Below are 55,228 nucleotides of genomic sequence, written 5' to 3' on the forward strand. Positions count from 1 at the left end.
CCGGCTTATACAAACCCTGGGTAAATCCTCCCCCCTGATAAGCAGCTTTGTTGACTGTTAGGGATTAACATTCAGCTTGTCAGAAGCAAGCTGAGCACAACATGGTGCCTATAAGCGTGTGTACGTCATCCTGTGTGCCTTAAAGACCAATTGCGGGAAAATCCTCTTTCTTCTTTCTGGTGAAGCCGTGTGGGGTTCTGCAGGGTGGTTTCCTTACACCTAGAATATAAATTTATCGGCCTGATGATCATGACGGATTTCTTGCGAAGTGAAATGGATCGACAGCACTGAACAACTGATCCTGAACTGACAAAATCACTTAAAGGAGAAGAACGAGTTACAACGTCACAAGTTAGTTATTATGTTGTTAAGATGATAACTAACTTTCTTGATAATATTGCTTACTGAAGTTTCGCTCTGCTGATCAACACAGAGATCTCTTCATCAGAGAAACGCTCCAGACCTAGAATCGCAGCACGTACAATATCCGAACGATTAACCCTCGTGCCTCCGGCAAGAATTTCATTACGTATACGGTTATCAATCTCGCTAAGATTTTCGTCAGTGAAAGAGATGCTGACAGGTTTTGCTTTAGCTTTCTTCACAGGCTCTGCTTCAACTGCATTTACGTCTGGAGCGGTATTGGGTGACAACGCTGCTGTGCCACCATTGATAAAGTCGTTTTCTCTGTCTTTCATCACACTGGATCTGTTTCTCATAGAATGACCTCCTGGATCAGTCTTTCGACTTCATCTTTCGCTTTTCTGTTTTCTGTTTCATAGATGGTCATGGATTCAGCCCAAGCATCTCGGTGCGCTTTACGATCACAAATGCGGGTATCGGCCAGTTTCATTTGAGGGAAATCTTCCAGTACTTGAGCAGCCTCGTTGCCTTCATTTACGAACATGTTGGTAGGTGTCATGTTAAGCACCAGATATCCTTTAACATCCTCATTGAAATCTTTTGCGGCTGTAAACACCGAGCAGGTATGTGGCACGACATCGAGGTCCATCTGAGAAGGACGCAGCGGTGAGATAAAGACATCAGCGGCCATCAGGCCACTGCGCATCTCTGCACTGTCTCGTCCGGCGCAGTCAGCAATGATGAAGTCATAGGATTTTGCGTGCTCTTTCAGCATCGCTTTAATATTGCCAGAAGCACCAGTGACGGGAATATGTGGCAGCGATTCCGGGCGATTGTTGTACCAGGTCAACACAGATTTTTGGTCATCGGCATCAACTATCAATACCCTGTAGCCACGGGAAAGTAAGCCAGCCGCAATCGAAACAGCCAGCGTACTTTTGCCAACCCCACCCTTCTGGCTTCCTAAAACGATAATCATTGATGAGCTCCATTGAAGACGACAAAAACAGGAATAACTATGCCTGTTCATCTTAACAAGATAATTAAATAACAACAAGGCAAGAGATTATCTTGTTATAATAGTAAGGTTGTTCAATATAACCACATGAAAATATAGGATTGTTAAGATAATATCATGTTATGATAATGCAGCATTAGGCTTACATTGTTATTATGATAATATCTTATTAAGGTTTTTTCGGTCATATTTTTGAGAGACATGCGATTACAATGTTCGTGGTAAGATGAATGTGTATCAGATGTATCGAATAACCAGGGCGTTTCCTGATGTCGAAAACCCTCTTTTTACTTATCACTTTCAACCTTGAATGACCTGATTTTAAGCGCGCGATATCTCTTGTTATGCTTTAGGTTAAGGTGAAGCTTTGGTGTTGCTCCCTCATTTTATTCTGCGTTATTGTGCACCATCGCTATTCCTACCCCGTATTATCTCTTCCATTACGTGTCGTATGCTGGCTTGATTGTGATATCCGGTATGCCATTAAAAAATTATCATATTATCTTAATAAGATAATAGCTTGGTGTTGCCACCAATAAGAATAGCACCCACTTAACTAACGAGTTGTTATCTTAACTTCATAACAAGACAACCTTTTACGTATCACCTTCAAATCCTCTGCAGCATGAAAGCTGTAGAGTGACTGTTGAAATAAGCATTCGGAGCAAAGTAGCAGAAACGACAATTTCAGAGATTAGTTAACGTACTGAACCAATATGGTGCCATAGCATAAAATGCCCTGAGAAGCTGAACAGCATACGTGACGATTGAGTTGTTATTTTATTTTTATAATATCTTATTAAAATATTAATTGCTATGCAATATAATAAGAAGTTAATATGTTAAAATATTATCTTAATAAGATCGTATCTTATGTTCGTCAGAACACGTTGTTTACACGAAAAAACTGAGCGCGACTTTGTTACGGGTCAAATCCCAATGTTTCCTAATATAGCGCACCGGGTATGATGTTATGCAGAGAGATAAATCGTCCCTCAGACTTTTTGTAATTAGTCCAATCTGTTCTAGGCATCACTTGTGACACGGTTGCCATCACACCGTTGAGCATAACCTTATGAAATAAAATCGATTAGCGCATGCACTCCCGAAAGGAGAGGGTTTGTGATACGGTATTTTCATCTTATTCCTTCTCACATCGCACACACTGATTTATCACAACATGACAACACATCATAACCTTGCAGTAATGCACTGGGGCACCTATCGCGTATCAACCTCCGAAGGCGCATTGACTGGCATAGACCCGGTCGAGTGGGATCGTAATCCCTCGGCAATAGGCCAGTCTCTGGTCGGCACAGTCGATGGTCCGAGCCGTATCCGTCGCCCTGCCGTTCGTTTGGGATATCTGCAACAGGGGCGCGATGCGCGTCATGGACGTGGCAAAGAACCTTTTGTCGAAGTCAGTTGGGAAACAGCCCTTGCGCTGGTAGCCGATGAACTCACGCGAGTAAAACAAACACATGGCAATCAGGCGTTTTATGCAGGATCTTATGGCTGGTCAAGCGCCGGACGCTTTCATCATGCGCAAAGTCAGTTACATCGCTTTTTTAATCAGTTAGGCGGATATACCGACAGCACCAATACTTACAGCCTAGCGGCTGCCGAGCGATTACTGCCCCATATCATTGGGGAATTAGATGTATTGCAAAAACAGCACACGCATTGGTCTTCCCTGGCGGAACACTGCGAACTGTTTGTTGCATTTGGTGGCCTGCCGCTGCGTAATTCCCAGGTTAACGGCGGTGCGGCGAACGATCATTCGCTGAAACATTGGCTGGGAGAGATGCAGCGTAACGGCACTCATTTCATTAACGTCAGCCCGGTAAAAAATGACCTGTCAGGTGTCACTAACGCGGAGTGGTTGTCATTACAACCCGGCAGTGATACCGCACTGCTGCTGGCGTTGAGTTATGTGCTGATTGATGAGTCCCTGTATGATGCGGGTTTTATTGCCAGTCACACCGTGGGTTTTGCACAGTATCGCGACTACCTGATGGGCGACAAAGACGGTAAAGCGAAAGACCCGACTTGGGCGGCGCAGATCACCGGCATTGATGCGCATAAAATCCGCGAGATGGCACGTATGATGGCGGCAAAGCGCACCATGATAAATATCGCCTGGTCGCTCCAGCGTGCGTTCCAGGGTGAACAGACATTTTGGGCCACCGTGGCGTTAGCAGCTATGATCGGTCAGATTGGTACACCGGGCGGTGGCCTCGGTTTCGCCTATGCCAGTACCAACTTGGCGGGTTCAGTACGCCGCACTTTCTCCGGTCCACGTTTTCCGGCTGGAACCAATCCCGTCCAGAGTGTTATCCCGGTGGCGCGGCTTTCCGATATGTTGCTTAATCCTGGTGGGGCTTATCAGTTTGATGGTAAAGAATGTACTTATCCCGACATCCGTATGGTGTACTGGGCGGGCGGCAATGCATTCCACCATCATCAAGATCTGAACCGGCTGGTGGAAGCTTGGCGGCAACCGGATACGGTAGTGGTCCACGAGCAGTACTGGACTGCGCAGGCGAAGTTCGCTGATATTGTCTTCCCGGTAACGACCTCACTGGAGCGTAATGATATTGGCAGCTCCAGTAATGATGGTTATATGATTGCCATGCGTCAGCAGATTGCTGAGCAGGGTGAGGCACGGAGCGATTACGCCATCTTCCATGCACTGGCGGAAAAACTGGGCTTTGGCGACAGTTTCAGCGAAGGCCGTGATGCCGAGGCGTGGATCCGCTTTATTTACGACGCCTCCCGGCCGCGCGCACTGGCTGACGGAATCGAGCTACCTGCTTTTGATGATTTCTGGGCGCAGGGCATGCTGGAGTATGAGCGGCCGGACCAACCGCAGATTTTGCTGCAAGCCTTTCGTGACAATCCTGAGCAAGCACCCTTGCCGACACCCTCGGGGAAAATCGAGCTGTTCTCCCAGACGGTAGCGGATTTTGGCTATGATGAGTGTCCGGGTCATCCGTTCTGGTACGAGCCGGAAGCGCAGTTACAACGCGAAACGGCGACGCGTTGGCCGTTGCACCTGCTTTCCAGTCAGCCACGAACTCGTCTGCACAGCCAGTATGACCACGGTAGTGTCAGCCGCAAAACCAAGATTCAGGATCGGGAACCATTGTGGTTACACCCGGAGGATGCGTCGGTGCGTAATATTCACGAGGGCAGCGTGGTGAGGGTGTTCAATTCACGCGGTGCGATTCTGGCAGGTGTCCATTTGAGCGAAGATATCCGTCCCGGTGTGGTGCAGATGTCGACAGGGGCCTGGTATGACCCGCAAGATCCCCACCAGCCGGACTCACTCGACAAACATGGAAATCCGAACGTGCTGACGGAAGATCGTGGCAGTTCAAGATTAGGGCAGGGATGTAGCGCGCAGAGCTGCTGGGTAGAAATTGAGAGTTGGGATGAGCCGCTGCCTGCGGTAACCGCATTCCAGCCACCGGCGTTTGTACAGGGATGACGCGCATTGCGAGGCGTCGCGACTCGGTTTTCTCCGTAACTTTTTATGAGTAACAATATGATAAATAACAATAAATAGTGAAATTTTCAGCCTGAAAACTCCGTAACACAGATACCATTTCCACTGATTGGCATCTGTGTCACATGCCTTGCGATGCTTGGTAACACCTTTCGCAATATGACCGTCGAGTAGCGCAATGTATTGTGTAATATCAATTCGATATCGTTATCAAATGAGGTTATGCGCCCTATTTTATGGATTTGCGTTTTCATGTAATCAAGGTCAAATTCGTTGATGGTAAAGAATGAGGGGGCTGAGTCTTTTTTTCGCACCCGTTTGTTGTTGCAGGGTGATGTTGCGATTGCCGTGCTTACCATAGATTTTTTTATAGGCAGCGAGGATGGTATGCAACGGGAGGTTATTTCACGGGGTCATTATCAAGTAGCGAATAAAAATAGATCTTATGAGGGGGAATTTCGGGGTTATTTATTTTACTGCAAACCTCAACGGCACGCATAACGAAGCTTCTGCTTTTCCCATTCGCCTTTTCTCTATTACTGCCTTCTCCGCCATCCGGTATGCAGCCAATTCAGCCTCATATTCAATCGAGATTGCAATTAATACCGTGTATCTCAGCATATAAAACTGGAATATTTCTCCGCATTCAATAAAGCCCGGCGAATGAGCAGCACTTCATTAATACCTCTGGCGAAAAGGTCAATTAATATTAAAACAAACTTTGCTTCAGTAGGAAGCTTACAATATTGAGCATTGTGTATAACAGAATCGTGCACCTCAACGACCAACTTCATCTGAAGGCGTTCCGGTTGGCACTGAGCTGACTAATCGACTCGTTTACCGCACGTCTCAACAACTGAGGTCTGTTGGCATCTCCCTTAATAAAACGCATCACCTGTTCCACCTGAATATTGTCCCGTAATCTTTAGGTCAATTTGCATAACTATCTTTCCAGCCTCTCCTGATTAACTTGGATGTGAACAAACTCAACGTTGGTCGCGTCATACCAGCTTTGCAAATGAGCAATGGGCGTATTGGCTTTAATGCGAAACTAATCCAAATCTATTGCTTTGAGGGTGACCGACTCGCATAAACGAGTTGCTTTTATGGCTTTAAACAAATTTTTGACGTCACATTTCTTGATGGTTTCATTTTGAGATAACGCGTCAAGTAGTGCTGAAGCGTTGGTCAGGTTCTTATCTTCCAGCGCGGGCTGAATTTCCTTAATGATTTGCAAAACCGCCTTGTACGAAGTATCGACTTTAAAAGGAAGTTTCGCCTGGCTCAACATCGTGTCTGAAAGAATGATGAAGATGGGCATCAGGCCAAATTGTAACACGCGAGTGGGAAACGTGAGTGCATGTTATTCACAAAGGCATTCGCGAGGGCTTGTTTGTGGTCTGCGCTAAGGGATTTAATCGATGTTATTCCGGCACTGTCGGCCATGGAGTGCCAACCCTGTTGAATTTTTTCCAACTATAACGCATCGGGAAAGCACATGACCTTCTCAAGGATCTTACGTAATTTATTTTTCTTCAGCGCGATATCGTATTCTGCCAGCTTGTCAGCGATGTCTCATACCTAGTGGCCTCTCAAATCCTTCAGGTGAATATGCCTCAGCAGTCTCTCAACCATGTCGGGCGAAGATGTGTTTTTGGCGTTATGGTGGGTCACCAATCAGTGCTAATCTTTCATGGCATGATAAGAATATGAAGCCGGCAGTTGATACTATGGTTAATGCCACAAATGTGGCAAGTAAATTGATATCGTAGATTTTTTTTCATGTGGGCGAGGCGATTGTTGAAGGCACTGTTATCGCGCAACTTATCGGCTGTGGCATACCATCCCCGTTAATCACAAAGTGAGTTACAGGATTTTTAACGTTTTCCTCAGGCAGTTACAAGGCTGTCAGCCGCTTTATCACAAAAATATCAATCAGATAAGATAAATCAAATCCTTGAGATGAATTCCAGTTTGAATGTGTTTTCCTGAAAAATTGGCAGGCGGAAGCTTTTTGTGTATCATGCCAAAAATCATTACATATGAGGACGTTATGAAACGTGACTATGGCGATGTGCTGGAGACAGCCAAGCGAGCGCACAGTTTATTGCAGGGACTGAGCAATCATATTGAAAAGCAACGGGCTGAATTCAACCAGACCGGGTATTACCAGACCTGGTCACGTAACGCTGTAGCGAACTTCCCGCTATTAAGTAAACATTCGGTGGTGGCAGCCATCGGTGATATGGAAGAGGCAGGATACGAGTTCGGCAAAAAGCAGACCGGCAGCACCGCGCAATATGCGTTGACGCTGCAAAATGTGATTGATATCTACCAGCATCGCAATGTCCCTAAATACCGTGATAAACATAAAGGCCCGTTTGTGGTATTTGTGGTTAACCTCAAAGGTGGTGTCTCCAAAACGGTCAGCACCGTGACACTGGCGCACGGTATGCGAGCTCATCCGGCTATGCTGCATAACGATTTACGCATTCTCGTGATCGATCTCGACCCGCAGGCATCCAGCACCATGTTTTTAAGCCATAAAGACAGCATCGGTTCGAAGGCGGAAACGGCTGCCCAGGCGATGCTCAATGACCTCGGACGTGACCAGTTACGCAGTGAATTTATTCAGCCGACGGTGATGCCAGGTGTGGATGTGATGCCCGCATCGATCGATGACGGTTTCGTTGCCAGTGACTGGGATGCGCTGGTGCAGCAATATCTGCCGGGTGTTGCGCCCTCGGAGGTGCTGCGCCGCAATGTGATTGACCGTCTGGCAGACGACTACGATTTTATCTTTGTAGATACCGGGCCACATCTGGACTCCTTCATGTTGAACGCCATCGCTGCCAGCGACATTCTGCTGACACCGACGCCACCGGCGCAGGTCGATTTCCACTCCACGATGAAGTATCTCACTCGTCTGCCGGAAATGCTGGAGCGGATTGAGAAAGAGGGCGTTGAGCCACGTCTGAAAGCAAATATTGGTTTTATGTCGAAGATGACCACCAAGCATGACCATCTCACGTCGCAAAGTTATGCGCGCGAAGTATTTACCAAATCAATGCTCGATGCGTCACTGCCGCGCCTCGACGGTTTCGAGCGTTGTGGCGAGTCGTTTGACACGGTGATCAGCGCCAACCCGCTCTCCTATCCGGGCAGTGCCGATGCGCTGAGAAAGGCCAAGTATGAAGCGGAACAGTTCTCCCGTGCTGTTTTCGATCGCATTGAATACATCAGGAGTACGCTGTGAGTATGCATAAACCCGTTCAACGTATTGGCCGCACCATGGGCCAGACGGCTATAGCCAACTTTATTGACAGCAACAACGCGTCGCGCACCTTCACCTTGAAATCGGGCAAGAGCGCCACCTTTACCCGACAGCTAATCCCCCATGGCGACATTGCATCTCGCACCTATGTTGATACCCGGATCAACGGGCGCGATCAGGCAACGCTGACTGAGGAGTCGGTGCGGGATATTACGCGTACCATTGGCTTGCAACAATTCTTCCCGGCAATTGGTCGGCAGAAAGATAATCGTGTTGAGATCATGGATGGTTCCCGCCGCCGTGCCGCCTGCCTGTTCGCTGGTGCCAGCCTTGAAGTGCTGGTTACCAACGACGAGCTGGATATCAGCGATGCCCGCCAGTTGGCAGCCGACATTCAGACTGCAAAAGAGCATAACCTGCGTGAGCTGGGTTTGCGCTTTACCCTGATGAATCAGAACGGCATGAGCAAAAGCGACATCGCTAAAGTGGAAGGGATCTCCAACGCTAAAGTGACGCGCGCCTTTCAGGCCGCTTCAGTTCCGGCAGAGCTGATTGCATTGTTCCCGGTGGTGTCGGAACTGACTTTACCAGACTATCAGCTACTGCTGGATGTGACTGACAATGCCAGAGCAGAAAGCGTAGCGATCGGTGACGTGGCGGAACAAGTACGCAAGCTTATCGGTGAGCATCCGCAGCAGGTTAATAGTGCGGATGAACAGAAAAATCAGATCCTTGGCCATTTCCGTGCGGCTAAGCGCAGCCTGGTGCCGCCTAAAGCAAAAGCTTTGGTAACGGAAAAGCTGGCAGATTTTGACGATCGTAATATACAGGCCCGTCGTAAAGTGAATGCGGAAAAGCGCGCTATCAGTTATGAATTTGTACGCTTACCTAAAGATGCGGTGGAGCAGATTGAAGCCGCAATCAAACAGGTATTGACGGGGGTAAAAGGGGTTAAGATAAAGTAGGTTCCGGAAACGGCGCGATAACTGGAGTGACCCCGAGCCCGTAGACAAATCTGCCCTATAGTTGGAGTGACCCCGAGCCCGTAGACAAATCTGCCCTATAGTTTGAGCATAGGAGGAGTCTATGGGCACACCACGATTTACCCCTGAGTTTAAGGAAGAAGCCGTCCGCCAGATCACCGAGCGGGGCTATTCCGTCGCCGAGGTTTCAGAACGTCTCGGCGTATCGGCACACAGCCTTTATAAATGGGTTCGTTCAGTAAAACCGGATAACAGCGAGCATCAGGCGCAGGATTTGCTCGACGCAAGAACGGAAATCCTGAAGCTGAAGGCACAGCTCAAACGCACCGAGGAAGAACGGGATATTCTGAAAAAGGCAGCGCGGTACTTTGCAAGGGAGCCCGACTGAAGTACCGCTTCATTAACGATCACCGTGAAATCTGGTCGATCGTAGCAATGTGTCGGGTTCTGAAGGTTGCCCGTGCAGGATTTTACGTCTGGCTTCATCGTCCTGTTACCACCGGAGAAAAGGATAATCAGCGGCTGCTGGCGTTAATCCGCGACTCTTATGCACTGAGCGGCGGTGTTTACGGTTACCGCAGGGTTCACGGCGATCTTCGTGAAATCGGAGAAGTCTGCAGCAGGAATCGCGTTGCCAGAATCATGCGGCAGAACAGGATACAGGCCGTACACGGCTATAAAATCCCCCGGGGCGTCAGGGGAAGACCCTCACTGATAGCCCCTAACCGCGTACAGCGGGAGTTCACGGTCGTGAAACCCAATCAGGTCTGGGTAACGGACATCACCTATATCCGCACCTGGCAGGGCTGGCTCTATCTGGCCGTGGTCATCGACCTCTTTGCCCGCAACGTGGTGGGCTGGTCGATGAAACCGACCCTGTCGCGCGAGCTGGCGCTGGATGCGCTGCTGATGGCCGTGTGGCGGCGCAAGCCTGCGGGCAGCGTTATTGTGCACAGCGATCAGGGCAGTCAGTACGGCAGCGACGACTGGCAGCGGTTCTGCCGGGCCCATAACCTGTCGCCGAGTATGAGCCGTCGCGGCAACTGCTGGGATAATGCGGTGGCAGAATCGTTCTTCAGCTCGCTTAAAAAGGAGCGTATCAGAAAGCGGATATACAAAACCCGGGACATGGCTCGGGCGGATATCTTCGATTACATTGAAATGTTCTACAACCGGACCCGGCGGCACAGCCATCTGGGTGGCGTCAGTCCGGAGGCCTTCGAAAAGGCCTCGTCGTGAGGACAGAAACTGTCTACCGGTGCGGGGTCACTCCAACTATAGGGCAGATTTGTCTACGGGCTCGGGGTCACTCCAAACAACGCAAAAATTTAAAATAGATACGTGTTGATGTCTTTACAACAGCGTATAGCAAATTCTGTAGCAATCCCTGGGGGCTGGTGTTCTTCGGTTTTCTGATCTTTTGGGCGATAATTGCATCATGGGGATTCTGTTTGGTTTAACCATGATTATGGGACTCTTGTATAGTTACAACATACTAAAATTGCTATAAAACATCCTTCATCAAGCTTTAAAACGGGAATAACCCGCATAGGCAGGGGAGGTATTTTTCTACAGGTAGATAGAGTGAAAAAAATACAGGTTTTTTGGGGCGGGTTGCTGGCCTTATGTCCGGCACTGTTTGTACTTAATCAGAAGTCAGGGACAGTGATAAAAGTTTATTTGACGACCGTACTTCTTTTCCTGATTTCTGCCTGGTTTTTCAAGCGGAAATCAACAGTTTTACTTTCGCTGGCGTTATGTTTTGTTTTATCACTCTCGGTAGTGACATCATTATATTTCCATTTCGAGTTCGACACCGCTTTTTCGACGATGATGGCCACAACGTTCATTAATACCAGCCAGAAAGAAAGTATTGATATGCTGTACTATAACTATCGCTACGTTTTCTGGTTTGCCATAATTTTCTTGCTTTATGTGTCGCTCTCTTATTATTTGTCCCGGCGTGTTACTGAGAGAAAACTTGTACTGTCTGGCATCATATTATTGCTCTACACAGGCATCTCGATTTTTTTGTATACAGTATCCGGTAAGACCCGATCCGAGGATTTCCTGATCTCAGAACGATTATTGGTCAATTCGCCGTTATATAATTTTTCCCCCATCGTACGTGCCTACAACGATGCGAAGTTGACCGACATCGTCATGCAGGCGAAAAACACTTATGACTACAGTTGGCAAGATAAAGGTATCGATAATTATGTGATTGTGATTGGCGAGTCTGCGCGCAGGAAAGATCATGGGATCTATGGTTCCGACTACCCCACCACGCCATTTATTGGTGCGCAGCATGGCAGTATGCTGCTGTTTAATCAGGCCATTGCCCCTGCGCCGCTAACCATTCTTTCCGTACCGGCCTCTCTGGCAAAAGTGCATCATGCCGATGACGTACCTTTGACTGCATGGGCTGACAATGTGATCTCATTAACCAACGATTTAAAACTCGATACCTATTGGTTCAGCAATCAGGGTGGTGTCGGGCAGAGTAATAGCTTAATCACAGCGATGGCAAAACGCGCCGGGCACCATAAATGGAACGAAACGATAGGGTTTGATAGTAGTCTGGTGAATGAACTGGCGCAGGTGATTCCTGAGCCGGAGGAAAAACTGATCGTGCTGCATTTTTACGGCAGCCATGGACCTGTCTGTGAGCGCTTTCCGCGCAGTGAAACCATTCCCTTCACAGTCGATGTTTACGACAATTGTTATCTGAACGCGATTGCTTATACGGATAAGCAACTGGGGCGTCTGTTTTCATTACTTGCCGGTACGCGGCCTTCATTAATCTATTTTCTGATCACGGGCTGGTACGCGACCCGCAAAAATACGCGAATTATTACCATCATGATATCAGCAATCCGACCAAACAATCTTTTGATATCCAGATGTTTATCTGGTACAGCCGCACAGTCGATGCCTCTAATACCCGTGGGACGGTGTTTCCAGATAAATATTCAACCAGTAATAACTATTGGTTGCTCAGTGACTGGTTGGGTGTCACACATCACGAGAAGCGTCGTTGCAGTTTGCCACTCAGTGATTGTTATCAGACACCACAGGTTATCCAGGTCATGGACGGCAATAAAAGGCGACTTGATTATGATGGGTTACCGTTTGAAGGGCGGTGATCTCTAACATTGTTATCGCGCGAACCGGGAGGTTCGCGCCACCAGCTCAGACTTACTTCTCTTCAGACATCTGCAAAAGTGTTGCCTGGAATGACGCCGTGAACATCGCGCCATGTGGCAGTCCTGGGAACAGCGAATAGGTTGCTGCAACGCCATTGCTGCGCAGCGTCTCTACTGCCTGACGCAAGGCCCGCAGTCTGTCTGGCGCGGCACTGGCCTGCGGTCTTTTTTCATCGTCGTCGCCTTCCATTATATCCAGCCTCTTATGACTGAACGCCTCCCCAGATGTAGCGGTGATTTGCGCGAGCATCTCGTTGTTAACACGATCCAGCGAGGGGCTGGCCGTGTAATATGAACGGAAGAAATTCGAAGATAACCAGGAATCCAGCACAAATAACCCGCCATACGAATGCCCCCACAGCCCGCGTTGCGCAGGATTAATCTTCAGATTTTTTTCACTGGCAGGGGCAATCGTCTCTTCGACGAGATGACGAAAAGCGGTGCTGCCCCCGACTGATCGTCCATGCCGGTCCCACCTGCTGATAAAATGCGTTGGTGTATAATCATACGTTCGGGCTTGTAGATCAAAAGGCAGCGTCGTCTGATAGCCAATAACGACCAATACCGGTGGCGACCCTTCTGATAATTTTTTCAGGAAGGAATCAGAAAGCCTGTCCATCACGGCATTGCCATCGAGCATATAGAGAATGGGAAAACCTGCTTTGGGAGAGTGCTTATCCGGCACGCCTGTCCATACTTTGTAATGGCGTTTACCGTCAGCGGAATCAAATGTGCGGGTGGAGAAGTGGTAAAAGGTGGATCCTTTGTCAGCAATGTTAGGGCCTAATGGTGTCATATCTGGTCTGGCATAGCAATTTCCGGCACAGACAAACACAAAAGTTAACGCTGAGATTCCCTGAATTCCTTTCCTGTATAAGCTCTGATTCATTTGATGTTCATCCCCCATCCCTTTGATGACATTCGTTGGTGATCGGTGACCCGATCGTTAAAAGCGGCGAATATGTGGGAGAATAACCTAATGATAATAACAATCATTTGCAAGTCGTTAAGACCCAACGCACCGATTGTTATAACTGTCAGGGTTAAGGGGTTCACTTCATTTATCGCGCCGATAGAGAATGTTAGATGAAATTATTACCACCAACGGTCCAGCGTCACCCTTTCAGCGTCCTTAACACCTACCGCGACGGCCAGCCCACCTTGTGACGTTTCACGGTAGTTCACATGCATATCTTTGCCTGTCTGATACATTGCCGCGATCACCTTTTCCAGACTGACACTCGGTGCAGAACTACGGCGCAATGTCATCCTGGCGGCATTGACTGCTTTAACGGAGGCAATAGCATTTCGCTCAATGCAGGAAACCTGAACCTGGCCCGCCAGAGGATCACAGGTCAATCCGAGGTTATGTTCCATTGCAATCTCTGCTGCAATGCAAACTTGCTGCGCACTGCCACCCCATACTGCGGGCAGTGCTGCAGCGGCCATCGAACACGCCAGCGTGGAATTGGATATTGTCCTGTGCCGTAAAAGAAATCGAGTGCGCTGTTTCAGCCAGCGGTAATTTTCCAGTCTTCGTCAGTTGCGTCAGAAATACCGGGATAGCATCAATATCAACATTATCCGAGGAGAAACCCGCCAGCTCCAAAATAACAGCGTTATCAGTTTGATGGCCTTTCCCCGTCAGTGCCAGTGAACCATAAAGATGTACATCAATATGGGTCGCTGCGGTAAGTTGCCCATCCTGTTGCAACTGTGTCACAAAGCGTTTTGCCGCTGCCATCGACCAAATGGTGTGGGAGCTGGAAGGGCCAATGCCTATTTTAACATATCAAGAATCGAGATCATGCGATTACCTTTACCTGTCAGTGCCACCAGACCAATAACCGTGGCAAAAACATTGTTTAACGCGCCGCGATATTTGTGCATCGCCGGGATTTTGCGGATGGCATACATTGGCAGTAAAAACAGCAGCATGGCGATGACCGGGCCACCCAGAGTTTCAATCATGCCAAAGATGCTCGGATTCAGTGTGGCGACGGGCCAGGTGGTGATCAACATAAACAGTGATGTCACCCAGCCGAATTTTTGGCTGTTGATGTTAAGCTGCGCGTTGAAGCACTCAGTAGCACCAAGGTAATGACCAAAGAAGGATTTAGTAATCGCGACGATGGCAATGATCGGCCCCATCCAGACGACAAATGGCAGAGAGACGTGGTTAGCCAGATAGGAAAGGATTGAGATGTTCTGTGCTTTCGCTTCGGCCAGATTTTCTGGTTGCAGGCTCAACACGCAGCTGAAAACAAAAAAAGCATCACCGTGACAACCATCCTGATGTGCGCTTAAGCCAGGATGCGGGAACATTTTTGCTCGGCTTCTTCGCCATATTCTGCGCGCTTCGCCACGGCAAATGAGGAAATGATGGGGGAGTGGTTAAATGAGAACACCATTACCGGGATGGCCAGCCAGAGGTAAGTCATGACGCTGCCAGAAGATTCGAATGACAAGGTTTCCAGTGCGGCGCCATTCCAGTGAGGGATCAAATACATTGCCATCAGCAGCAGAGACAACACGAACGGATCGACCAGGGTGCTCATCGCCTTAACCATAATATTCTGTCCAAACTGGACGATGGTCATCATGCCGAGGATTAACAACAATGCCAATAATGCGCGGGGAGGCGCAGTCACCCCCAGTTGATTAACCAGCAGGCTTTCAACGGTGTTAGTGATGGCGACGCTATACATAAACAAAATGGGATAAATGGCGAAAAAGTAGAGCAGTGCGATAATTTTGCCTGCGCGAGGACCAAAATGTTCCTGCACCACTTCCGTGATATTTGCGCCGGGTTTGTTACCAGAGAGAACAAAGCGCGTCATACCACGATGCGCGTAAAAAGTCATTGGGAAGGCGATCAATGCCATCAGGATCAAGGGTATCAGGCCGCCAAGACCTGCATTGATTGGTAAAAATAGCACGCCAGCACCAATCGCAGTGCCGTATAAACTTAACATCCAGACGGTGTCCGTTTTACGCCAGCGACTCAGGCTCACCGCCGTCACTTTTTCAGTGGTGTCGAGACTCATGGTTTTTTCCTTATTTTCCAGGGCGAAATTTGTGTGAATTCAATGTAAGGCAAAGGGGGCTGTTTTTCTGCTGATAAGTTTGTGGTTATTAATATGAGGGTTTACATTAACGATGTTTATTCGATAATTATAATGAATATTTTTCTATTAAAAATAAGATTTCTTACCGGTGTTGTTTTGGAAATTTCTCAGGTCAATTAGGGGGATTCAAATAAATATTTCAGGGTTTGATCATGGCAATGAAATAGCCAGGGGCAGGTTCAGATAGTCAATTTCAGCAAGAAAACTGGCGTTCCTTATCCGTCACTCCGTGGGAAAGGGTAACGCCAGGCTGCGATTTACGGGTTACTTTGCTTCAACATCAAGGCTTCGGAGCCAGTCGCCCGTACAGCATTCCTTGCAGTAGCGCACATTTTTGCTACGTTGCTTTGCAATCGACATCGCCTGTGCGTTGCTGTACGCAGAACCGAGGAATAGGCTGATACCTTTATGAACATAGGGACATTCTTTGCTGTGCAGAATCTGATTATCCAGATAATAGAAAGTTGATTTATGCATACTTATTGTCCCGGTTATGAACTGAAAGCCCAGGCTTCTCGGTGCTGACCAAAAGTGAAAAGCAACCGGGTGGAATCGTGCAAATTCCTCGCCGTGTTTGCCAGGGATAGCGTTTTTTGTTCAGGAAGAGACAGCGGTATCCCATGTTTTTGCCCGGTAGTGAACGGGCAGATATTTCTAGTTAACCTGTGATCATCATCACTGTCTGTGGATATAAGGATGTAATAGGTCCTGGCGTTCATCTTCATCACCTTTCATGACAATTTACAGGGTGCTGGTAAGATGTCACACCAGTTGTCAATGCGGAAGTACCTCAAAAGGGTAATTTCACGCTATTAGGAATATCCCTATATACTTTTTGTCTGCTATGAGATTTCCGTCTCAGAAGCGGGGAAGAGATTGCTCTTTATCTCCGCATTAATTTTATACATACCACTCTTAATCAGACTAAGGACAGCCAATGTGGATACTGCTGGCAATAGCGCTTCTGTTTTTGGAAACGCATAAAAAGTTCGCTTTAGGTATTTTGCTTATCACGGTGATTCTCGCGACATACACCCACGTTCTGGACTGGCAAGCATGGCTTTTTTTCGCTGGATTGTTGTTGGTGGCCCTGACGTCATTTCGTTTTGGTGAGAACAAACTGGTGCGCTATGGCGCAGAGGTACTTATGCTCATCGCCGCGATCGCCCTGATGACCCATCAGCTTCCCGGCTTTCATAATGTCAAAGTCCTCGATCAGGTCATTGCCGGACCGCAAAGTGTGCCCTTCACGATGTATTACAACTTCGATAAGGCGTTGACTCCCTTCGTGCTGTTAGTGGTGATGCGGTCGTTATTTGTCTCGCAGCCTTCTCGCCAGGCGCTGCGCTGGCAGTGGCTGGGGCTGGTACTGTCGGTCCCTGCGCTGTTATGGCTGGCGGTCTATTTTGGTGGATTAAAACCGGAGAGACATCTGCCACAGTGGCTTATTCAGTTTGCCTTTGCCAATGTGTTCTTTGTCTCTCTGGCGGAGGAGGCGCTGTTCCGGGGGTATCTGCAACAGCGTCTGGCGGGATGGATATCGCCTTTCCTTGCCCTGGTGCTCGCTGCGCTATTGTTTGGTTTGATGCACATCACGGGGGGCATCCTGCTGGTCGTGTTTGCCAGCCTGGCTGGGCTAATCTACGGTCTGGCATGGATGTGGAGTGGCAGGTTATGGGTTGCCGTTTTATTCCATGTCGCGCTCAATATGCTTCATCTGCTGTTCTTTACTTATCCCATGTTGCGACATTAACGCTCAATCAGGCCGCTAATAAAAAAACGCACCTACACCCATATTCACTCCCGCAGGCGACGAGGTCGCCATTACCTTATGGGAGAATGAATGATGAATCATCGATTTAATGAAGCATTTGAGATGTTAATGGGCCATGAGGGAGGATACGTAAATCACCCGAACGATCCTGGTGGCGCGACCTGTTATGGTATTACCGAACGGGTAGCACGGGAGAACGGTTACACCGGTGTTATGCGTCATCTGCCGTTAGAAACGGCGCGAAACATCGCTCGTCGTTTGTGGTGGGACCGTTATCTTTGTGATGATTTGCCATCATCCATCGCCTTACAGATTTTCGATATCGCGTTTAACGGTGGGCATCCGGTACGTTGGTTACAATTGGCGATCGGTGTAAACGCCGATGGCATTATGGGACCGCTCACCCTCCAGGCTGCACATCAGGCTGACCCCCGCCAAGTGATCCTGCGGCTGAATGCCTACCGTCTGACCTATTACACCGCACTCAAAAACTGGCCGCATTTTGGTCGGGGTTGGGCCAACCGCGTCGCGGGGAATTTATTGCGAGGGGCACAATGATGGACGCAGTGAGCCTGGTCATGTCGTTAGCCAATGTTGTCCCTGCGGTGTTGCAATGGCTTGGTCATGAAAATGCGGCAGGTAATGCCGCGCAGATACTCAGTACTGTTCGGGACATTACCGGGGAAAAGCATGATGAAGCGGCGATTAAGATGTTGAGGAATAATCCGACAATGGTGCAGGCACTGACAGCGGCACTTTATCGCCATCAGGAAGCACTGATGGAGATGGAAACGCGTGCAACCATCTCAAGGGAAAACAACGCCGCGGCAGTGAATCAAACCATGCAAGTGGAGAGCAGTGCGCTGCACTGGCCAACCTACAGTTGGCGTCCTTTTATTGGTTTCTGTTTTGGGGCGACGGCGATCTGCTCTTCATTAACGGTGGCAATGTGCTATCTCGGCGTCATGTTTTTCCAGGCTGATAGTCAGATCCTCAGTGTGTTGCCTGGCATGATTGGGGCTGAAGCGGGCATTATGGCAACCATGAGCCCCGTGCTGGGCATTGCCTCCTGGTTTCGGGGAAAAATGCAGATTAACCAGGAAATGGCAGGACATCGTTGAACGCCTGGTTGAATTCCGGCTCCAGATCGGGGTCGGAATTTATCTCGTCGTACCTCGCCATAGATTTACTCACCACCAGCTTTATTTTTCGTTATAAACGACTACATTTTTTGTGAATATTATCGCAGGCGCGTTTTCATAATCACAAGGAATGTCATTAATGAATACTGATAATTACTTCGCTTACAATGGCATTGGTTTTTATGCCGATCAAAGTGTCTTGTCACTGGTTCTCAAGGGAAATAATTTACTTATTGGTTCGATAAGAAAAATTACCCACGCACCCTGGAATAAAATATCCAGTCTGATTTATGACTATTTGCCAACGATACAAGAAAAGAAAGAGATAACAGCGGCTGATTTCAGAGGGAGCAAGATGGGTTATGAACATCACCTGGACCTGAAGGTTGCAGTTAAAGTGATGAACTCTGAAAAAGGCAGGGAGTTACGGGCGCAATTATTTATTCCTGAAAATGAAGTGAAGACATTTCTTCAGTTAGAAGGTATTGCAGGGTGTGTTCCCCTTGAGGAGAATCGGGCCAAATATAATCAATTACTTCTTCTACTGGAAGAAAACAACGTATTCAAAAAAAGCACGAACGCGACTTCTCCGACGGGATTCACCCGTGAAGAGGTTTTGCGCGAATTCATTTTCTCTTTTATCGAAACGAAAGTTTTTACCTCTGAAATGATGAGTGCAGGATTGAGATATGCGTTGATACCTGCTATCAGCTGGATATGCCCCCCTGTGGGGACCACAATTAAATTTATTGACGGTTTTGATCTGGTAAGGCCGTTGTGTCAGGAAACCACAGTTGACCTGGAAGGGCTGGCTCGGCATAAACGTCGGCAAAAGATAGCTAAATATAAGGAAAAATTGCAACATGCCTCAGTAACGCCAACCTCAGCAAGTAGCAGGTTGGACGTCAATGCACCTCTGCTGGCGACCGGAATGACTGCCGCAGCGCTGGCATTGCAGGCACCCCAGCCCGGCAGGAACATCGTACCAATAGCGGGGGCACTGACGTTAGTCGGTGCCAGTCTTATGGTGGGCTATCAGTTTCTGCTTTCGTCACAGGAAGTCGCTAATAATAATGGTCTGATATTAACCGACAATGAGAGGGATGTACCCCTGGGCAGTGTGTCTTATGGGAATCGTCCTCCGGCTCTCGATTTACACCTAAACTCTACAGCCAATAGCACCTGTTACGACGTCGTCGCAAAGATCAGGAAGTTGCTGCATTCCAGTCAGAGCGGTATTCGGCTGGCTGATGAATTTAGTCAGTTTATCTTTGATGAAAATATCGATCTGCGTGTTAAGCATGCGGAAAAATTGATTACAACCATGAATGTGACAGAGTTTACCTGTCAGGATCGTGATCAAATGAATAATCTATTGATCGACATTTTTCAGTTTTGCTTACTCCTCCCGGAAGTAGGCAGGTATTGAACATGGCAAAGCTTATTAATGTTGTAAATATGAAAGTGAGTAAAATATGGCGTGATAATGCAAATGGTACAGAAAATGATTCCATTGGCAAGGCAATTCAGGGACTTCACTCCTATATTTTACGTGCTATGGTAAATGCGTTGCAAACTACACAATCAGAAAAGTTAGAAAGAATAATTAAGTTTGCGATTAAGTTCCCGGCACCAGATTTTATTCAATTTCTTAATCACGGCTTATCAAATGAGTCCGTCATTTCAAAGAGTCTTAATGACTACTGGATAGATATGGGGGTGGAGTACCCCAAAAATAAATATATCACGTTTGGTGATTTCAAGTCGGCTCTGGATCGAGGGGAATTATTGACATTCAGACTTGCGAGAGTCAAGGTTTACCTTGGTGATTCGGCAAATGCTACAGAAGTAAGTAAATATCAAAAATATAATCGCGTAATTAATGAGCCCTATCAGGATTACCATGAGTTAGATATTAATCTGGAAAGAACCAAACCAGTGAGTGCTCGGGATGTTGCCCGATCAAAATACGAAATCCTGGGGGTTGATATTGATAAAGAGAGTAGTTTTGAGAGGCCAACTTTTAAGATTCACAGAACTCCATTAAGAAAACCAGAGTACCCCATCATCATCGAGTGCAAAGACTTATTTTGTGTGATAATGAGTTTTCCTGATGGCATAAAAGTACTTTATGATCTTATGCCAAATTCCGTTCCGAGCCCGTTGCGAAAATATCCTTATGAAGGAAAAACAGCCTTTACCTTAAAACCACACCCGTTACGTACGGAAATAAAGAGTGATTATGAGGAACTCTATAAAACGTTTGAAGATGAACATATTAGTTACTACCGGCAGGTAATAATGAAGGCTTTTAATATTACGGCTGCTGATGTTAAAGGTTATTTATCTGACCAGCATGTGGTTTATTCTCTTGTTGACGGACATAGTAAACGCTTTCAGATGGTAAAATATCTTTTTATCCAGGCGGCATCCAAACTCAACCCGGAAGTTCTGAGTAACGCAGCTTTTAATGAACGAACAAAAACTGAGGGTGGGGTCATCTTTTTTGGTGAAAATATTAAAACCGGGAAAAGAAAATATTTCCTTTTAAATCCCGAAATTGCGAGGAAAGGCCAATTATTTCCGATTATTACCCTACCAATCAACACCACAAGAGATATTCAAACATTACAGGAAGAGATCCTCAATCAACACTATTTTTTTAAAGATGGAAGAACTTACTGGGATCGGTGTGAAACGGTTGAAAAACCCCGGTCGGGCTGGACCGATGACGCCGATAATTTCTTCAAATTCTACAGTGGCTGGACAAAATATGGCCTGTCTAAGGCTTGTGAATTTATTACTCCTTCATGGCAAATCATCCCGTGGTTTGAGGAGAAACAACTGGGGCCTGCTGCAACTGCCATCCCACTCATCATTGAAAGAGCACTGGAGAACAGGAAAGCCTTTTTAAGCTGGCAGAAGCAGAAAGTAGATGAAGCCATATTAACGCAGGGCGAGAAGGAAGAACAACTTGGTGCACTGGGAATCATTGCCGAACAATTTCCGCTTAAAAGCTGTGCCGATTCGGTGAATAACTTATTATTAAAATCTGTAGATGATCTTCCCATCGATCATTACGAAAATCTATTAAGATTTCTTTCGTGCGGAGTAGAGTTTCTGTTGCCTCGTTCTGTATTCAAAATCCTCAAGGGGTTGGGGCGCGCAATTTCTAAAGTTAACATGCAAAAACTAAACATTCTTGCAAAAAAGAAAATTCTTGATTCGTCGTATAAACTAGCACAGACCTTGCCACATAGCAGTAAGCAACATGTTTCCTCACTGATTGAATCACAAATAACATCGGAGATTGCTCAACTTAAGGCAGCAAAAACCATGTTGAAGCAATTAGAACAAGAGCGGTTTATCAAGCTTCTGGAAGCGGTAAGTATATTTCCTGGTTATATGTATCCCCTGACCAATCTGAAACCCTTTGGAACGAACCTGTTCAGCCTGGCCGAGGCATTGAAGGGGAAGGGGTTCGCAGGATTTTTTACGTTGGCGAAAAGAGAGTTAATTGATTTCTATCAGCAGCATAAATTTCATCCATTTTCGCGTTGGATTGCACCACAAGGTAATCGAAGCCTGGAGATTGAAAATTATATGTTTCCGTTGCCAGTGGGTGGGGAGATTCACTGCTACAGCGATACAACTAAGGTAAGTAATCTAACGATAAATATCTTTGAGATTCATCAAAAAGACCCTGGTTTGTACAAAGAGCTTTTATTTTCCGAACTAAAATCGGGCAGCATTGAACAGGTTATCGATACGGCCAAAGCCGGTGGGTGGACTATTGCAGCTGATTATGATCCATTGGCAATGTTTACTTTCAGGAGTTTTACACCCGAGTTGAGAAAGTATGTCATGCAGGTTTTGGATTTAGGTAATTATTATAACCTCAACCCTAATCGTACGGATATTGATGCCAATTTTTTTTACGATTATCTGAAAGAGAATTTTGACAAGGCGCAACCCACCACGATCCAAAATCTCATTCTGACTCCGGAGCAAAATATCTTGCTCACACACGCAAGGCAAAATATCAAGGACATTATGACAAGTAACTCCTGTGCTTTTGAGAACAATTATCGATTTGTTCTGCAATCTGTCCTGGTCAGCAAGACTCAGGAGGTGCTTACACAGTTAAGCGATGTGACGACAAAAGAGCGTATTGTCAGGATGCTTCTGCCGGAGGTCTTCTATTATCTGCAAAGGTTCACTGTCAATACAAAAAAAGCATTGCACAGGAAAATTATCATGTCGAAGCGATCAATTTCCTGGCGACACGTATTAAATATAAGTTAGCTGAGAATCCCGCGGCCATTACTTTATATTGCGAGAACTTATCATATTTTAATGATAATGTAGAAAATTATGCGAAGAAAAATCCTGATGCACAAATGCCTACGATGGCTGAGTATATTTCCGAGTCTCTTCTGATAAAAAATAGATTGAAAATACTCTATGAAAGATATGCACGAATTGAATACACTGCCAGCGTATTTAATGACTATCTTGTTGATGATTGGTTGGGTGTTGATGCACAAACTGCCTGGCTGGCAAATATGCAGGCATTTCTTACCCCGGAGATGCGTTATCAGAATCTGACGCCATTCCTTGCCGATGCGACCAAAATCGTGATTGCTGAATGGAAGAAAGTATTAAGCACGGCTGACGCGGCGCATGAAGTTAAAATTATGCATGATGATGAGATGCATGCGGAGTTTATCGCTATCGTGCAAAAAGCGTTCGTGCAGAGTTGTCGTATCCATAAAAATCAGCTGTTTTGCCAGTATTACACCATGGATAATGGCAGTTTCAGCTTTATCAAGCATGACTTCATCGCTGAACGTAAGCCACGTTTGCTTTCCCGCAGACTGGTTGAACGCGATCATCCCGACGTATTAATGCCTGTGGTTGAATATAAAGGAATGAGGGAAGAATTTACCGCCTCGCGAAAGCTTATGGAGTCATGGCAAGCGGTGACTGACACCATGATGTATCAGCAAGAAGTAAATAATGTGGCGCTGAAGTTTATCGGTTTTTCCCCACTTCCTTTTCATGAGCGCCTGTATGGCTATGCGCTGGGTGGGCCTGACTGGAGTTCAGTCCAGGCGGATGACGTTATTACCATGATCAACAGTATCATCAATGAAAATGGTCGCCTGGTAGATTATCAGTTACGCGTACTCCAACGTTATTTACCCGCTGACATGGTCATGGACACCGACCGGGTGCTGGCGTTGCTCAGTGATCTCTTCCGGTTAAAACATCCAACCATTCCACGTCTCTATACCCAGGTCATTTTTTATTTGCAAACCCCTCTGGCAGGCGCTGATGTGACGCTGCGTCAACTTAGCGACGGAAGTTTTGCGCATGAGCAGGTCAAAACTGTCATGCGTAGGTTTGCAATGCTGTTGGAGAGCGAGCAGGGCGCAACGATAAATGCTGTTCGACGGTATATTCGCGCGGCGATCCATCACCAGTTGGACTTTACCCGGCATCTGGCTGCGGTGGATCCGGCGCTAATCGACTCGGTAGCAGGCGAGGGGATTGGGCGACAACTCTGTCTGGGCGCCATAATCGCACAGCAGCTAGGGTGGGAAAACGTCGTGCATGGTGATTTGGTGCGACTTTACAGCCTTGCAATCCGCGATGCCGGAATCGTACCGATGAATGCATTGAGCCGGTTGGCCTTGTTCAACATGCCGGGCAATAATCTTGCCGAAGATGCGCTTGCAACCTTTGGGCACTGTATTGAACACGGGGCGAAAACGTTGAAGCCGCTGGTTGCCTGTATTAATGACAACCAACATTTAATGGCGTCGCTGGAAGAACTGACTTTCGTCAATGCGACACCGCGGGAACTTCGCCTGCTGGGCGAGTTGGTTGTCAAAGCAATACAGAACCAGCATGCATTGCTGACGTTGGCGATGCCAGCGCAGAAAGAACAACCATTCCGGACGGCGTACGCACGAGGAGAATTACAACTTACCTGGTATCTGGCACGGGAAGCCAATAGCACCGGCGAATTCACCGCGGCAGGTGTTGGATTCGATATCGTGAATCAGCAAGGGGGACTGATCTTCCCGTTGGGCCTGCCGGTGCCGGAATCGGGAATGTTTTTGCAAACGCCTGCGCATATCTCTAACCGGACATTGACGGCCGCATGTTTTGACGACGGTCAGATTGGCAAGATGCAATTCAAACGCAAAACTGTCACTCCCGCGCCATCACAGGATAAAGAAAATAGCGGGGTGGTTACTCTGCTGACGCGCTATCTGGAAACCCGATCGCAAAACTTTCAACAACAATTGGCTCGTGCGAACAATGCGACAGAATTCAATACCATAAAAGAGCGTTTTCAACAGTGGTTAACGCAATTTTTTGCCTTCTACCGCGACAGCAGTAGCCTGTATGAACAGCTGGATGCGGAACGTATTATCCAGCTAACGGCTGAATCTGATGTGAATAGCTGGATAACCGGGCAACGTCCAAAACCCGACATGGTGTCTTCAGGTGATTATTTTGAGCAGGCGATTCGCGGGTTGATGAGCGGCTATACCGACTATCCGGGCTATGCGGCGAGGTTAAGAACTCGCTCTCCGGTCAACAATACATTGTCGCCTGCCAGCCTGCCGGAAAATGGATTTGCCGGAGTCTGGTGGGACCCGATGAGTTATTGTTGTTATCTCGGTTTTATTAACGGCGATGACGATCAACTTTTTGCCAGCCTTGTGGGTCAACGAGCGACATTATTTCCACTGGCGGATAAACATGCACATGCGACTATCTGGCAATCGCTTAGTCTTGCGACTGAGTTGCAACTGAATCTCACCGCCATGCGCAACGGGGAGATTACGGCTACCGAGTTTTTTGATCAATACGTGTCTGATGCCTGGCGCAAACAGCATGATCAGGCTGAAGAACGCTGGCAATTAATGACAACTGTGCAGGCGAGTGCATTGATTGAACAGGGGGTGATGACGCCATTATCGTATTTGCAGAAAACCGCAGCAGTCAATTCTACCGCCACAAAACTAACACCCTATATATTGCAATATCACAATGGGAATTTTGTTTTTATTCTCAGCAAGGATGATTATCAAAATATCGATTATCGCGTACTGGACCCCTCTGGTCAGTTACAGGTTATGCCAGTGGGGACAAGCGAATGGTCGCAGACAGTAACAGCAGCGCCAGGGAGGACCGCAAGGCAGCAATTCCGTGCAACGGTGGACCGGTTTCTGACCGAAGAAGAGAAAAAAACGACACCCACATTTTTGCCGTTACTGAATATACAACAACAAAGAAATATCAGTGCCGCCCTGTTACTCAGGCAGAAGACCAGTACGGAACAATTTCGACAACTTGCAAATGCTACCGCGGGTATCCCTTACAGCTATACCGTCGAAGATGATTATTTGATGGAAATCGAGCAGCATCTGCATGCCTACGGAACCAATCTGGTTTTGCAATTACAAGAGCGCATGGAGCATCCAGTGGATATCAGTCCGGCCATCTGGGATGTCTTTATGTGGCGCAAGGCCAATCTTTACGATCCACACATTTTCAACAACACATTGCAGGATCTAAAAAGCAGGGCGGTCGTTTTGTCAACGCTTGATCGCTTCATTAAAAGAGGAGTAAAGATGGAGCAATTTCCAGGTAAGGATTCAATCAGTTGGGTGGCCGATAAACTGAATATTCTCAACCATACTATCGCCGCCTTCGAATGGTTTCGCTCAGAGAGAAAGCCGCCGTCCCGTTCACGAGATGGCATGGAGAGGCTGTATCAAAACTGCCTGGCAGAAAATAATTTTTTCAGTCGCTACGGTACCTCTCCCCACTGTACGCCGGATGCTTTTCAGCAGCCCTGGGCATTTGAAATCGATCAACATCCTTCAACTCTTAACGTAACTGCGTGGCAAGCTGGTTTTGACTTGCTTCGTCAGCTCACCGCCGGGTTAACAGGAAGCAAGCTACTCAATACATTTCTGGAATTAAATGCCGAAAAGTGGCAGGAGGCGCACATGCGCAACCACACCAGAATCTTTGAGCAGCAATTCAATCGCACCGTGGATTATTGGCAACAACCGCATGATGCCAATGAAATCATGATTATCAGGCCAACGCTCTCCCCGTTTGGATTTGATCTGGCTGCGGCTAAACGCAAAAAGCCGACGCAACTGATCCTGACTGCGCGCATCGGTTCGGCTTCTCACAAGGAAAAAGCCTCCCCGTTTCTGGCAGGTCCGGAAGTTGCGGAAGATTTATTGCTGGAGAATGTCCGACAGGCAGGCAACACCGTCACCGCAGCACGTCTGGCGGGAATCAGTAGCCATCCCCATACGGCAAAAGAGTTTGTCGCATGGACAAAACATCGACTTGCCGGCCCGATATTTATGAGTGAGTTGTCCAGCCCAGCCTTTTTATGGCGCCTGCAACACCGCATTCGTCAGGTGATAGCAACCGAAGCGGAGTTATGGCGTGAAGACGAACGTCGTTTCTACCGGTCATCCCCGACTCACCATTTTCTCAATATTGCTGATTTTACCGCTGACAATAAAAGTCAACGGCTGGAATTTTTTCAGGCACTGTACGCCAGTGAACTGTTGATTGTGCGCCTGATTATGCCGGATGCGGAAATGGTGTTTGGTATGTTGTGCGCGCTAGCGCCAAAGCAAGATGACGATGTCACCTATGCATGGGTTTGCCTGAAAGATACCCATGAAAATATACCGTCAGAACAGCATCTGCCCACCATTCATGTCGTTGGTGTGTAGCTACCGGTACAATACGTCTGGTTTGTTAGGTGTTAATGGCGGGAGAGCAACATCGCAAAAAGACAAGCCGGTGGTGATTTATACAACATCCGTTTAGCCGGCGCGAATGTTCGCGCCGCTAATGTTGCGAGTAAAAGGGATCAGTCTGCCAGATCGGTCAGGGTGTAAGGGTCAATGCGGGTATCCGGTAATTTTAACGCGTTCAGTTCCGCCATGAGCGTATTGTAGGCGTTCGGATCTTTGGGCATTAGCCCCCAGGTAGTAAAGAATGAGGCGAGGTTATAGCCTGAATAAATACTGGCATTGATAATAAAACTGTTTATTTTTTCGGCATCAGTGGGTAAGTCTGGTGCGCTAACCCGGTAATGGCGGTGGAGCGTTTGATAAAAATTATCGCCGTACGCCAGCCAGAGTTGATGAAACATCATCAGTCTTCCTTCATAACCTAATTCAGCATCCTGATTATAATCTTTTTGTGCGACGGTTTTTTTCAGGAATTTTATCGCGCGTGGCCAGGATTGCGCCAACGTCATCCACTGAGATGGATAAATTCCCATCTCCCTTTCTGCGGCAAGAGAAAAAAATATTAACCTGCACTTCGGTAATGCTGCTCCAGCGCCATGCTTGCTGTTGATGCATGTGCCCAAGCTCATGCCATGGCCCCCAGCCCTCCACCGAGAATCCTTTCTCAGTAAGGATATTTCCCATTACATCTTTATTAAATACTGTGCGGTAATTCGTTGTATACATAAGTGGATCAGGGGCATCGGTTTCGGTTATTAATATCTTATGTTGGCTTCGGCTGTTGGTGTAAATATATCCCTCATCTTTAGTTAACATCAATATGTTGTCCTGAGCATTGATTGCCTTGTCAATCGCCTGCAATACCTTATCCTGGTTTTCATTCACATAACGAAGGGCATTTTCCCGTGATGCAACAATAATGGCGCGCTCCGATTCAAGGACCACATCAGGCGTCGGGTAATTATTTAACATCTCACGCCATGCGGCATTGGTGGTCGTACCCAGCCGATACTAGGGCATTGGCCGGGCATCGACTAAGTTGAGACGGCAGTTTGCGCCATAAACAAACTGATTCATTGGTGTGTAAGCGTAAATAATACCGCCTTTTTCACCCGCTTTGACCCAGGAATTAATTTCCTGCTTTAGCTCGAACATATCGGGGTTGATTTTGTCTTTGTAACGGCTGTAAGTGCCGATGAGCAGATGAGGCATAATATTGCCTTTGTAATTGGGGCAATTAACAGCATAGTGAACCAGTTGATTGGGTTCGGCATAATAGCCGGTTGGATAACCCGGATGCCAGGGTAATGAACCCAATCTTGCCGCATCCTGATGAATCTCCGATGTGCCATGGACCTGCATATAAACAGAATCATAGTTTTCCACCCCGGTATTTATCGGGGTAGGGGGAAATTGCGAGAGTGAATCTCTGGCGAATAAGCTGCCCGTTACCAGAAGCGAGGCTAAGGTGATAGTACTTATCAGCATATTTTTAAACATTACTACTCCTTGAGTTATTTTCCGTTTCACTGCCTGTTAACCATATATGAAGATTTTCTTGTGCCAGGGAAGACAGTTATAAATTCATGTATTTCTCATCTTATTGATGCGTTGTGTCAGGATAAATTTCAGCGATGAATGGATTTTCATATCAAGTGAACGCTATCTAATCTACCCGGATGTTTTTAATAGATTGGTTGTGACTAAAGTGAGTGACCTATTCTCAGGAGAAAACCTATGTCACAGCAGCAGGAATATTACCGGTATGTCGCGCCCGGCCAGCGCGCGGTTAAACATTACCAATTCGATACTGGTCAGCAGCAGGTGTGTTATCTGCCGGGGCTGGAAGTACGCAGCTGCACCACAGGCAAGACCTACGACCAGCATCTGTGGATGATCGTGGCAGGCAGATATCGTCTTTACCGCGAAGCGCAGCAAACGCTGATTCATATCAACCTGAGCGACAGACTGGGCAGCGTATACGGCGTGGTGGATGAAACGGGAACCCTGGTGAGTCAGGAGTGCTGGTATCCCTTTGGTGGCACGGCAAGCTGGTTAACCGGCAGGCAAACAGGGGCGATGCTGAAGTTTCAACGTTACGCGGGTAAGGAACGGGATTGCACCGGGTTAATCTATTTCGGCTGGCGTTACTTTGTGCCGTGGCTGATGCGCTGGCTAAGTAGCGACCCGGCGGGAACGATAGAGGGGTTAAATTTGTTTCGTATGCTGAGAAATAATCCTGTCACGCGCTACGACCCTGACGGACGTATGACTAATGGGGAAGCCTCTTTCGATCTTGATGCCGTAATAAGAAACGAGGGTAATGATACATCTGAGTATCGTGAGCTTCTGCAAGAGTTATGGGAGGAGCATTTACCCGTTACTGCCGCTGAAAATCCCCCGAGCTGGCAGCCAGTACCTTCAACCTCCTCTTCTGTATCCTGCGCACCCCAGTCTCATCAAGACCATGCGGCGGCGCTGACCACAGAGAATGTGCCTGGGGGTAATCAAACCTGGCAATGCAACCGATGCTACGATTCCTTTCATTCTGAACCTGAATGGCAAGAGCATATTGCCCAAATACAATGCCAAAAAAAACACTCCTGCATGTGGCCTGATTGTAGAAAGACATTCACCCGAACACAAAATCTACATATTCATATGCGTAAACATCGGGGCGAAAAGCCGTTTGTTTGCCACGGGGAAAGTTGTAGCAAAAAATTCACCTCAAAGGAGGGCCTTACCAGGCATTTCAGACACAGTCACCTTGGACAAAAGCCATTTCAATGCAACGCAGACAGATGTGGCTTTTCGTGTACGAGAAGAGAACTTCTTGATAAACATATAACAATCTTCCATGCCCCTGGTTCTGTCGGACTTTACTGCACGCCATGCAGACTGACATTTGACAAACAAAGTGTGTTTACGAGGCACAGTAGGTACTTCTGTCCCTACATGGGTAATCATTCCTGAAGAAGCCCGACACATTAATGGGCTGTGTCGCCAGCCTCTGCGCAAGAACAATGTGTAGCCGCAGAGGCAACTAAATCTTCATTTTTTTCTCATGTTCTTCAGGTCAGTGTTAAAAACCACCAGGCTACGCTTGAAGTCGATTATTTTCATGGAAGAAAAATGATGACTCATATTCCCGTCTGTTCCACGTCGTCTGTTCCACCCACTACTCCGGTTCTGAATGCCTTATGTCGTTTGAATGGCATCGGTGACAAATTTTTGTCAGTGAAATCTTCACTTATCAGGCCCTTATCACAAAGTTTAAGTCGGGTCGCCAGCCTGACTGCCAACAAGTTGGCTGCCAGGTTACCCGCAGTAGCCACCGTCCTCAACGCCTGGGCGGGAAAAGAACTCCTCTCCCGTCGGCAGGTGGCGCTGTGGCAGGAATATTTAAAAAACCCGAACCTGCCAATCGATGCCGCACTCAAAAACTATCTTGACCCCTGTTTTGCGCTGCTTGCTCGTTATTTGCTGGAACAACCGGTGATGAAATTACTGGGTGGCAGGACCCATCAGGTCGCGGAATTTCTCCATCTGGAAAAAGCCAATAGCCTCCTCGACACCATGCCCAACCGTCAACGACTGGCGCAGCTCTATATCGACGCTAAACCCGAGCCGCAGACCCTGGAAAGCGAGATTCAGCACGCTTTATTGTTAATGATTGGCATCTCCGGGAGTGCGGGGAGTGAGGTTAAGCCCCGACAACTCAATATCGAGATATTCAATGCGCTATATCAGGAACTGTTCGCTGGCGAGGCATTGAGGTGGGAAAAAAACACGACCCACCCGGCCGAAGTCCAAAAATGGAGTGAGGCCGAGATGGAGGCGAAAGTACAGGCCTTCCTCACCACTAAGTATGCCGAGCAATTTTCAGCGCAGTATGTCAGCAGCGAAATGCTGGTGCAGTTGAGCGGGGTGCCTGCACGAATACAAAGCGAGCTGCTGTCGATGCTCTGGCCCGCTGACGCTGAACCGACTAACACGGTGCTCGCGCAGACGGATAACTTGCCACCCCCACCGGGTATTCATATTCCTTTTGCCGGGACGCTGCGCACCCTGTCACCGGCATATCAAAACATGGTACTGGGAAAAAATTCCACGCTGGTGCTGGAGATACCGGTGTGCCCGGCGAATAGGTTTATGAATACGACCACAGAAGGCAGCGGCATTTCTCTGGGCGGAGTGGGGAGCGCCACTGAAGACAACATGAAGTTGTTTCTCAGTAATATCAATGCCGCATCTACTCAGGTTTATTTCAGGAGCCGCCATCCTGCCACCGGGTTTAACGCAAAATTGCGTCCGAGTCCCTTGCCCCTGCTGACGTATCAACCTGAAAAGACTGACGCGCCTTCCTCTTCGCTGGCAGATGGAGCCTGCCCGGTGACTACGATGGAGATAATCGATCCGCCAACCCATATTTCGCCGGAGCCACTTTTTTTGTTATTACCGTCAGGTGCCGCGGGGGCCTTACAAAACTTTGATCACTGGTTTTCGCAGATGCTTAACCCGACCGGTGTTGCCGGTCAGCGTCTTGATGAGGCAGACGTAACGCACACGCGTCTGGCACGCCACGTCATTGTAGACAGTCGCCCAAAGGCGGTTCCGGTTAATGATGTGCAATATGATCGTCTGTCGGAAATCCCGCTGATAGCAACGGTCGCTGATCCGGTGCAGGTCGATGTTAAAACGGCGTCGCACGCCTGTAACCTCTGGCAAATGATCCTTAGCCATAAGCCTGCGGATGAAAGGGAAAACGGATTTGCGCGTTATGCGGCATTAATAACCGAAGATCCGTCCCGGCGCGAGATTGGACAAGATGCCCGTTTCCAGGACACCACACCACGAACACCGCTTAACCGTCTGAAGATCTTATTGTTGTCATTACAAACACTCATCACCCGCCCGGACGAAGAGAGTCCATTCGTGTTGGATGAGAAGGAGTTCGCCTATTTACAGAATGACCAGCGCAGCGGATGGTCTGCCGGGTTAGCGATCATGAGCGATGGTGAACCGCGCGCCCGATTGAGGTTGTTGGGGAAAATGATCCTGCCGCTGATTGAAGGGGTTCTGAAAGCGATTGACCCGGCGACCCACTTTGCGGGCTTCGCTTCCCTCAACAGCAACATCATTGCGAGCCTGACTGAAGCTACAATCCCGACCATCACGATTAAAGAATTCGCCCGTCTGACCGCCGAGAAGACAGCAGCATTTTGCCAAGCGCTGGGGCAACAGTTTGAACAGTTGAGTTCACTGGATCTCGCCCGTATTCGTCTGTTGCTGGAGGAGCAATGCAAAGACGCTTTTCCGGTGACCGAATTTGCGGTGCACCCGAAATTACAGGATGAAACCTGTTTTAACGAGTTGGGGTTATCGGCGGCACTGGCCGCTCCGGTGGTGGCGGATCATAAACGCAGTGCCATTCCATTACAGGCCATCAGGCAGATTGCGCTGTTTATGTTGCTCAATCAAAAAACCGGAACGCTGATTAACCAACTTGGGCAGATCACGTATGTCAGCCCAGGAGTGAAAAAAAAGCTGACCGAATGGTGGGAGGAGGAAACCCAAACGTATGCAGATGTACTGGATTTTGTCCGGGCCCGGCGTGCTCTGGATAAAATACTTCTCCATCCGCACGGCATCACGCATTTGCAACTGGCCGAGGCTAAAACCGATGTACAAACCACGCTCAGAACATTTTACCGACATACCTTTCTGGATCTGCCACGGGAGATGCGGCACGGGCTGAAACAAAATTACCCCCAGCCGTTGCCGGTGACCTTCATTCAAGTCTCACGGCCGGAGGACCCTTCACCGCTAAAGCCCTGTCTCGGGATCATTATTCAGCATAACGGTAAAGCGTTTCTGGTGACGCCACTGCCAAAAATCGGCGATGCCACCCGGCATACCTGGTTTGACGTGACAGAACATCAGAGTGGATCCGGATTTCGCACTGAGATACAGAAGCAGGCGTTGATGAACATTTTGTTCAGAACGGCCGATGCGTCAGCGCGTCATCAACTGACGTTGACCACCTCGCTATTGCGTTTTGCACCCGCAGATAGCGAATTGTGGGCAGCGAATCTGGCGGAAATTGTGGTGAAGAAGATGGAACAACTGTCCAATCCGTCTTCTGCCGCCAGCTTGCCCCCGACCACTTCAACCACGGCATCGGCTGAGTCCCTGGTTCAGAGCGCCTGGAGTACGACGTTGTCATTACTTTTTCACTCCCCATTGGGTGAGTGCCTGAGTTTTGTCGATAACCTGTTCGGTCTTGGCTTGCAACAGGAGCCAGCCGAACAAAGCGGATTAGTGAAGCTGGGATCGCTGGTGGTCTGCGTGGAACAGGCGATGCCAGAAGGAGAGGCGTGGACTGTTGCCGATACGCTGGTTGAGAACGGGGTACAACAAGCCTTTCGCCTGGCAAAGCGCTACCAGGCGAAGTATCGGATTACCACTGAGGCACCACAGGAGGATACGGCGTTCATAAAATGGCTGGAGTATGAAATGAAGGAATTCATGGATTCCTTCCCTGAGCTGGAGGATTTATACGCTCATCGGGATCTCAAGCCCTGGCTGGCGCAGCAGATGCAACCTTCGTTGTCTTCCTTATCGAAAGCGGCCTACCTGGCCGAGCCGACCAGTATGGAAAAACTGAATGAGCTGGCGGGTTACGCGCACTATTTATCCGACGAAGAAGGAAAAGAGTATCTCTTTCATCCCTACGGCGACTCCTGGCTGAAATTTGAAGTGGCGAGCACCTCCCTGGCGGCAACCGGCGAGCTGCGATACGAGATTCCGGCAGGAGCGCCCCCCGACCGTATGGTCACCGTGGTTAAAGATGCACAAGGGAAATTGCAGGTCGTCGCTGACAATCTGATCAGACTGTTGCCGTCTGACGCCAGCACGAAGCATAACGACTGCGAATTAAGCGTACCGCAAGGAATCTCGGTAGAAGAGATGTTCATATCAACCTTCAATGATAATCGCCTGGTAATCAAAATAAAGACGAGAGAGGGGGAAACATTCTACCGCATGCTCTGTGCCAGTGGCGCGTTTATCCCCTTTGAACCACAAATATTCGCTAATATCCCTTATCGCATGGGGCGAGGCATCGAAAATGATCCCAGTACTAACGAAAGTCCGATATTTCGTGGTCGTTATGCGTTAAGCCGAATTTACGATACGGTACGTAGGCATGCCATACTGGAATTATATAATCTACGTAAGAAATTAGTGTCACTGAGAACGGTGAAGGAGTTGGAGGTAGATATTATCTGCCTGGCCAATCAGGTGAATAAACTACCGGCACATCTGGCAATGCTGAAACATGCCGATTCACTGCCGGAAAGTGATATCACGTTGCATGGTTTTCTCGAGCTGAGCCAAATGGTAGAAGAGATTGCCCGTGGTGTGCTGACCTCAATCAGCCCTGAATTGTCCCCAGACCAGGCATCCTATAAAGAGTTTTTACGCAAAATAAAGGATGCAGGCAGAGGGATTAACAATATTATCAACGTCTTCGGGCTTCCGGATAGCGATCATTCCCTCACGCAGCATGACATTGATAGTTATGCCACACTGGCAAAAAAGCTGGTGAATTTCGCCAGTGTGTTCAAATCAGAAATGACCTCGTCCGAAGTGGCAAACGCCGCATTCAGAGCGAGGCAACTGGCCTATATTGATGATTATGGCGATCAGATTTTTAAAGCGGATGATATCACCGAAGTCTTTCTGGCAACGGTTTCTATCCCTGAGGAGTTAAGAGGGATCCGATATGTTGGTACTGGCTCAACGGTATGGAATAAATTCCCGTGGATGAGAAAGGAACTGGAGCAGATAGATGATGAAGACCGGTTGAATATGGATAAAATTAGCGCGGCCATAAGCCATAATTCTGATTTTATTGCGCAGAGTTTGAAAAAAATCTTCCATGTTGCTGAAAGTGAGACGCTGGACGTCGCGTTGTTTGAGAAATTATTGCATCAATATCGGATAACGCTGGAGTCAGATACAGAATATCGAATCAAGGTATTTAAAGATGCAATAGGCTACAACCCCAAAACAAAGCAGTATGCGTTGATTAATATGAAAACCATGCCGGAAAGAGAGTTGTTTTCCTGGAACGGGCTAAGTGGCTTTGCGACGGAGCATAAAAAAAGAGATGAAATTGCCGTATCCTGCGCCAACCAGGGACATAAAAAATCTCTTGCCACCACGGTCAGGCATGAGGACGGGCATAACATCATCAGGAAATTCGTTCCCCATGCGAAAAAAATCATTGGCGAGCCCTATCTGGACTGGCCAGAGCGGCAGAGATCGTTGGTACGTAGTGAACAGCGAGAATTACTCCATAAGCTGATGTCTGCGCCTGCGGTGTTTCGGGCTTATCTCCAGGACCTGGAGGAGTTTACCCGGTCTTATTTTCACGCCTGCGTCTATTCATCCAATGCAGAAATCGCCCGTCTCGCGAGTGAAATACGCGATAGTTGGGCCTATCCAGTGACGGAGAGTAACCAGCAGAAGATCGATCGGATTATCGATATCCTGGCGACCGATCCGAAACTGAAAATCGAACCGGCTCTGCCATTTCCGGACTTTTTCAATGCGATGGTTCAACAGCTGGTGGAAAGCGTACCGAAAGAGGTTGCCGATAGGGTTGAAGCCGAATGGGATCCGACTGACTGGCGCAAACGTTAATGAGGGCATTTTTGGCTGCTGGACTATAACGTTTGATGGCGCACAGGCAAGACCCTGTTGTTCAGGGTCTTTTGTGGCACGTACTTAACAATTTGTGCCGTAGTTTAATCATGTTTTTCAATGGATTAGAGAAAGTCCATTGAATTTCATGCCTTTAATCGCTTGCTATTAAATAGTGCGCTATGTAAATTGAACCCGAAGCAAACAACGAGCGCACGGATTCATTCACTTAAGTAGCGCACTATTTAATAGCGAGATATAGAAGGGGATCACCATGAAAATTAAACAATCATTATTAGCCATTGCATTAGGCGCTGTATCTGTATCAAGCATGGCGGGAGAGCCACAACCAGAACGTCATGTGCAGGCTTTCCTGAATGCCCTCAACAGCAGCGGCGGCAAACCTATTGAACAGCTCTCACCTCATGATGCGCGTCAGGTGCTGATTGGCGCCCAGAAGGGAGCTGTACTGCCGGCCGCAGACGTGACTGAAAAAACCATCGAAGTTAACGGACAACCGCTGAAGTTAAATATCGTCAAACCGAAAGGGGCACACGGGACGCTGCCGGTATTTATGTTCTTCCACGGCGGTGGCTGGGTATTAGGTGACTTCCCAACCCATGAGCGCCTGGTACGTGACCTGGTGGTGGAATCAGGAGCAGCGGCAGTTTTTGTTAATTACACCCCATCACCGGAAGCGCATTTCCCGGTGGCGATCAATCAGGCCTATGCTGCCACGCGTTGGGTTGCGGAACATGGCCAGGAAATAGGCGTTGATGGTAAACGCCTGGCGCTGGTGGGGAACAGTGTCGGGGGGAATATGGTGGCCGCTGTCGCGTTGCAGGCAAAACAGCAACATACCCCGGCGATCCGTTATGACGTGATGTTATGGCCGGTTACTGATGCGCACTTCGATACCGCCTCTTATAACCAGTTCGAGAATGGCTACTTTCTGACACGAAATATGATGAAGTGGTTCTGGGATGCATACACCACCAAAGAGAGCGATCGTAACAACATTCTGGCATCTCCGCTGCGTGCCACCCGCGAGCAGTTACAGGGGTTGCCGCCGACACTGATTCAGACTGCTGAGTTGGATGTGCTGCGTGATGAGGGTGAAGCGTTTGGTCGTAAACTGGATGAGGCCGGGGTGGATGTCACTGTCACGCGCTATAACGGTTTGATCCACGACTATGGTCTGCTGAATCCACTGAGTAACGTGCCGGCCGTGAAAACAGCGCTGCGTCAGGCGGCGGAAGAGTTGAAAACCCACCTGAAATAATCTCAAAGGCCAGGTTAATCACCTGGCCTTCACCTTTTTACCACCCCGTAACGCCCTCCCGACACCCTGATACCCGACAAAAAGTACGACTTTTCCGGTAATGAGAGACGGACAACTGTTCTATAGGAAAAGATGATATTGAATGGACAATCGAACGAAGAAGCACAGTTATCCACCTGTTTTTTGCCAATTGATGTGATGACGTTCGGAGAAGAATAACCGTTGATACTTACCTGCCCAGCAGACCGGGTAACATTTTGCAAAAATGCGTAAGTTAAGTTGTGCTTAATGATTAATTTTAAAGGTGTTGTTGTTGCTAATTTAGCCAGTGTTGGTTTTTGCCTTCCAGCCCAGGCTGGGCCTGGATTAGTGCCATTCATCAGCATTGATAATGCAGGAAACACAAACTTAATAGTTCAGTAACGTAACTAATATGTCAGTTTTCAAATGCTAATCAATCAGTTAAGGTTGGCTTATGCAGCACAAACAGTAAATTCTGCTACAATTCATTAACATGATTAGCGGAGTGAGTCTTAAGAATTAAGCGATTGTAGGCTAACCGCTAATATCCAACTGTATTTTATCAAAAATTTGTTCCCGCCTGGCTTATGTGACTGATGTTTAGAGCATATTGCCACCAAACGCCTACCTCTTCCTGATTATTCGGGACAATATTCTATTCATTCGATTTAGGAAAGGATCGATCGATCAAAGGTTATTTTTTGATAGGTAAAAACATAGATAAAACCGATCGTAAAGTGTTTATTGATTGGTATTAGTGATCATAGAATGAGAATCATCTGATGTGTGTTATGGAAAACATTCTCATGAATCTCAGCGAAGTCTTAACAGGTAAAGTTATCAGTGGTATTGAAGCGGAACCGATAGTAGACAGAGCAGGGAATGTTCTGGCGGTAAAGATACGTACAGACAGCGCCGCACCAGGGTGGTTTTTCAGGCAGGTTGGGAAACCCGCTAAGGCACAGAAAAGAAAACTGTTGAAGGATCAACTCACGCTTATCGACCTAAAAACAGCATATTTTCAAAATAATAATATTTTATGCTCCATCACTATTGATTTTGATATGGCCGCACTCCTGATACAGGATGAGGAGATTGCTGAGTTAGCCAAATCAAAACCCTTTTTACGTTTAGAGATTTCAGAAGGTTTTCCAAATCTTTCCGATGGGAGAAGCAACCGGGTCTTGCAGGCATTAGCCGAAGAGTACCGCTTGTGGTTGGGAGATTTAGGCTCGGGCGAATCCAGCCTGAGAGCTTTGCAGGAAAATCTCTATGACGCCGTAAAGATTGATAATGACTTTTTTAAGATCTACAGCAAGTCAGGTATCTGGCCGGTCATTATCAAGAACATAATGCGATATTGTAAGTTTATTATCATCGAGGGTGTGGAAAGCACTGAGCAATGCCACGCCATTGAAACGGATATTAAAGCGGTACAGGGTGGATGTTTTAAAAGCGTGCGGCTTGAGCAAATAGAAAGTTTAAATAAGAAATTCATATTATAACTTTGCATTTTTAATATACGTCTTTTTACACAGCAAAATGGCGGCATTGTCCTGCCCATTATTTTTTTTGCCAGCGTCGCAAAGGCGTCGCTGCGCCTGTTGTATTGATTATTTATTTTTTTCAGGCTATTGGCGCCAGTAAGCTAAGGGCGGTAGCGTGCCTGAAACGTCAGGAATGAGTGAGTAATAAAAGTGGTAAAAAACATCATTCATTATCGCTAACAACCAAAAAGGTAACATTATGAAAATCACAGCAATGACTACTTTGTTATTAACCGGTTTGCTGAGTTTGAGTGTAAACGCAGCAGAAGAAACGACAACGCAACAAACAGCAGCTGCACAAAATGTCGGTGCGCCAGCAGGGGAAAACGCAACGAGTTATGCCGCCGGAACCAGCGTGGTTGTGGGTGTTTCTGCGGTTTCCGCCCTGGCCGCGCTTGCATTAGCAACACAGTCTAACGATGGCAGTAGCACCGGAACGACCACCACCACCACGACCAGCACCACGGGCAGATAGTTCTTAACCAGACAGCGGAGGGCATCGCAAAGGTGTCAGAGAGATATGAGGATAATATCTGATGATTACTATTTGAGTCTGGGTTTGCGGGAAGCATTAAAAGTCCACGAAATCGGACTACAGGACATGACTATTTCGTTAAGTTCTGACCTGAAAACCATCAGACTTTATAAAGACATAAGTGTTTATTCTAATGAGAAGTTTTTTGTCGGTAATTGCCTGACAACCTTTGTGATGAGTTATCAGTTAGATGATGGGTTAACACCTTTACATCACAAGCTGTATCGACTCATCGCTGAAAGAAAAACCATGTACCTGACTCCACGAGAAATCGATGTTTTGAAGGATTTATTAGACGGACAAAATATACTCGAAATCTCAAGGAACAGCGGGCTTAGCCCAAAAACAATCAGTGCTCAAAAAAATTCAGGTTTAAAGAAACTGAAGGTCAGTAACTTACATATGTTGCACCGAGACATTTCATCATTCAGAAATCTGTTTTATGGAAAACAACGCAGCCACGCAGGGATGGGTTTCTAAGGGTGAGTGAATGACGTTTCCCTTTACTATGCCTCTTTAGCAAATTGATAAAGAGGCTTTATTTTCTTGCATTTAATAGGATGATAGTTCAACTCATGATGATGAAATTGCCTTTTAGACTATCCGCGATTGCGGTGTCTGCTTTTTTTCTTTCTGCGTGCACCATCATTCCAGGGCAACATTTATCGACCAGTGATAAAGATGTCGTGGAGCAGATGGATTCGAATACGGACATTAGCAAGTACGTTACGGTTTATCCGCTAACACCAAAATTGATTGATTCGCTGCAACCCCAAAAGGTGATGTCCAGCGCCAACCCACAGCTGGAAGATGAAATCAAAAACTACCAGTACCGCATCGGCATTGGTGACGTATTGATGGTGACGGTATGGGATCACCCGGAACTGACGACACCTGCCGGCCAATATCGCAGCGCCAGCGATACCGGTAACTGGGTGAATACCGATGGCACCATTTTTTATCCTTATATTGGCAAGGTGAGAGTCGCCGGACGCACCATCGAGGAAGTCCGCAACGAGATCACTGAGCGACTGAAAACCTATATAGAAAGCCCGCAGGTTGATGTCAGCATCGCGTCATTCCGGTCACAAAAAGCGTATGTGACAGGGGAGGTGGTGCGTTCGGGCCAGCAGGCGATCAGCAATATCCCGCTGACGATTATGGATGCCATCAACGCCGCGGGCGGCCTGGCGCCAGATGCAGACTGGCGCAATGTGGTGTTAACCCACAACGGCAAAGATAGTGTTATTTCCTTACAGGCATTAATGCAGCAGGGCGATCTTCGTGAAAACCGTTTGCTGACACCTGGGGACATTTTGTTTGTCCCGCGTAATGACGATCTGAAAGTGTTCGTGATGGGCGAAGTCAATAAACAGTCCACGCTGAAGATGGATCGCAGTGGTATGACGTTAGCGGAAGCACTGGGTAATGCTGAGGGTGTTTCACAGGAAATGGCCGATGCATCGGGGATCTTTGTGATTCGTCAGCTGCGTAACCCGACAGGGAAGGGCAAGCTGGCTGATATTTACCAGCTGAATGCGAAAGATGCGGCGGCGATGGTACTGAGTACGTCATTCCAGTTGAAGCCGTATGACATCGTTTATGTCACTGCCGCACCGATTGTGCGTTGGAACCGTGTTATCTCGCAATTGGTTCCGACCATCGGGGGTGTGCATGACCTGGTTCAATCTGGACAGTACATCCGCGAGTGGTGATGAGTATGTTTGATTCAATACTGGTGATTTGTACCGGGAATATTTGTCGGTCGCCGATAGCGGAACGTTTGCTGCGCCGTGCAATGCCTCATAAGAAAATTGATTCTGCTGGTGTAGGAGCCCTGGTTGGTCACCCAGCAGATCCCGCGGCTGAACGTGTAGCTATTAAACATGGTGTCACATTAAAAGGTCATTCAGGTACTAAGTTTGAATCTGCCATGGGAAGGAACTATGAACTGTTGTTGGTGATGGAAAAAGAGCATCTGGAACAGATAAGCCGACGAGCACCAGAACTGCGTGGAAAAACCATGCTTTTAGGGCACTGGATTAATGATAAAGAGATTCCCGATCCCTACCACAAAAGCGATGAAGCGTTTGAATCGGTATATCAGTTAATTGACCAGGCTTGCCAGCATTGGGCAAGTAAGCTTGGTAGCTAAATATTAGGAAATCATAATGACAGCTACAGTCCCGAAAAAACTGACAACAGTTAGTGAAAATGAGGTAGATCTGGGCCGCTTCATAGGCGAATTGATCGACCATAAAAAACTAATAATTACAATAACCTCTGTCTTTACCGTGTTGGCAATATTATATGCATTTTTGGCTACACCGGTTTACCAGGCTGATGCACTAATTCAGGTCGAGCAAAAACAAGGCAATGCCATACTGGATAGCCTGAGTCAGATGCTTCCTGATTCACAACCGATTTCAGCGCCTGAAATTGCTCTATTACAATCACGCATGGTAGTCGGTCAAACAGTTGATGACCTTAACTTGCAAATTAATGTTAGTAAGGATTACTTTCCAATTGTAGGGAAAGGACTGGCGCGACTATTTGGCAATGTTCCGGGTACAGTCGATGTAACAAAGTTAACAATATCGGGTACAACAGATGAAAAGCCCGGCAAGTTGAAGCTCACAGTTATTGATGATGCAACTTACAGCATTAAATTAGAGGATGCTGAGTTTACCGGGCATGTTGGGAAGTTACTGGAGCAAGATGGTACGTCTATTTTTGTCAATGAAATTAACGCTAAGCCGGGCGAGACGTTCATTGTGACCTCCTATACAAAATTAGATGCGATTGACAGACTACTTAAAAATTTTGCGGTGGCTGACCAGGGGAAAGACACGGGTATGTTGAATCTTACATACTCAGGAGAAGATAAAGATAAAATCGTTAAGATTTTGGATAACATCAGCTATCACTACTTAACGCAAAATATTGACCGCCAGGCGGCGCAGGATGCTAAAAGTTTAGACTTTCTGAATGATCAATTACCACGCGTTCGAAGCGACTTAGATCAAGCTGAAGATAGATTGAATGCCTATCGTAAGCAGAAAGATTCAGTTGACCTTCCGCTTGAAGCTAAAGCGGTGCTCGACCAGGTCGTAAATGTTGATAACCAACTTAATGAATTAACATTCAAAGAAGCTGAAGTTTCACAGTTGTATACCAAAGAGCATCCAACATATAAAGCATTACTGGAAAAACGCCAGACCCTGCAACAAGAAAGGCAAAAACTAAATCAACAAGTTTCTGCAATGCCTGCAACTCAACAGGAAGTGCTGCGATTGAGTCGTGATGTTGAATCAGGACGTGCTGTATACATGCAGTTACTCAACAGACAACAAGAACTGAGCATTGCCAAATCCAGTGCTATAGGTAATGTAAGGATTGTAGATAATTCGGTGACACAAGCGACTCCAGTCAGGCCTAAGAAAGCTCTTGTCATTTTAATGGCTATCATTTTAGGCATGTTATTTTCATGTACCGTGGTGGTCATCAAAACCGTCTTAAGAAGAGGTATCACATCTGCTGATGATCTGGAAAGTTTGGGAGCAAATGTCTATGCGGCTATACCCGAATCGGAATGGTTAACGAAAAAAATAAACTTTAAATCCAAGGCGAAGAATAAAAAAGAATCACTTAAGTGGAATTTTCTGGCTAACGAAAATCCGACTGACACCGCTATTGAAGCAATTAGAAGTCTCAGAACAAGTCTTCATTTTGCAATGATGACAGCTAAAAATAAGATATTAATGATTAGTGGTGCCAGCCCCAGCGTGGGTAAAACATTCATCAGTGCAAACCTCGCCTCTATCTGTGCTCAAGGTGGGAAGTCAGTTTTGTATATTGATGCAGATATGAGGAAGGGATATGCGCACCATATTTTTCAGACGAAAAATGATATTGGACTCTCAAATATATTAAAAAACAATAAAGATTATAATGAAGGTGTACATAGAATCAAAACGGCGCAATCTGAATTTGACTTTATATCCAGGGGGGATGTAATGAATAATCCCACTGAGTTGTTAATGAGTGAGAAATTTGAGAGTTTGATTTCATGGGCAAATGATAACTATGACCTTGTAATCATAGACACACCGCCAGTATTGGCAGTTTCTGATGCTGAGTTGATTGGCAGTTATGCGGGAACTTGTATGCTTGTTGCAAGATTTGAGCATAACACACCTAAAGAAATGGAAATGAGTTGTGCAAGATTTGAAAAGAATGGTGTGAAGGTGAAAGGGTTTATATTGAATGGAGTAAGAAAAAGAGCGAGTAACTACTATGGTTATGGTTATTCTTATGAAAATTACTCTTACACAGATGTTAAATAGTTATATTTGAAATAAATGGTTTTGTCTCACTGTGAAATCTCTTTTATGACAGTGAGGCAAAAATCGGATAGAGATGAGTTTTACCGAATAACCTCCGTCATTTAATGTTGCAACGCCTCATTGTAAAAAGGTGTCTCTTCATGAAAATCGTAATAATAAATACACTGTATTATCCATATAAAGTAGGTGGGGCAGAAGTCTCTGTGCAGCTTTTAGCAGAAGCACTGGTAAAGAAAGGACACTCTGTCAATATAATATCTATACATGAAAAAAACACTGACGAAGAAGATACATTAAACGGTGTGAAAATAAATTACCTTTCAAATGGCAACATCTATTGGGGGTTGAAAGGTGAAAAGAAAACAAAACTTCAAAAGTTAGCATGGCATATTATTGATACCTACAACTTTAAAATAAAAAAGAAAGTAGATAATCTCATAGGGAAAATAAAACCAGATGTTGTGCATACCAATAATTTAAGTGGGATTTCTGTTGCTGTATGGAGTGTGGCGAAAAAATATAATGCTAAAATAGTCCATACGTCCCGAGATTATTATTTGTTACACCCCAATAGCAAACTTTATAAGAAGGGACAACATATGAAAATAAGTGACTCTTCTGTTAGATTCTGGTCTTATTCAAAGAGAGTAATGAGTAGACAAGTAGATTCCTACATTGGAATAAGTGATTTTATTCGTAAAGTCCATGTGTCAGCAGGTTTTTTCCCAGAGGCAAAGGTACACACCATATATAACTCGATAAACTATTCAGATGAGAGTGTAGTAAAGGCGAATTTAAGTAGAGAAAATAAAAAAAGGGTTGGCTTCATAGGTAGGTTAACCAAAGAAAAAGGATTTGATATATTCTGCGCTCTTGCCCAAAAAAATCCTGATGCCATGTTTATTGCTGCGGGGGAATTTGATGGCAATGGTAAAAAGCTAAAAGAGCTTGCGGATAACTGTAATGTCAAGACCTTGGGATACTGCCCTGTCGATGATTTTATGAGTCAGGTTGATATTGTTGTCCTGCCAATCAGATGGCATGAACCATTTGGTCGTGTTGTAGTTGAGGCTTTTGCTGCGGGTAAGATAGTACTCACTACCAGAGTCGGTGGAGTTAGTGAGCTTGCGCAAATATTGCCAAATATTTATTTCCTCGAAGATATTGGAAATATAAATGAACTCCCTGATAAAGTAGAAATAAAGTCAGACGATTTGAGTGTGTTTAATGTCAACTTTGTAGCTGATAAATATTTGCAAGCTTTTAGTGAGGTTCTTTAATGAATAAAGTACTGGTGGTGTCTGGTGATTGTCCATACCCGGCAAATCATGGTGGAAGACTTGATATTTTACAGCGCATAGAATTGTTGTCCAAATCTGGGTTTGATATTGAACTCATCATTACGCACAAAGAAGATGTAGATCGTAAAAGCAAAGAATACCTTAGTAAGTTGTGTAGTAATGTTTATTATGTAAAGAGACTCTCGTTTAAAAAAAGTATTATTTTAAGTGTGCTGACTTTGTTACCAATTCAGGCAACGTCAAGATACAATCTGAAAGCGATAAAAATAAAATCAAAATTTGATGCAGTTATTTGTGAGTCTGAATATGTTTACCCCATATTGAAAAATGCATCGCTCAATACTAATAAAAAGTTACTTCGTGTTCATAATAACGAATCTGTTTATTATGAAGGATTGTTCAGAGATGAAAAAAATCCGCTAAAAAAGTTATATTATAAGATAGAGTCATTGTTGTTTAAGGTAAACGAAAGCAAGATAAATGAAAAATTTACAAAATTGATGTTCATTTCTAGCGATGAATATGCGGTGAATAATAAAAGAGGGAATTCAGAATGGTTACCCCCTCATATGCCAGCGGTTAAAGAGTTTCGGGAGGAAAAATTTAGCGCAAAAAAAGCAAACGTCCTTTTTGTTGGCAACTTATTCATGCCTAACAATTTAAAAGGAATCATCTGGTATCTTGAAGAGGTTCACGAGAAGATTTTATCACAAAGCCCAGATGTTGTTTTAACGATAGCAGGAAATGCGAAGAATGGCATAGACAGTGATTTGTTAAAAGCGATTTCCAGATTTGAAGATGGAAAGGTCAGTTTGATCCAATCCCCAACTGATCAAGAGCTAAACGATATTTATGATCAAAACTGTATCTTCATCAATCCGATGCTTAATGGTGCAGGGGTTAAACTCAAGAATCTTGATGCAATGAGGAATTCCTTCTGTGTTATAACCACAACGATAGGTGCTGAAGGAACCGGCGTTATAGATAACGAACATGTATTCATTGCAGATGATGTTGCTTGTTTTGAACGTGCAGTAATCATGGCAATATCTGAAGATGGCATGGCAAAGAATATGGCAATTAATGCTTATATGTTTATAGAGAAAAACTATAACTCACAGAATACATTGTTGAGAATAATGAAAGAGTCATAACATGAAAGATGTGATGAATTTAGCCGTAAAAAATCCTATTTTTGTCTTATTCTGTTTCTTTATTCCATTTGATAATACAAGCTTGCAAAATATCGGTGGGATTATGACGGCATCCCCATCATCATTGCTTCTCATCCCTGGACTTGCTGTTTCATCATTAAAATATGGACTGAAAATAAGAAAAGAGATACTGATCTTTGTTCTTCTTACAATGTCTGTATCAACATTGTATTTTTTCTATTGGAGTAACTTGTTTGACTCATTAAGCTCTTTGTTTGTGCTGGATCGTGGCAGTCGCTACATTGCTCTATTTGGTTATTATTTTCTGTCTTATTTATATTGTAGCTTGCACCCTTATAGTGACCTTGTTGCGGCATCAAAGGTCATTATATTGGTTATACTGTTATCAATCATTTTAAATTATGCCGACCCAAATCTAATAAACCATCAGGGATTGCTACAGTTCAATGATTTCATAAGCCCTGACCGATTGCGTGGTTTTGCTCTTGAAGCAAGTGTTTTCGGGTTCCAAATTGTTTGCATGGTTCTCCTTATTGCAATGATATATAACTTGAAATTACATTGGGTGCTATTGCTGACGATTACTCTTGCGATACTAACGACATCGAAAGGTGCTGCGTTAAGTTTTCTAATATGCATGTGTTTATATTTTTCTGCAAATGGAAATGTTATTTTTAGAATAGTTTTGACGATATTTTGCGTCACTGCATCATATATAATGTTTAAAATGTTTTTCTTAGTAGCCTTGGCTACGGATATTGATAATTACTCGTCAGTGGCTACCCGAACAACAATGTTCATCACAGGGCTGAAGATTCTACTCTACAATCCTTTAGGTGTAGGGTATTTTGGTTATATTCCAGCGATATATGACTTTACACCTGGTGTGATTATGTGGATGAAAAAGATCATCCCTTATCTTAATTATGATGAAGTTGCTACATATACGAGGCTTGGTGAATACAAAGCAATCGGCACAAAATCCCTTTTCATCGATTGTGTAATTATGTATGGTTTCATTTTTCTTGTTCCTTTTTTCACAATAACCAGAAAAGTATTGTTAATCTTTTCTAAAAACAAAGATAAATATGCATACATGCTGACACTTTATGTGATCATTGCAAATTTATTTTTCATTTCCCATATTGGTGATTATATAACTTCATTTTGCATAGCAGTGGCTTTGGCAAGATATTCTAATCATGTGTCTGTTGAAAAATCAGAGAACCAAACTGTCGGTGTGACGTCGAGGGTGTTTTAATGAGTCTCAAAGATAAAACAGTTAAAAGTACTAAATGGTCAGCAGTGTCATCATTGACAGTAATAGTCTTTGGTTTTGCTCAAGTGACCGTCTTGTCACATATTCTGTCAACATATGCATTCGGTGTGGCATCCATATTATCAATAGTGCTTCTAATGACAGATATGTTAGCTGATTGTGGGATTTCGAACTCAATAATACAAAAAAAAGATATCAACAGGAAGGAGCTTTCTACACTCTACTGGTTGAATACCATGTTGGGTGTGTGTCTATTCTGCGTTTTTTGGTTATTATCAGGATTGATCGCTATATTGGTAAAAGTGCCTGATGTGGAAGGACTGATAAAATTAACATCCATAGCATTTCTGATTTTACCACATGGACAACAATACAGAGCATTGATTCAGAAAGAACTGAATTTCAACTTTCTAGCCAAGGTGGAATCATTTTCCTATGTTTTCGGGTTTTTAGTAGCGATAGTCACTGCATCCTTCACGAAGGATGCCTCTTCTGTTGTCATTGGCTATCTTGCTAACATTACTTTAAGGACCGTATTGCTATCGAAGTGGGGAGCAGTTAATTTTTCACCGTCGAGACATTTTAATATCAAGGGGATTAAAGATAATATCCTGTTCGCATTTTATCTGACATCAGATAGTTTATTAAACTATGTCACCCTAAGTGCTGTTACACCTATTATATCGCGGTTGATTGGTGCAATTCTTGCGGGGGGGTATAATCTGGCATACAGTGTTACGGTTAATCCACCATCAAAAATTAGCCCGGTAATTACAAGAGTAATGTTCCCAGCACTGGCAAAAATGCAGGATGAACCTGAAAGACTCAAAAAGAACTTTTTCAAGATGTTGCATTTTATTGGGCATGTGAACTTTCCTTTTCTACTGGTTTTATTTTTCTTGTCTGAGGATTTTATCCAAATCTTCTTTGGCGATAAGTGGGAGTTTATTAATCATGCGTTCAAAATATTATGTATATGTGGTGCATTGAGGATTGTAGCAAATCCATTAGGTGCTTTGCTGATGGCTAAGGCGAGAATGGATCTTAGTTTGAAGTTCAACGTGCTAAAAATTTTCTTGTTCTTACCTATAATCTACTGTTCCGTTTTATATTTTGGTTTCATGGGTGCAGCATTCGGTTTCCTGATTTGTCAGTTAATAAATTTAGTCGGAAGTTATGTATTTCTGGTGCGTCCTGTTTTAGGGCATTGTTTAAAAGACTTTATTTCGAGTATTGTCATGCCTTTACTGCACCTGTTACCAATGGGCATGGTTTTATATGTATTGAATCAAAGCAATTTTTTGGGACAGGTTGGTTATTACGAGCTTGCAATAAAATTGTCATCTGCATTTGTGGTTTATCTTTTGACTTACTTTTTAAGTAAAGATTTAGTTGTTAATGAAATTAGAGCAATGGCCTTTGGATCTTTATTAAAGAAGCGAAGTTCACCACTTAAAGGTTAAGCTACCTATTATGAGATTGAAAAGAAACATCAATCGAAGAGTTTTCTTCAGGAGTTTAGTCGCTTTTATAACCTGTGACTATTTTATCTCTAAATCAAATGCTTCTGAAAATACATTGATTCGCGTAGGGGATAATAATTATTTAAGTCAAGTCGTAACAATGAGCATAGATGATCTGGCGAAATATCATAGTCGGAACAATGATAGTGAAGTGTTGCTAGTCAGTAATGATAATTTAAGTGCAAATGACGGATATGCGTCTTACTTTGTCAAAAAATCATCTTTAAAGAATGAGTTAATAGATGGTGTAATGTTTGTACAGGGCAATGACTGTGTATGGGAACGCGTCGTTCATGGAGAAATATATCCTGAGTGGTTTGGTGCAAAGGGGAATGAAAATGGCGACGATACTGAAGCCTTCATTAAGGCTAATAACGTCGCACATGAATATAATTTGCCTTTGCGTCTACGGCCAGGAATGATTTATTGTTTATCTGATTCTTTTACAATAGATGCTTCAAAAACCTGCTGGACTTGCAACGGAAAAACGTCGCTCTTATGGACTAAGCATAAAGATAACATCCCCGCAATTACATTGATTAGCACTCAAAGTAATTATAAAAAACGATACCAGAATGTCACTGAGGTTTTGAATAATATTAATTTAATTGGTGGCGATATCAAGGGGCTTTTCAGATGCCCGGCGATACAAATCGGTGGGCCGGATACCAGTAGTTCGTTATTTACGGTAAGAAATGTTTCTATTCAGGGTTGGCAGCAATCATTACTTTTCTCTGAAAATGCCTGGAGAATAAAGTTTGAGAATTGTCAGTTTCTGTGGGGGCACATAGAAACGATTAACAAATACCAAAATGCTGGTGAGTGCATGGTGTTTGATAATTGCATGTTTGCTGATAACACTAGTCATACCAAATTGTACTATGGTGACTGGAATTTTACCGGGTGTTCATTCGATAACCATGAAATCATAGCGTCTGGTAATTCTAGTGTTTTTGTATCTCATTCACACATGGAGAATCCGGGACGTAATAGCCATTACTATGTTATTGGCACGGTAGCGTCCACAGAGGCATTTCTATCAATTACTGACAGTTTCATCTTTCTTAATAAGAAAGAAATAATTATAACAACAACTTTGTTTAATATTCTGGCTGGAAACGATAATGGCTTATATCTTGATAATATAAAAATTACCTTGCCTGAAAATTACGATCCATCAACTGGAAAAGAAGGGCTACCGTTGCTTGTCGGTGGTGAAGGGAGGAGCGTAATTGGTAAGCTGTTTTTTGATTCGAAGTACATTCCTTGCATTTCTAAAAACAGCAATATTATTTTTCAGGACCCCATGTTTCATGCGGGTGGTTTACGCTGGAATTTATTGGGTAAAATAGAGAAGAACGAAACTGCCAGTGTATTAGGTGCATCATTTTTGAAGATTACTGACACGAGTTCATCAGTTGAACAGATGGGCAATGTTGATAATGCTCGAGTGATTTCTGGTGCTTTGAAATTAAAAATTGAAAATTGTTTTGCTGATATTTTCATTTTATTTAGAGATTTAAATAGCAATGAGATTTTGAGAGATGAGTTAACGGTAGGTGATAATCATTCTGGGGATTGGCAACTGATAAAGTATAATAAAGTAGTACCGCCTGGGACTCATTTTGTTTCAATAAGAATTAGCGCTTTGTCCGGTCAGGATGATTTTTATTTACAACTTGGCTGTGTTTTGTTTAATTATGTTTAGAGACTGTTTGTTGAATATTTTATGGTTACGTAAAATTATCTAAGAAATTTGAATTTTCCTTATAGCTCTTCCGAGAAAAAACAAAGACCTGCTTCCCTATTAATATTATTTTTGCCAAAACCATCAATCATATCGTTTGCAACAATATAGATATTGTGCAGAAGGTATTCACGTAATGCTTCCATTACTCTCATTTTCTCAAAGAGGAAATTATGATCATACCCGTTATTATGGCAGGCGGAACTGGTAGCCGTCTATGGCCAATGTCTCGTGAACTTTATCCAAAACAATTCCTGCGACTCTATGGAGAAAATTCCATGTTGCAGGAAACTGTCATCCGCCTCAAAGGATTAGATGTTTCCGAACCTTTAGTAATTTGTAATGAACAACATCGTTTCCTGGTTGCTGAACAACTCCGTCATATTGACCAGTTATCAAACAATATTATTCTCGAGCCAGTAGGGCGAAATACAGCACCAGCTATCACTTTAGCCGCTCTTAGTGCCGTATCTAAAGGTGAAGACCCATTATTGTTGGTTCTTGCTGCTGATCATGTCATTGGTAACCGAGTAGCATTTCATCAGGCAGTCCAGGATGCGATTCCTTACGCACAACAAGGCAAGCTTGTAACGTTTGGCATTGTAGCTGCGCAACCTGAAACCGGTTATGGCTATATACAGCGTGGTGGCATGTTAGGAAGTAATCAGGCTCCAGTCTTTCGTGTGCAACGTTTCGTCGAAAAACCTGATTTTGCAACCGCCCTCCAGTACCTTGAAAGCGGCGAATATTATTGGAACAGCGGGATGTTTCTGTTTCATGCTAAACGCTTCCTTGAAGAAATTGCGCAATTCCGCCCTGACATTCTCGAAGCCTGCCAGAAAGCAATTGCGACGTCTGAACCGGATGCACAACAGGATTTTATCCGTGTCGATAAGAAGGCTTTTATCGCCTGCCCAGATGAGTCAGTTGATTATGCCGTAATGGAAAAGACCTCTGATGCTATCGTTGTTCCACTTGACGCCGGTTGGAATGATGTCGGCTCGTGGTCTGCGTTGTGGGATGTCAACAATAAAGATGCAAATGGCAATGCACTGACGGGTGATGTATTTACCCATCATGCCAGCAATTGCTATATCAATACTGATGAGAAACTGGTAGCCGCAGTCGGCGTTGAGAATTTGGTGATTATTAATACCAAAGATGCAGTACTGGTCATTGATAAATCTCAGGTGCAGGATGTCAAGAAGGTCGTCGAGTTCCTGAAGAAAAACGAGCGCGGCGAACATCGTGTGCACCGTGAATCGTACCGTCCCTGGGGTAAGAACGATAAAGTCGTGAGTATGCCGCGCTACCATGTTAATCGTGTCACGGTTAAACCTGGTGGTATGTTCTCTTTGCAAATGCACCATCATCGTGCCGAGCACTGGGTGGTTCTCTCCGGTACTGCAAAAGTAACTATAGACGAAAACACCTACTTACTTACTGAAAACCAATCGACTTTTATCCCCATCGGTTCTCAGCATATGTTGGAAAACCCAGGGAAAATTCCACTCGAATTACTAGAAATACAGTCCGGATCCTATTTAGGTGAGGACGATATCATTCGTACAAAAGATCATTATGGCCGTTGCTAATTAGGGGATGAAATATGTCTGGTAAATTATCTTGTTTTAAAGCTTATGACATTAGAGGGAAGCTGGGAGAAGAATTAAATGAAGATATCGCCTACCGGATTGGTCGTGCCTATGGTGAGTATTTAAAACCTCAGAAAATGGTTGTTGGTGGTGATGTCCGTTTGACCAGCGAAGCATTGAAACTTGCATTAGCTAAAGGCCTTCGGGACGCTGGTACTGACGTGGTGGATATCGGTTTATCGGGTACTGAGGAGATCTATTTTGCGACTTCCTGGTTAAATGTAGATGGTGGCATTGAGGTGACAGCCAGCCATAATCCCTTAGATTATAATGGCATGAAATTGGTGCGCGAAGGTTCAAGACCGATAAGTGGGGACACCGGACTGCGTGATATTCAACGTCTGGCAGAAGGGAATGACTTCCCGCCAGTCAATCCAGATAAAGTTGGAAGTTATACGACTGTTTCAGTGCTTGATGCCTATGTCGATAAGTTGATCAGCTACATTAACCTGGATAATTTCACCACGCCGATGAAGTTGGTAGTTAACTCTGGCAATGGTGCAGCAGGCCATGTTGTTGATGCCGTCGAAGCACGTTTTAAGGATGCGGGTGTTGATATTGAGTTCATTAAAGTTCATCACCAACCAGACGGAAACTTCCCGAACGGTATTCCTAATCCGCTGCTTCCGGAGTGTCGTCAGGACACCACTGATGCAGTTATCGCCTCGCAGGCTGATATGGGTATCGCCTTCGACGGTGATTTTGACCGCTGCTTCCTTTTTGATAGTGAAGGCAATTTCATTGAAGGATATTACATTGTTGGCTTACTGGCTGAAGCCTTCCTTGAAAAGGACCCTGGCGCACGCATTATCCACGACCCACGATTGAGCTGGAACACTATAGATGTGGTAAACCGTGCCGGGGGCGTTCCTGTCATGTCAAAAACTGGCCATGCTTTCATCAAAGAACGTATGCGCCAGGAAGACGCGGTTTATGGCGGTGAAATGAGCGCGCATCACTATTTCCGTGATTTTGCCTACTGTGATAGCGGCATGATTCCCTGGTTATTGGTGGCTGAGTTGTTGCAGGTTAAAGGGCAGTCTCTACGCCAGTTAGTTAATGACCGTATGGAGGCCTATCCGGCTTCCGGAGAAATCAACAGCGTGCTGGATCAGCCGCAACAGGCAATCGAACGTGTTCTGCAACACTACGAAGATGGCGCTTTAAACCTCGACCGCACTGATGGTATCAGTCTGGAATTCACCCACTGGCGTTTTAATTTACGAAGTTCAAATACAGAACCAGTGGTTAGATTGAATGTTGAATCGCGTGCTGATGTTGCATTGATGCAACAACACACAGACAATATTCTCTCTATCCTACGGCGCTAATAATTTTCTAAAAAAGGTGAGTAAGTATTTAAATCATGATTATGAATAGTATTTCTCACCTTGAATGTGATGCTCATGTCTTGATCATTAATTAAATAGCACCATTTTATTACCACCAATACAGACTCTATTGAGTTATTACGATGAGATAAGCCATTTTGTTATTCTGGTTTATGTCATCTCGCGCAGTGCTAGAGAGGGTTTAATAATGTCACGGAATTTAAGTGTTGGTATTGTTGCTGACTGGTTGGTAGGATTTGCCGGGGCAGAAAGAGTAATCGCTGAATTTATTGAACTGTTTCCGGCATCTGACATTTATTCTGTAGTGGATTTTTTATCTGATGATTCCCGTCATCTTTTTCATGATAAGAAAGCCACTACATCATTCATTCAGCGCCTGCCCGGTGCCAAAAAGAAATATCAGACCTACTTGCCTTTAATGCCGCTGGCCATTGAGCAACTGGACGTCACCAAGCATGATATCGTTTTGTCCAGCAGTCATGCCGTCGCAAAAGGTGTGTTGACCGGTCCTGACCAACTGCATATAAGTTATGTTCACTCACCTATTCGTTATGCTTGGGATTTCCAACACCAGTACTTACGTGAGTCAGGTCTGGATAAGGGGTTAAAAGGCAAGCTGGCTCGCTGGATGCTGCATAACATCCGCATGTGGGACTATCGTACCGCCAATGGTGTGGACTTCTTTATCGCCAACTCGCACTTTATCGCCCGTCGCATTAAAAAAGTGTATGGCAGAGAAGCGGATGTCATCTATCCACCTGTCGATGTTGATCGTTTCACACTGCATGAGAAGAAGGACGATTTCTACTTCACAGCGTCTCGCATGGTGCCGTACAAACGTATTGATCTGATTGTTGAGGCTTTCAGCCGGATGCCTGATAAAAAGTTGGTAGTAATAGGCGATGGCTCAGAAATGGCAAAAATCAAATCAAAGGCAACTGCTAATGTAGAAATTCTGGGGTATCAGCCTAACGAAGTGATGGAAGATCATATGCAGCGTGCTAAAGCTTTTGTCTTTGCTGCTGAGGAAGATTTTGGTATTACCCCCGTCGAAGCGCAGGCTTGCGGCACACCGGTGATTGCCTTTGGTAAGGGGGGAGCATTGGAAACGATTCGCCCTTATGGTGAAGAGCGCCCGAGTGGTTTGTTCTTCTATGAACAATCTGCCGAAGCTATAGTTGAGGCAGTTGAAAGATTCGATCTGGTTCATGATGAAATACTTCCAGTTTACTGTCGTGAAAATGCCACACGGTTCTCCGCAGAACGATTCCAACTTGAACTGGGCAACTATATTCAAAGTAAATGGAAGGCATTTAAGCTGAGCAAAGAAGTGAGCTATTCCTGAGTTTAAGACTACTCATTAATACTTGTTGATATATAACAATTAATGAGTGCGATTCGTCTTATTATCATCTCGATGGGTTAAGGTTTTCCTATGTGTAGAACAATGTTAGTAGTGGTTTTGTATGGTAAAATCTATAAAGACTCACTAACACTAAATTCTTTGATGAACAAAGAATTCTCTAATGTGGATCTGATGATTGTTAACT

Annotated in this window: 38 protein-coding genes and 2 pseudogenes; 28 read left to right on the top strand and 12 right to left on the bottom strand. The window is 45.5% G+C overall.

Going from position 1 to position 55,228, the window contains the following annotated elements:
• Positions 1 to 401: 401 nt before the first annotated feature.
• On the bottom strand, positions 402 to 719 hold the full coding sequence (locus CTZ24_RS23815; RefSeq protein ID WP_036627006.1) for a hypothetical protein: 318 nt from the start codon (positions 717 to 719) through the stop codon (positions 402 to 404).
• Positions 716 to 1,342, bottom strand: a complete 627-nt coding sequence (locus tag CTZ24_RS23820; protein ID WP_021185341.1) for a ParA family plasmid-partitioning AAA ATPase — start codon at positions 1,340 to 1,342, stop codon at positions 716 to 718. The genes CTZ24_RS23815 and CTZ24_RS23820 overlap by 4 nt, the downstream gene beginning before the upstream one ends.
• A 1,219-nt stretch (positions 1,343 to 2,561) precedes the next feature.
• On the opposite strand from CTZ24_RS23820, the gene CTZ24_RS23825 reads away from it, so the two are divergent.
• Positions 2,562 to 4,871: a molybdopterin-dependent oxidoreductase gene (locus CTZ24_RS23825; RefSeq protein ID WP_208726696.1), complete on the top strand. Its 2,310-nt coding sequence runs from the start codon at positions 2,562 to 2,564 to the stop codon at positions 4,869 to 4,871.
• 1,069 nt (positions 4,872 to 5,940) lie between these two features.
• On the opposite strand, the gene CTZ24_RS23830 is transcribed toward CTZ24_RS23825, so the two are convergent.
• A complete protein-coding gene (locus CTZ24_RS23830; RefSeq protein WP_208726698.1) occupies positions 5,941 to 6,228 on the bottom strand; it encodes a hypothetical protein in 288 nt (95 codons plus the stop codon).
• Between the two features lie 714 nt (positions 6,229 to 6,942).
• Here CTZ24_RS23830 and CTZ24_RS23835 point away from each other — a divergent pair.
• The 4 genes from CTZ24_RS23835 to CTZ24_RS23855 all read left to right on the top strand — a co-directional run bounded on the left by CTZ24_RS23835 (position 6,943) and on the right by CTZ24_RS23855 (position 12,299).
• Entirely contained in the window at positions 6,943 to 8,145 is a 1,203-nt protein-coding gene (locus CTZ24_RS23835) for an AAA family ATPase (RefSeq protein ID WP_036627117.1), read from the top strand.
• Between the two features lie 2 nt (positions 8,146 to 8,147).
• Positions 8,148 to 9,128, top strand: a complete 981-nt coding sequence (locus CTZ24_RS23840; RefSeq protein ID WP_208726705.1) for a ParB family protein — start codon at positions 8,148 to 8,150, stop codon at positions 9,126 to 9,128.
• Positions 9,129 to 9,249: 121 nt separating this feature from the next.
• A protein-coding gene (locus tag CTZ24_RS23850; RefSeq protein WP_209012104.1) for an IS3 family transposase occupies positions 9,250 to 10,385 on the top strand; the annotation gives its coding sequence in 2 pieces (ribosomal slippage) (positions 9,250 to 9,496 and positions 9,496 to 10,385; 1,137 coding nt in all).
• A 345-nt stretch (positions 10,386 to 10,730) separates the two neighbouring features.
• Positions 10,731 to 12,299, top strand: coding sequence for a sulfatase-like hydrolase/transferase (locus CTZ24_RS23855; protein WP_208726709.1), 1,569 nt, complete (start codon positions 10,731 to 10,733; stop codon positions 12,297 to 12,299).
• Between the two features lie 45 nt (positions 12,300 to 12,344).
• Here CTZ24_RS23855 and CTZ24_RS23860 read toward each other — a convergent pair whose 3' ends face one another.
• The 5 genes and pseudogenes from CTZ24_RS23860 to CTZ24_RS23875 form a co-directional block, all read right to left on the bottom strand.
• Positions 12,345 to 13,241: an alpha/beta hydrolase gene (locus tag CTZ24_RS23860; RefSeq protein WP_244634081.1), complete on the bottom strand. Its 897-nt coding sequence runs from the start codon at positions 13,239 to 13,241 to the stop codon at positions 12,345 to 12,347.
• A 206-nt stretch (positions 13,242 to 13,447) separates the two neighbouring features.
• Positions 13,448 to 13,813, bottom strand: a pseudogene (locus tag CTZ24_RS26950) (L-serine ammonia-lyase, iron-sulfur-dependent, subunit alpha); the annotation flags it as partial.
• A complete protein-coding gene (locus tag CTZ24_RS26955; protein ID WP_437180289.1) occupies positions 13,719 to 14,096 on the bottom strand; it encodes a serine dehydratase beta chain in 378 nt (125 codons plus the stop codon). The gene CTZ24_RS26955 and the pseudogene CTZ24_RS26950, both read right to left, overlap by 95 nt.
• A 35-nt stretch (positions 14,097 to 14,131) precedes the next feature.
• Positions 14,132 to 15,399, bottom strand: a pseudogene (locus CTZ24_RS23870) (serine/threonine transporter).
• A gap of 345 nt (positions 15,400 to 15,744) precedes the next feature.
• Complete coding sequence (locus CTZ24_RS23875) at positions 15,745 to 15,957, bottom strand: hypothetical protein (protein WP_021185351.1); 213 nt, start codon at positions 15,955 to 15,957, stop codon at positions 15,745 to 15,747.
• Positions 15,958 to 16,417: 460 nt separating this feature from the next.
• On the opposite strand from CTZ24_RS23875, the gene CTZ24_RS23880 reads away from it, so the two are divergent.
• The 6 genes from CTZ24_RS23880 to CTZ24_RS23905 all read left to right on the top strand — a co-directional run bounded on the left by CTZ24_RS23880 (position 16,418) and on the right by CTZ24_RS23905 (position 27,182).
• The gene (locus CTZ24_RS23880; RefSeq protein WP_208726712.1) at positions 16,418 to 17,233 is read left to right on the top strand and encodes a CPBP family intramembrane glutamic endopeptidase; all 816 of its coding nucleotides are present in this window, start codon (positions 16,418 to 16,420) and stop codon (positions 17,231 to 17,233) included.
• 90 nt (positions 17,234 to 17,323) lie between these two features.
• Complete coding sequence (locus CTZ24_RS23885; RefSeq protein ID WP_303464874.1) at positions 17,324 to 17,812, top strand: glycoside hydrolase family 108 protein; 489 nt, start codon at positions 17,324 to 17,326, stop codon at positions 17,810 to 17,812.
• Positions 17,809 to 18,375, top strand: a complete 567-nt coding sequence (locus tag CTZ24_RS23890; RefSeq protein WP_208726714.1) for a hypothetical protein — start codon at positions 17,809 to 17,811, stop codon at positions 18,373 to 18,375. The genes CTZ24_RS23885 and CTZ24_RS23890 overlap by 4 nt, the downstream gene beginning before the upstream one ends.
• 160 nt (positions 18,376 to 18,535) lie before the next feature.
• Positions 18,536 to 19,825 carry a hypothetical protein gene (locus CTZ24_RS23895; RefSeq protein WP_208726715.1) on the top strand — a complete coding sequence of 430 codons (1,290 nt, stop codon included), beginning with the start codon at positions 18,536 to 18,538 and terminating at the stop codon, positions 19,823 to 19,825.
• Between the two features lie 2 nt (positions 19,826 to 19,827).
• Positions 19,828 to 22,701 (top strand): hypothetical protein, encoded by a 2,874-nt coding sequence (locus tag CTZ24_RS23900; protein ID WP_208726717.1) that lies wholly within the window; start codon positions 19,828 to 19,830, stop codon positions 22,699 to 22,701.
• Positions 22,702 to 22,796: 95 nt separating this feature from the next.
• Positions 22,797 to 27,182: a hypothetical protein gene (locus CTZ24_RS23905; RefSeq protein WP_208726720.1), complete on the top strand. Its 4,386-nt coding sequence runs from the start codon at positions 22,797 to 22,799 to the stop codon at positions 27,180 to 27,182.
• A gap of 140 nt (positions 27,183 to 27,322) precedes the next feature.
• Here the strand turns inward: CTZ24_RS23905 and CTZ24_RS26860 are convergent, their stop codons facing one another.
• Genes CTZ24_RS26860 through CTZ24_RS23920 form a run of 3 tightly spaced genes read right to left on the bottom strand, consistent with a single transcriptional unit; the run spans position 27,323 to position 28,706 of the window.
• Entirely contained in the window at positions 27,323 to 27,739 is a 417-nt protein-coding gene (locus CTZ24_RS26860) for a M60 family metallopeptidase (protein ID WP_367617729.1), read from the bottom strand.
• Positions 27,645 to 28,211, bottom strand: coding sequence for a M60 family metallopeptidase (locus tag CTZ24_RS26865; protein WP_256402078.1), 567 nt, complete (start codon positions 28,209 to 28,211; stop codon positions 27,645 to 27,647). Before CTZ24_RS26865 ends, CTZ24_RS26860 begins: the two co-directional genes overlap by 95 nt.
• Positions 28,212 to 28,217: 6 nt before the next feature.
• Positions 28,218 to 28,706: a hypothetical protein gene (locus CTZ24_RS23920; protein WP_208726727.1), complete on the bottom strand. Its 489-nt coding sequence runs from the start codon at positions 28,704 to 28,706 to the stop codon at positions 28,218 to 28,220.
• A 237-nt stretch (positions 28,707 to 28,943) separates the two neighbouring features.
• On the opposite strand from CTZ24_RS23920, the gene CTZ24_RS23925 reads away from it, so the two are divergent.
• The 14 genes from CTZ24_RS23925 to CTZ24_RS23990 all read left to right on the top strand — a co-directional run bounded on the left by CTZ24_RS23925 (position 28,944) and on the right by CTZ24_RS23990 (position 50,632).
• Positions 28,944 to 30,179: an RHS repeat-associated core domain-containing protein gene (locus tag CTZ24_RS23925; RefSeq protein WP_208726730.1), complete on the top strand. Its 1,236-nt coding sequence runs from the start codon at positions 28,944 to 28,946 to the stop codon at positions 30,177 to 30,179.
• Positions 30,180 to 30,338: 159 nt separating this feature from the next.
• Positions 30,339 to 35,915, top strand: a complete 5,577-nt coding sequence (locus tag CTZ24_RS23930) for a hypothetical protein (protein WP_208726733.1) — start codon at positions 30,339 to 30,341, stop codon at positions 35,913 to 35,915.
• Between the two features lie 274 nt (positions 35,916 to 36,189).
• The gene (locus CTZ24_RS23935) at positions 36,190 to 37,197 is read left to right on the top strand and encodes an alpha/beta hydrolase (RefSeq protein ID WP_208726736.1); all 1,008 of its coding nucleotides are present in this window, start codon (positions 36,190 to 36,192) and stop codon (positions 37,195 to 37,197) included.
• An 812-nt stretch (positions 37,198 to 38,009) separates the two neighbouring features.
• A complete protein-coding gene (locus CTZ24_RS23940) occupies positions 38,010 to 38,723 on the top strand; it encodes an EAL domain-containing protein (protein WP_208726738.1) in 714 nt (237 codons plus the stop codon).
• 241 nt (positions 38,724 to 38,964) lie between these two features.
• Positions 38,965 to 39,240, top strand: a complete 276-nt coding sequence (gene yjbE / locus CTZ24_RS23945; RefSeq protein ID WP_208726740.1) for an exopolysaccharide production protein YjbE — start codon at positions 38,965 to 38,967, stop codon at positions 39,238 to 39,240.
• A gap of 45 nt (positions 39,241 to 39,285) precedes the next feature.
• The gene (locus CTZ24_RS23950; protein ID WP_036627043.1) at positions 39,286 to 39,780 is read left to right on the top strand and encodes a helix-turn-helix domain-containing protein; all 495 of its coding nucleotides are present in this window, start codon (positions 39,286 to 39,288) and stop codon (positions 39,778 to 39,780) included.
• Between the two features lie 98 nt (positions 39,781 to 39,878).
• Positions 39,879 to 41,015, top strand: a complete 1,137-nt coding sequence (locus CTZ24_RS23955; protein ID WP_208726873.1) for a polysaccharide export protein — start codon at positions 39,879 to 39,881, stop codon at positions 41,013 to 41,015.
• 5 nt (positions 41,016 to 41,020) lie between these two features.
• A complete protein-coding gene (locus CTZ24_RS23960) occupies positions 41,021 to 41,455 on the top strand; it encodes an arsenate reductase/protein-tyrosine-phosphatase family protein (RefSeq protein WP_208726874.1) in 435 nt (144 codons plus the stop codon).
• Between the two features lie 16 nt (positions 41,456 to 41,471).
• Positions 41,472 to 43,646, top strand: coding sequence for a polysaccharide biosynthesis tyrosine autokinase (locus CTZ24_RS23965; RefSeq protein WP_208726752.1), 2,175 nt, complete (start codon positions 41,472 to 41,474; stop codon positions 43,644 to 43,646).
• A gap of 140 nt (positions 43,647 to 43,786) precedes the next feature.
• A complete protein-coding gene (locus tag CTZ24_RS23970) occupies positions 43,787 to 44,926 on the top strand; it encodes a glycosyltransferase family 4 protein (RefSeq protein WP_208726759.1) in 1,140 nt (379 codons plus the stop codon).
• On the top strand, positions 44,926 to 46,101 hold the full coding sequence (locus tag CTZ24_RS23975) for a glycosyltransferase family 4 protein (protein ID WP_208726761.1): 1,176 nt from the start codon (positions 44,926 to 44,928) through the stop codon (positions 46,099 to 46,101). The genes CTZ24_RS23970 and CTZ24_RS23975 overlap by 1 nt, the downstream gene beginning before the upstream one ends.
• 1 nt (position 46,102) lies before the next feature.
• Positions 46,103 to 47,383: a hypothetical protein gene (locus CTZ24_RS23980; protein ID WP_244634082.1), complete on the top strand. Its 1,281-nt coding sequence runs from the start codon at positions 46,103 to 46,105 to the stop codon at positions 47,381 to 47,383.
• Positions 47,383 to 48,864 carry an MOP flippase family protein gene (locus CTZ24_RS23985; protein ID WP_208726763.1) on the top strand — a complete coding sequence of 494 codons (1,482 nt, stop codon included), beginning with the start codon at positions 47,383 to 47,385 and terminating at the stop codon, positions 48,862 to 48,864. The genes CTZ24_RS23980 and CTZ24_RS23985 overlap by 1 nt, the downstream gene beginning before the upstream one ends.
• A 10-nt stretch (positions 48,865 to 48,874) precedes the next feature.
• The gene (locus CTZ24_RS23990) at positions 48,875 to 50,632 is read left to right on the top strand and encodes a hypothetical protein (protein WP_208726765.1); all 1,758 of its coding nucleotides are present in this window, start codon (positions 48,875 to 48,877) and stop codon (positions 50,630 to 50,632) included.
• Between the two features lie 59 nt (positions 50,633 to 50,691).
• On the opposite strand, the gene CTZ24_RS26870 is transcribed toward CTZ24_RS23990, so the two are convergent.
• Positions 50,692 to 50,817 (bottom strand): hypothetical protein, encoded by a 126-nt coding sequence (locus CTZ24_RS26870; RefSeq protein WP_256402075.1) that lies wholly within the window; start codon positions 50,815 to 50,817, stop codon positions 50,692 to 50,694.
• 27 nt (positions 50,818 to 50,844) lie between these two features.
• Between CTZ24_RS26870 and CTZ24_RS23995 the strand changes: the two genes are divergently transcribed.
• From CTZ24_RS23995 to CTZ24_RS24005, 3 genes are all read left to right on the top strand, one after another.
• Entirely contained in the window at positions 50,845 to 52,266 is a 1,422-nt protein-coding gene (locus CTZ24_RS23995) for a mannose-1-phosphate guanylyltransferase/mannose-6-phosphate isomerase (protein WP_208726772.1), read from the top strand.
• 14 nt (positions 52,267 to 52,280) lie between these two features.
• Positions 52,281 to 53,657: a phosphomannomutase CpsG gene (gene cpsG / locus CTZ24_RS24000; RefSeq protein ID WP_208726774.1), complete on the top strand. Its 1,377-nt coding sequence runs from the start codon at positions 52,281 to 52,283 to the stop codon at positions 53,655 to 53,657.
• A gap of 208 nt (positions 53,658 to 53,865) precedes the next feature.
• The gene (locus CTZ24_RS24005) at positions 53,866 to 55,023 is read left to right on the top strand and encodes a glycosyltransferase family 4 protein (protein ID WP_208726776.1); all 1,158 of its coding nucleotides are present in this window, start codon (positions 53,866 to 53,868) and stop codon (positions 55,021 to 55,023) included.
• Positions 55,024 to 55,228: the final 205 nt, after the last annotated feature.

The organism is Pantoea phytobeneficialis, from assembly GCF_009728735.1.
Classification (GTDB): Bacteria; Pseudomonadota; Gammaproteobacteria; order Enterobacterales; family Enterobacteriaceae; genus Pantoea; species Pantoea phytobeneficialis.

Excerpts from the sequence above, each read along its gene's own strand:
- CTZ24_RS23815 (WP_036627006.1), bottom strand. The coding sequence starts at position 719 with ATGAGAAACAGATCCAGTGTGATGAAAGACAGAGAAAACGACTTTATC.
- CTZ24_RS23820 (WP_021185341.1), bottom strand. The coding sequence starts at position 1,342 with ATGATTATCGTTTTAGGAAGCCAGAAGGGTGGGGTTGGCAAAAGTACG.
- CTZ24_RS23825 (WP_208726696.1), top strand. The coding sequence starts at position 2,562 with ATGACAACACATCATAACCTTGCAGTAATGCACTGGGGCACCTATCGC.
- CTZ24_RS23835 (WP_036627117.1), top strand. The coding sequence starts at position 6,943 with ATGAAACGTGACTATGGCGATGTGCTGGAGACAGCCAAGCGAGCGCAC.
- CTZ24_RS23840 (WP_208726705.1), top strand. The coding sequence starts at position 8,148 with ATGCATAAACCCGTTCAACGTATTGGCCGCACCATGGGCCAGACGGCT.
- CTZ24_RS23860 (WP_244634081.1), bottom strand. The coding sequence starts at position 13,241 with ATGAATCAGAGCTTATACAGGAAAGGAATTCAGGGAATCTCAGCGTTA.
- CTZ24_RS26955 (WP_437180289.1), bottom strand. The coding sequence starts at position 14,096 with ATGGCAGCGGCAAAACGCTTTGTGACACAGTTGCAACAGGATGGGCAA.
- CTZ24_RS23875 (WP_021185351.1), bottom strand. The coding sequence starts at position 15,957 with ATGCATAAATCAACTTTCTATTATCTGGATAATCAGATTCTGCACAGC.
- CTZ24_RS23880 (WP_208726712.1), top strand. The coding sequence starts at position 16,418 with ATGTGGATACTGCTGGCAATAGCGCTTCTGTTTTTGGAAACGCATAAA.
- CTZ24_RS23885 (WP_303464874.1), top strand. The coding sequence starts at position 17,324 with ATGATGAATCATCGATTTAATGAAGCATTTGAGATGTTAATGGGCCAT.
- CTZ24_RS23890 (WP_208726714.1), top strand. The coding sequence starts at position 17,809 with ATGATGGACGCAGTGAGCCTGGTCATGTCGTTAGCCAATGTTGTCCCT.
- CTZ24_RS23895 (WP_208726715.1), top strand. The coding sequence starts at position 18,536 with ATGAATACTGATAATTACTTCGCTTACAATGGCATTGGTTTTTATGCC.
- CTZ24_RS23900 (WP_208726717.1), top strand. The coding sequence starts at position 19,828 with ATGGCAAAGCTTATTAATGTTGTAAATATGAAAGTGAGTAAAATATGG.
- CTZ24_RS23905 (WP_208726720.1), top strand. The coding sequence starts at position 22,797 with ATGCCTACGATGGCTGAGTATATTTCCGAGTCTCTTCTGATAAAAAAT.
- CTZ24_RS26860 (WP_367617729.1), bottom strand. The coding sequence starts at position 27,739 with ATGGGAATTTATCCATCTCAGTGGATGACGTTGGCGCAATCCTGGCCA.
- CTZ24_RS23920 (WP_208726727.1), bottom strand. The coding sequence starts at position 28,706 with ATGTTTAAAAATATGCTGATAAGTACTATCACCTTAGCCTCGCTTCTG.
- CTZ24_RS23925 (WP_208726730.1), top strand. The coding sequence starts at position 28,944 with ATGTCACAGCAGCAGGAATATTACCGGTATGTCGCGCCCGGCCAGCGC.
- CTZ24_RS23930 (WP_208726733.1), top strand. The coding sequence starts at position 30,339 with ATGATGACTCATATTCCCGTCTGTTCCACGTCGTCTGTTCCACCCACT.
- CTZ24_RS23935 (WP_208726736.1), top strand. The coding sequence starts at position 36,190 with ATGAAAATTAAACAATCATTATTAGCCATTGCATTAGGCGCTGTATCT.
- CTZ24_RS23940 (WP_208726738.1), top strand. The coding sequence starts at position 38,010 with ATGGAAAACATTCTCATGAATCTCAGCGAAGTCTTAACAGGTAAAGTT.
- yjbE (WP_208726740.1), top strand. The coding sequence starts at position 38,965 with ATGAAAATCACAGCAATGACTACTTTGTTATTAACCGGTTTGCTGAGT.
- CTZ24_RS23950 (WP_036627043.1), top strand. The coding sequence starts at position 39,286 with ATGAGGATAATATCTGATGATTACTATTTGAGTCTGGGTTTGCGGGAA.
- CTZ24_RS23955 (WP_208726873.1), top strand. The coding sequence starts at position 39,879 with ATGATGAAATTGCCTTTTAGACTATCCGCGATTGCGGTGTCTGCTTTT.
- CTZ24_RS23960 (WP_208726874.1), top strand. The coding sequence starts at position 41,021 with ATGTTTGATTCAATACTGGTGATTTGTACCGGGAATATTTGTCGGTCG.
- CTZ24_RS23965 (WP_208726752.1), top strand. The coding sequence starts at position 41,472 with ATGACAGCTACAGTCCCGAAAAAACTGACAACAGTTAGTGAAAATGAG.
- CTZ24_RS23970 (WP_208726759.1), top strand. The coding sequence starts at position 43,787 with ATGAAAATCGTAATAATAAATACACTGTATTATCCATATAAAGTAGGT.
- CTZ24_RS23975 (WP_208726761.1), top strand. The coding sequence starts at position 44,926 with ATGAATAAAGTACTGGTGGTGTCTGGTGATTGTCCATACCCGGCAAAT.
- CTZ24_RS23980 (WP_244634082.1), top strand. The coding sequence starts at position 46,103 with ATGAAAGATGTGATGAATTTAGCCGTAAAAAATCCTATTTTTGTCTTA.
- CTZ24_RS23985 (WP_208726763.1), top strand. The coding sequence starts at position 47,383 with ATGAGTCTCAAAGATAAAACAGTTAAAAGTACTAAATGGTCAGCAGTG.
- CTZ24_RS23990 (WP_208726765.1), top strand. The coding sequence starts at position 48,875 with ATGAGATTGAAAAGAAACATCAATCGAAGAGTTTTCTTCAGGAGTTTA.
- CTZ24_RS26870 (WP_256402075.1), bottom strand. The coding sequence starts at position 50,817 with ATGGAAGCATTACGTGAATACCTTCTGCACAATATCTATATTGTTGCA.
- CTZ24_RS23995 (WP_208726772.1), top strand. The coding sequence starts at position 50,845 with ATGATCATACCCGTTATTATGGCAGGCGGAACTGGTAGCCGTCTATGG.
- cpsG (WP_208726774.1), top strand. The coding sequence starts at position 52,281 with ATGTCTGGTAAATTATCTTGTTTTAAAGCTTATGACATTAGAGGGAAG.
- CTZ24_RS24005 (WP_208726776.1), top strand. The coding sequence starts at position 53,866 with ATGTCACGGAATTTAAGTGTTGGTATTGTTGCTGACTGGTTGGTAGGA.